Annotated in this window: 46 protein-coding genes and 2 pseudogenes (2 of these 48 only partly in view); 30 read left to right on the top strand and 18 right to left on the bottom strand. The window is 61.8% G+C overall.

The window, feature by feature from the left end; all coding sequences use genetic code 11:
- Positions 1 to 41, top strand: the 3' portion of a protein-coding gene (locus OZ428_RS02990; protein WP_269132659.1) for a TonB-dependent receptor family protein. The gene continues 2062 nt to the left of window position 1, outside the view; 41 of the gene's 2103 nt are visible here — the last part of the coding sequence; its start codon lies off the left edge, out of view; it ends in the stop codon at positions 39 to 41.
- 76 nt (positions 42 to 117) lie between these two features.
- On the top strand, positions 118 to 1506 hold the full coding sequence (locus tag OZ428_RS02985; RefSeq protein ID WP_269132658.1) for a hypothetical protein: 1389 nt from the start codon (positions 118 to 120) through the stop codon (positions 1504 to 1506).
- Positions 1507 to 1532: 26 nt separating this feature from the next.
- Here the strand turns inward: OZ428_RS02985 and OZ428_RS02980 are convergent, their stop codons facing one another.
- Genes OZ428_RS02980 through glnE form a run of 8 tightly spaced genes read right to left on the bottom strand, consistent with a single transcriptional unit; the run spans position 1533 to position 11476 of the window.
- A complete protein-coding gene (locus tag OZ428_RS02980) occupies positions 1533 to 2975 on the bottom strand; it encodes a lipopolysaccharide kinase InaA family protein (RefSeq protein ID WP_269132657.1) in 1443 nt (480 codons plus the stop codon).
- Positions 2975 to 3727, bottom strand: a complete 753-nt coding sequence (locus OZ428_RS02975; protein WP_269132656.1) for a lipopolysaccharide kinase InaA family protein — start codon at positions 3725 to 3727, stop codon at positions 2975 to 2977. Before OZ428_RS02975 ends, OZ428_RS02980 begins: the two co-directional genes overlap by 1 nt.
- A complete protein-coding gene (locus OZ428_RS02970) occupies positions 3724 to 4458 on the bottom strand; it encodes a lipopolysaccharide kinase InaA family protein (RefSeq protein WP_269132655.1) in 735 nt (244 codons plus the stop codon). Before OZ428_RS02970 ends, OZ428_RS02975 begins: the two co-directional genes overlap by 4 nt.
- Positions 4458 to 5264, bottom strand: coding sequence for a lipopolysaccharide core heptose(I) kinase RfaP (rfaP, locus tag OZ428_RS02965; protein ID WP_269132654.1), 807 nt, complete (start codon positions 5262 to 5264; stop codon positions 4458 to 4460). The genes OZ428_RS02970 and rfaP overlap by 1 nt, the downstream gene beginning before the upstream one ends.
- The gene (locus OZ428_RS02960; RefSeq protein WP_269132653.1) at positions 5261 to 6385 is read right to left on the bottom strand and encodes a glycosyltransferase family 4 protein; all 1125 of its coding nucleotides are present in this window, start codon (positions 6383 to 6385) and stop codon (positions 5261 to 5263) included. Before OZ428_RS02960 ends, rfaP begins: the two co-directional genes overlap by 4 nt.
- Positions 6385 to 7446: a lipopolysaccharide heptosyltransferase I gene (gene waaC, locus OZ428_RS02955; protein ID WP_269132652.1), complete on the bottom strand. Its 1062-nt coding sequence runs from the start codon at positions 7444 to 7446 to the stop codon at positions 6385 to 6387. Before waaC ends, OZ428_RS02960 begins: the two co-directional genes overlap by 1 nt.
- A 1-nt stretch (position 7447) precedes the next feature.
- A complete protein-coding gene (gene waaF / locus OZ428_RS02950; RefSeq protein ID WP_269132651.1) occupies positions 7448 to 8482 on the bottom strand; it encodes a lipopolysaccharide heptosyltransferase II in 1035 nt (344 codons plus the stop codon).
- Positions 8483 to 8536: 54 nt separating this feature from the next.
- A complete protein-coding gene (gene glnE, locus OZ428_RS02945) occupies positions 8537 to 11476 on the bottom strand; it encodes a bifunctional [glutamate--ammonia ligase]-adenylyl-L-tyrosine phosphorylase/[glutamate--ammonia-ligase] adenylyltransferase (RefSeq protein WP_269132650.1) in 2940 nt (979 codons plus the stop codon).
- Between the two features lie 383 nt (positions 11477 to 11859).
- Here glnE and aceE point away from each other — a divergent pair, with 383 nt between their 5' ends.
- From aceE to msrA, 4 genes are all read left to right on the top strand, one after another.
- A complete protein-coding gene (gene aceE / locus OZ428_RS02940) occupies positions 11860 to 14505 on the top strand; it encodes a pyruvate dehydrogenase (acetyl-transferring), homodimeric type (protein WP_095014427.1) in 2646 nt (881 codons plus the stop codon).
- Between the two features lie 11 nt (positions 14506 to 14516).
- Positions 14517 to 16157 (top strand): dihydrolipoyllysine-residue acetyltransferase, encoded by a 1641-nt coding sequence (gene aceF, locus OZ428_RS02935; RefSeq protein WP_269132649.1) that lies wholly within the window; start codon positions 14517 to 14519, stop codon positions 16155 to 16157.
- Between the two features lie 305 nt (positions 16158 to 16462).
- The gene (locus OZ428_RS02930) at positions 16463 to 19156 is read left to right on the top strand and encodes a putative bifunctional diguanylate cyclase/phosphodiesterase (RefSeq protein ID WP_269132648.1); all 2694 of its coding nucleotides are present in this window, start codon (positions 16463 to 16465) and stop codon (positions 19154 to 19156) included.
- 73 nt (positions 19157 to 19229) lie between these two features.
- Positions 19230 to 19877: a peptide-methionine (S)-S-oxide reductase MsrA gene (msrA, locus tag OZ428_RS02925; RefSeq protein WP_061435036.1), complete on the top strand. Its 648-nt coding sequence runs from the start codon at positions 19230 to 19232 to the stop codon at positions 19875 to 19877.
- Between the two features lie 76 nt (positions 19878 to 19953).
- Here the strand turns inward: msrA and OZ428_RS02920 are convergent, their stop codons facing one another.
- The 4 genes and pseudogenes from OZ428_RS02920 to putP form a co-directional block, all read right to left on the bottom strand.
- Complete coding sequence (locus tag OZ428_RS02920) at positions 19954 to 20790, bottom strand: 23S rRNA (adenine(2030)-N(6))-methyltransferase RlmJ (protein WP_269132647.1); 837 nt, start codon at positions 20788 to 20790, stop codon at positions 19954 to 19956.
- 97 nt (positions 20791 to 20887) lie between these two features.
- Entirely contained in the window at positions 20888 to 21568 is a 681-nt protein-coding gene (locus OZ428_RS02915) for a DUF4123 domain-containing protein (RefSeq protein ID WP_269132646.1), read from the bottom strand.
- Positions 21569 to 21589: 21 nt separating this feature from the next.
- Positions 21590 to 23550: pseudogene (locus OZ428_RS02910) on the bottom strand (type VI secretion system Vgr family protein).
- 204 nt (positions 23551 to 23754) lie between these two features.
- Complete coding sequence (putP, locus tag OZ428_RS02905) at positions 23755 to 25239, bottom strand: sodium/proline symporter PutP (protein ID WP_269132645.1); 1485 nt, start codon at positions 25237 to 25239, stop codon at positions 23755 to 23757.
- A gap of 460 nt (positions 25240 to 25699) precedes the next feature.
- Here putP and putA point away from each other — a divergent pair, with 460 nt between their 5' ends.
- Together putA and OZ428_RS02895 are read left to right on the top strand one after the other, a co-directional pair.
- Positions 25700 to 29653: a trifunctional transcriptional regulator/proline dehydrogenase/L-glutamate gamma-semialdehyde dehydrogenase gene (gene putA, locus OZ428_RS02900; RefSeq protein ID WP_269132644.1), complete on the top strand. Its 3954-nt coding sequence runs from the start codon at positions 25700 to 25702 to the stop codon at positions 29651 to 29653.
- Between the two features lie 141 nt (positions 29654 to 29794).
- Positions 29795 to 31597 carry an acyl-CoA dehydrogenase gene (locus OZ428_RS02895; protein ID WP_269132643.1) on the top strand — a complete coding sequence of 601 codons (1803 nt, stop codon included), beginning with the start codon at positions 29795 to 29797 and terminating at the stop codon, positions 31595 to 31597.
- Here the strand turns inward: OZ428_RS02895 and OZ428_RS02890 are convergent.
- Positions 31594 to 31887, bottom strand: a complete 294-nt coding sequence (locus tag OZ428_RS02890) for a cell division protein ZapA (RefSeq protein ID WP_016977202.1) — start codon at positions 31885 to 31887, stop codon at positions 31594 to 31596. The genes OZ428_RS02895 and OZ428_RS02890 overlap by 4 nt on opposite strands.
- Positions 31884 to 32114 carry a hypothetical protein gene (locus OZ428_RS02885; RefSeq protein ID WP_016977201.1) on the bottom strand — a complete coding sequence of 77 codons (231 nt, stop codon included), beginning with the start codon at positions 32112 to 32114 and terminating at the stop codon, positions 31884 to 31886. The genes OZ428_RS02890 and OZ428_RS02885 overlap by 4 nt, the downstream gene beginning before the upstream one ends.
- Before the next feature lie 239 nt (positions 32115 to 32353).
- Here OZ428_RS02885 and OZ428_RS34570 point away from each other — a divergent pair.
- The 5 genes and pseudogenes from OZ428_RS34570 to selO form a co-directional block, all read left to right on the top strand.
- Positions 32354 to 33115: pseudogene (locus tag OZ428_RS34570) on the top strand (MCP four helix bundle domain-containing protein); the annotation flags it as partial.
- Between the two features lie 30 nt (positions 33116 to 33145).
- Positions 33146 to 34018 carry a methyl-accepting chemotaxis protein gene (locus OZ428_RS34565; protein ID WP_370694346.1) on the top strand — a complete coding sequence of 291 codons (873 nt, stop codon included), beginning with the start codon at positions 33146 to 33148 and terminating at the stop codon, positions 34016 to 34018.
- A 307-nt stretch (positions 34019 to 34325) separates the two neighbouring features.
- Complete coding sequence (locus tag OZ428_RS02875) at positions 34326 to 36068, top strand: potassium/proton antiporter (RefSeq protein ID WP_016977199.1); 1743 nt, start codon at positions 34326 to 34328, stop codon at positions 36066 to 36068.
- 50 nt (positions 36069 to 36118) lie between these two features.
- Positions 36119 to 39460, top strand: coding sequence for a mechanosensitive channel MscK (mscK, locus tag OZ428_RS02870; RefSeq protein WP_033897792.1), 3342 nt, complete (start codon positions 36119 to 36121; stop codon positions 39458 to 39460).
- A 48-nt stretch (positions 39461 to 39508) separates the two neighbouring features.
- Positions 39509 to 40972 carry a protein adenylyltransferase SelO gene (selO, locus tag OZ428_RS02865; protein WP_269132642.1) on the top strand — a complete coding sequence of 488 codons (1464 nt, stop codon included), beginning with the start codon at positions 39509 to 39511 and terminating at the stop codon, positions 40970 to 40972.
- Positions 40973 to 41011: 39 nt separating this feature from the next.
- Here selO and OZ428_RS02860 read toward each other — a convergent pair whose 3' ends face one another.
- Entirely contained in the window at positions 41012 to 41413 is a 402-nt protein-coding gene (locus tag OZ428_RS02860; RefSeq protein ID WP_016979222.1) for a helix-turn-helix domain-containing protein, read from the bottom strand.
- Complete coding sequence (locus OZ428_RS02855) at positions 41410 to 41709, bottom strand: type II toxin-antitoxin system HigB family toxin (protein WP_269132641.1); 300 nt, start codon at positions 41707 to 41709, stop codon at positions 41410 to 41412. Before OZ428_RS02855 ends, OZ428_RS02860 begins: the two co-directional genes overlap by 4 nt.
- A gap of 237 nt (positions 41710 to 41946) precedes the next feature.
- On the opposite strand from OZ428_RS02855, the gene trxC reads away from it, so the two are divergent.
- Positions 41947 to 42381: a thioredoxin TrxC gene (gene trxC / locus OZ428_RS02850; RefSeq protein ID WP_269132640.1), complete on the top strand. Its 435-nt coding sequence runs from the start codon at positions 41947 to 41949 to the stop codon at positions 42379 to 42381.
- Here the strand turns inward: trxC and OZ428_RS02845 are convergent.
- Entirely contained in the window at positions 42369 to 42596 is a 228-nt protein-coding gene (locus tag OZ428_RS02845) for a DUF6124 family protein (protein WP_038846472.1), read from the bottom strand. The genes trxC and OZ428_RS02845 overlap by 13 nt on opposite strands.
- 352 nt (positions 42597 to 42948) lie before the next feature.
- Positions 42949 to 43719 carry a ParA family protein gene (locus tag OZ428_RS02840; protein ID WP_071497136.1) on the bottom strand — a complete coding sequence of 257 codons (771 nt, stop codon included), beginning with the start codon at positions 43717 to 43719 and terminating at the stop codon, positions 42949 to 42951.
- 348 nt (positions 43720 to 44067) lie between these two features.
- On the opposite strand from OZ428_RS02840, the gene OZ428_RS02835 reads away from it, so the two are divergent.
- The 16 genes in view from OZ428_RS02835 to OZ428_RS02760 are tightly spaced (at most 33 nt apart) and all read left to right on the top strand, a layout consistent with a single transcriptional unit that may run on beyond the window.
- Positions 44068 to 44787, top strand: coding sequence for a beta-ketoacyl synthase chain length factor (locus OZ428_RS02835; RefSeq protein ID WP_269132638.1), 720 nt, complete (start codon positions 44068 to 44070; stop codon positions 44785 to 44787).
- A complete protein-coding gene (locus tag OZ428_RS02830; protein ID WP_269132637.1) occupies positions 44763 to 45575 on the top strand; it encodes a lysophospholipid acyltransferase family protein in 813 nt (270 codons plus the stop codon). The genes OZ428_RS02835 and OZ428_RS02830 overlap by 25 nt, the downstream gene beginning before the upstream one ends.
- Positions 45553 to 45822: a phosphopantetheine-binding protein gene (locus tag OZ428_RS02825; protein WP_014716603.1), complete on the top strand. Its 270-nt coding sequence runs from the start codon at positions 45553 to 45555 to the stop codon at positions 45820 to 45822. The genes OZ428_RS02830 and OZ428_RS02825 overlap by 23 nt, the downstream gene beginning before the upstream one ends.
- A gap of 9 nt (positions 45823 to 45831) precedes the next feature.
- Positions 45832 to 46086 (top strand): acyl carrier protein, encoded by a 255-nt coding sequence (locus OZ428_RS02820; protein ID WP_003187949.1) that lies wholly within the window; start codon positions 45832 to 45834, stop codon positions 46084 to 46086.
- On the top strand, positions 46083 to 46628 hold the full coding sequence (locus tag OZ428_RS02815) for a hypothetical protein (protein WP_177074583.1): 546 nt from the start codon (positions 46083 to 46085) through the stop codon (positions 46626 to 46628). Before OZ428_RS02820 ends, OZ428_RS02815 begins: the two co-directional genes overlap by 4 nt.
- Positions 46625 to 48295 (top strand): acyl-CoA synthetase family protein, encoded by a 1671-nt coding sequence (locus OZ428_RS02810; protein ID WP_269132635.1) that lies wholly within the window; start codon positions 46625 to 46627, stop codon positions 48293 to 48295. Before OZ428_RS02815 ends, OZ428_RS02810 begins: the two co-directional genes overlap by 4 nt.
- Entirely contained in the window at positions 48288 to 49022 is a 735-nt protein-coding gene (locus tag OZ428_RS02805) for a glycosyltransferase family 2 protein (RefSeq protein WP_269132634.1), read from the top strand. The genes OZ428_RS02810 and OZ428_RS02805 overlap by 8 nt, the downstream gene beginning before the upstream one ends.
- Positions 49019 to 49954 carry an LpxL/LpxP family acyltransferase gene (locus tag OZ428_RS02800; RefSeq protein ID WP_269132633.1) on the top strand — a complete coding sequence of 312 codons (936 nt, stop codon included), beginning with the start codon at positions 49019 to 49021 and terminating at the stop codon, positions 49952 to 49954. The genes OZ428_RS02805 and OZ428_RS02800 overlap by 4 nt, the downstream gene beginning before the upstream one ends.
- Complete coding sequence (locus tag OZ428_RS02795; RefSeq protein WP_269132632.1) at positions 49938 to 51479, top strand: HAL/PAL/TAL family ammonia-lyase; 1542 nt, start codon at positions 49938 to 49940, stop codon at positions 51477 to 51479. The genes OZ428_RS02800 and OZ428_RS02795 overlap by 17 nt, the downstream gene beginning before the upstream one ends.
- Positions 51472 to 51897 (top strand): acyl-CoA thioesterase, encoded by a 426-nt coding sequence (locus OZ428_RS02790; protein ID WP_061435011.1) that lies wholly within the window; start codon positions 51472 to 51474, stop codon positions 51895 to 51897. The genes OZ428_RS02795 and OZ428_RS02790 overlap by 8 nt, the downstream gene beginning before the upstream one ends.
- The gene (locus OZ428_RS02785) at positions 51894 to 52484 is read left to right on the top strand and encodes an outer membrane lipoprotein carrier protein LolA (RefSeq protein ID WP_269132631.1); all 591 of its coding nucleotides are present in this window, start codon (positions 51894 to 51896) and stop codon (positions 52482 to 52484) included. The genes OZ428_RS02790 and OZ428_RS02785 overlap by 4 nt, the downstream gene beginning before the upstream one ends.
- On the top strand, positions 52474 to 54786 hold the full coding sequence (locus tag OZ428_RS02780; protein ID WP_269132630.1) for an MMPL family transporter: 2313 nt from the start codon (positions 52474 to 52476) through the stop codon (positions 54784 to 54786). The genes OZ428_RS02785 and OZ428_RS02780 overlap by 11 nt, the downstream gene beginning before the upstream one ends.
- A 33-nt stretch (positions 54787 to 54819) precedes the next feature.
- Positions 54820 to 56067: an NAD(P)/FAD-dependent oxidoreductase gene (locus OZ428_RS02775; protein WP_269132629.1), complete on the top strand. Its 1248-nt coding sequence runs from the start codon at positions 54820 to 54822 to the stop codon at positions 56065 to 56067.
- On the top strand, positions 56064 to 56798 hold the full coding sequence (locus OZ428_RS02770) for a class I SAM-dependent methyltransferase (protein ID WP_269132628.1): 735 nt from the start codon (positions 56064 to 56066) through the stop codon (positions 56796 to 56798). Before OZ428_RS02775 ends, OZ428_RS02770 begins: the two co-directional genes overlap by 4 nt.
- The gene (locus tag OZ428_RS02765) at positions 56795 to 57277 is read left to right on the top strand and encodes a hypothetical protein (RefSeq protein ID WP_269132627.1); all 483 of its coding nucleotides are present in this window, start codon (positions 56795 to 56797) and stop codon (positions 57275 to 57277) included. The genes OZ428_RS02770 and OZ428_RS02765 overlap by 4 nt, the downstream gene beginning before the upstream one ends.
- Positions 57274 to 57671, top strand: the beginning of a protein-coding gene (locus OZ428_RS02760; protein ID WP_269132626.1) for a beta-ketoacyl-[acyl-carrier-protein] synthase family protein. 769 nt of this gene lie beyond the right edge of the window; the window shows 398 of its 1167 coding nt (coding positions 1-398); its start codon is at positions 57274 to 57276; the stop codon falls past the right edge of the window. The genes OZ428_RS02765 and OZ428_RS02760 overlap by 4 nt, the downstream gene beginning before the upstream one ends.

The raw sequence follows: 57671 nt of genomic DNA, 5'->3' as shown, positions 1-57671 counted from the left end.
GCTCCTGGTATGCGGGTGCAGGGGCGGAGTATCAATTCTGATCAGCGCGCCCCGCACAAAACGCGATGCGGCGGGTCGAAAGGCCCTGATCACCTCTCATCCCTGCAAGGAACGCTCATGAAACACATCGCGGTTATCGTCGCCCTAGGCCTGCTCAGTGGTTGCGGCGCGCAAGGGCTGAAGAGCGGCGACAAGGCCGACGCCCCGTATAAAGACATGCTCAAGAAGCCGCTATTGGCCGATTCGATCATGCGCGATGGCGACGACCTCAGTTACCAGGTTCATGTCACCCTGACCAACAACACCTCTGTGCCGGATATCGCGCAGATCCAGGCATCCTGCACCACCCCGAGCGGGAGCCTGCTGTATCTGGAAGCCCCCGGCACCCCAGGGCGCGATGGCCAGCCTACTCGCATCACGGTCATGCGTGACCTGGTGCCCGCAGTGATTGGCGAACTGCAACAGAACACCAGCTTTACCGACGCTTGCGCCCGCACGCAGCGCCCGGATTGGCGCCTGGTCAGCACGACAGAGACTCAACGCCAGTTGCTCATCGACCGCGCCAGCCTCAAGACCGTGGGCGAGAAAGTGGAGCTCTGGGGCGCCTACGATGAGCCGCTCATCCTGATCAACAAACTCAAGAAAATGCCCTACGCCCAGACGCGTATCCATTTAGAGGTCAACTGCAATCGCCAGACCTATCGCACCCTGGCGGCCTTCAGCCTCACCCAAAACAACAAGGTCACCTTCGGCAACGTCGTCGCCGTCCCCATTGACCAGCCCTTCAGCAGCGCCGAGGCGGACAGCCAGTCCCTGCTCAAAGCTGCATGTTCGTCAACCGTTGCGCAGTTGCCGGTCGCCGTTGCACGCGACAAGGTCCAGGAAACCCTGACACCACCGCCCGTTCCCGCAACGGTAACGGCGGCCATCTCTGCCCTGGGCATGCCCGCTACCCCTCAGTCACTCCATCACCTTGTGGAGAAGCGCGACCTGGGCTCCTCCAGCCTGCAAACCGACGTATTCATTGAGCCCGGCGCTGCAGAAAACCAACTTAAAGCCCGCCGCGTGACTAAGTTCTCGACCGCCCACATCACGACGTTCCGTGGATTGTTCAGCCTGACATTCCAAGGCGGATTTGAATTGCGCGGGTTGAACGTCTCGGCCGCAAGCCACCTTGAACAACTCAGTTTCACCGGCGACTGGAAACACATGCCGGTCGGCGCAACGCTGGGCTTCAAGGTAAAAGAGCGCAATCGCAACACCGCCGAAGAGGACCGCCTGCTCTCCCGTGATTCGACCTGCGTCGTCGCACGCGAACTGCCGGCCAGCAAAGTCAATTCGGCACTGAGCGGCAACGCGAAAGAGCTCAATTGCACGGCTACTGGCGATAACTACCAGGCGACTGGCACGGTCATGTACCTGCAGGACTACGGGTATTTCTTCGCCAGCCAGGACTTTATCCAGGGCAAATACAAAACCCGTACCACGCTGGTCAACGCGCAATAGCGCCGGCAAGCTGAGGCCTAAACGGATCAGGCGATCTGTTTAGGCAGGCGCTGATCGATCAGTTGATACAACGCGCTGCTTTCAGGCCAGTTGCGCATAAACCGCGCGCGGTCCTTGGCAAACGCCGGGGCGAAGCTCGCGGCGGAGGTGTGTTGGCGCATGGCATCCAGGTCGATCAACGACCAGCGGTCGTTGTCCCAGAACAGGTTGTGGCCTTTGAAATCACCATGGCTGATGCGCTCGCGGATCAGTTCGGCAAACAGGTGATCCAGGGCCAGCAGCTCATCTTCCGGCGCATCGCCTTGTTCAACGTAGGGCGCAAAGCGCTCGATGATGTCCGGCCCCGTGATGAGTTCGGTCACCAGGTAGGCACGGCTGCGCAGCCAGAAAAAACGCTTTTCCAGCACGGCCAGCGGCTTGGGCGTGGCGATGCCAAGAAAGGTCAGGCGATTGCCTTCGCGCCAGGAATGCCAGGCGCGGCTCGGGCGCCAGAAGCGCTTGAGCCAGTGGGCGAAACCCTTGATGTTGTAGCGCTTGATCACCAACGCACGACCGGCCACTTCAGCCTTGGCCACCGTGGCGGCACCACCGGTCTTGAACAGATGGCCCTGGTCGAGCAGCGCATCGGCCTGTTCCAGCACCGGCAGCATCGCGGCTTCTTCCTCGCGGCGGATGGCACGCAAGGCAAACGGCCCGCGCAGCACGCTGAACAGCGTGCATTCGCGGCCGACCTTGTTGAGAAAGTCCTTCAGGCGCCAGGCGCTGACTTTGCGCACCTGTTTTTCCAGGGCTTCCAGCGGCAAGGCGTGTTCGCCGTTGCCGAGCAGGTAATACACCAACAGCTCTTCGGTAAACGGCTCAAGGTTCTTCGGCAACTGAGCGAAAAACACGCCGAGGTTTTCCAGTACGCGGTTGCGCGACAGCGGTTTGCCCGCCTCTTCCACACGAATCCCGGCGCCATCGATCAGATACAGTTTGCCGTCTTGGCGCAGCAGGTTGTCCAGGTGCAGGTCTTCCTGCCACAGGCCCTGGGTGTGCATCTGCGCAATCGCGCCCAGCGCTTCGGCGAGCACGGCGGTTTGCTCGTCGGACAGCGGCGGCAGACCTTCGACGGCATGCCAGGCGTCAGCCAGGCTTTCGGCGCCTTCAATAAACTCGAACAGCAGCCAGCCACCCTCGCCTTCCTGCAAGCCATCGGCCAGCAGCAACGGCGTGGTCAGCCCTTGCTCGGCAAGCAGGCGCACACCCGTAAGCTCGCGCTGAAAATGCCGCGCCGCCTTACTGCCGACCAGCAATTTTGCCAGCACCGGGCGCCCACGCCATACGGCAGCGCCTACGTAGCGCTCGCCCGGCAGCACGCGCAACAGGCTCAGCAATTGCAACTGGCCGGGGCCCGCCGCATCAGCCAGTTCAAGGGTCATGGGCAAGTCGGGGGAACGGCCGGCGGTTTTCAGCTCGGACAAACGCATCAACGGTTTTCCTTGTGGCTACGGCGGGCGCTCAGGCGCTGGAACCAGGTGTCGACCAACGAACTGTCCGCAGGCAGTTCCAGATACGCCGCCAACAGTTGGCGCACCTGCGCATCAGACCATTGGGGTGCGCGACGCAACAACGGCTCCAGATCCTTGACCCGATCGCGCCAGCCAAACAGCAGCGGGCGGGTTTTTTCCAGGTCGATCAACTGCGCACCGTAACCGTCGCCGGTGGCCTGCAGGAAAATATGCTTGGGATAAAAACAGCCATGCACCTGGCCGACGCTGTGCAGCCGACGCGCCAGTTGACCGCAGGCCAGCAAGATCGCGCGGTGCTGGGCATCGCTCAATGAAGGCCATTGCTCCAGCAGCGAATCCAGGTCATTCCAGCCGTCCAGGGCGCGAGTCAGCAACATGGCGCGATGTTCGCCGTTGACTTTACGCTCGCCGTAGAACGCCGCTTGCAAGGCCGGAATGCCGAGCTTGCGGTAACGGCTGATATTGCGGAATTCGCGGGAAAAACTCGGCTCACCCAAGGGGCGGTGCAAGCTGCGCGTCAGGTAATTGCTCTGGCGCTTGAGGTAATAACCCTGGCCGTCGAGTTCGAGGCGGAACACGCTGCTCCAGCCACCACGGCTGGTATTGGGTTCATCCACCGCGTCCAGCTGTTTGGCCCACAAGGCGTCGAACGTCGCCAGGCCGTGGCGCTCCAGCAGCGCACGGTCTTCAGCCGCCAGGAAATCACTCATTCGCGTCCCTCGAAAAACTTCACCACGTGGCGAATCCGCTCTTTATCCGATGCACTCAGGTGCCGACGCTGACGGTACTGCATGTAGAAACGCAGGCGCTGGGTGGCGGACAGATGATACTTGGCCACCTTGTCCAGGCAGGCCAGGTCTTTGGTGATGCGGTACTTGAGCCAGAACCCGCGCCAGAAGTCGCCATTGGGGCAATCGATCAGGTACAGGGTGGCCTGGTCATCGATCAGCAGGTTGCGCCACTTCAAATCATTATGGGTAAAGCGATGATCGTGCATGGTGCGCGTGTACTCGGCGAGCTGGCGGCTCACCGCGTTGACCCACTTGGGGTCACGCAGGCGCGCATCGTTGCGCTCGGCGAGCACCGAGAGGTCTTCGGTCCTCGGCAGCTCGCGGGTGATCATCGCCCCACGGTCGTAGGCCAGGCCTTTGCGCTCCAGGCCCCAGGCAACCACGTCGGCAGTGGGAATGCCCCACTTGGCGAAGCGCTTGAGGTTCTGCCACTCGGACTTGACCCGAGGCTTGCCCAGGTAACGCCGCAGGCCCTTGCCTGCGCCGGTGTAGCGCTTGACGTAGTAATTGACCCCGCCACGCTCTACGCGGATCACTTCCGACAATGGGTCACGGGTCAGGCGCTCGCCTTGCAAGGCGAATACCGCTTCAAGACTGCCAAAATCATCCGCCAGGTTCGCGTAGGCCGGTCCCAGGTTCCAACCCGCCATCAGATCGCATCCCCGTAACGTAGCTTGCGCGCATACAGCTTGTCGGCCTTGCGCTGCATCAGGTTCAACGACGCCGATTGCTCGGCCAGGATCTGGCGCAGCGGCTGGCGGAAGTAACCCTTGAGGAAACGCAGCTTGTCGCGACGGGTCAGGCCAATGTCCAGCGCCGAGTAGTACAGCGCGGAGAGGTCCTTGTCACGCCAACGCAACGGCAAGTGCGCGCGCAGTTGGGCACGGTGCAGGTCGATCACCGACAGCTTGATGTTCTTCGCATCGATGGGCTTGGCCGTGTCCAGCAGGAAGTGACACAGGTAGCAATCGCGGTGGTTTACGCCGCCACGGTGCATGTCGCCGACCATGCGTGCCAGTTCATGAGTGAGTGCATGACGCAACGCAGGCGTCGGAGGCGAGGCCACCCAATTGATCGTCACATCTTCCAGGCTGAGGGTTGGCGCCAGTTCTTCTGTGATGATGAACGAGTGCTGGTCGGCCGGGTTGCTGCCTTTTTCACCGAAGGCGACGCCGGTCATGGTGGGCACGCCGAGTTCCTGCAAGCGATGAATCGCCGCCCACTCAAGGCCCGCACCCAGCACCGGCAGCTTGGCGGTGATCAGGTTCTTGAAGATCTCGCCCCAGCCAATGCCACGGTGGATTTTGACGAAATACGGACGGCCATCCACCACGGTACGCAGGGTGCGACGCGCCGCCAGCTCGCGGAATACTTCGCCTTGCAGCTTCTCGACTTCGGCAAAGGCATCAAGCCCGGCCCATAACGTCTTGAACGGTTCGGCAAGAATCAACTTCATCGTTTTGGCTCCGCCAGGATCACATCCGCAGCGTGCTGCGGCATGCTGTAAAGGTCGGCCGTCTCAGCGAAAGCCAAACCATTGCGGCTCCAGGCCGCGCGCTGTGCAGTGTCAGTGAGCATATTCGCCAGGTACTGGTTGAGCTGCGCTTGTTCGAACGGCTCATCCAGCACCAGGCCGCTGTCGGCTTCAGCGATGTAGTGGGCATAACCACATACGGCCGAGACCAGCACCGGAAGCCCGGCCACCAGGGCTTCAAGCAATACCGTGCCGGTGTTTTCGTTGTACGCCGGGTGGATCAACAGGTCGGCCCCCAACAGGAAACGCGGGATATCGCTGCGGCCCTTGAGGAACTGCACATTGTCCCCCAGCCCCAGCGTAGCGCTTTGCAGTTGGAATACTTTGGGGTCGTCCTGGCCGATGACAAACAGGCGCGTACGTTTTTTCAGCTCAGACGGCAACGCGGCAACGGCTTTGAGGCTGCGGTCAACGCCCTTAGTCTTGAAGCCCGAGCCGATCTGCACCAGCAGCAAATCGTCGTCGCCCAGGTTGAACTCCTTACGGAATCCTTCACGGATTTCAGCCGCATTCGGCGGCGCACGCCGGTCCTGGGCAATGCCCGGCGGCAGCAGGTGAAAGCGCTCCAGTGGTGTGTCGTAATGCTTAATGAACAGCGGCTGCTGCACTTCGGAAATCATCAAGACTTCGGTCTTGGCGTCCTTGGCGAACACCGCGCGCTCGTACTCGGCAAAGTGCTTGTAGCGGCCAAAATAGCGGTACAGCGAGTGGCGCAGGTTTTGCGCCTTGTCTTCAAAGCAGCCGTCGGCGGCGTAGTACACATCCAGGCCAGGCATTTTATTGAAGCCAATCAGACGGTCCACCGGGCGCTTGGCCAGATCGGAGGCCATCCAGGCGCTGAGTTTCTCATTGCGCCGGTGGTTGAAGAACGCCTTGACCGGCGCCACCAGCACTTCAAAGCCGGGCGGGATGTCGCCTTCCCAGATCAGCGTGTAGACACGAATCTGATGGCCGCGCTGCTGGCACTCCAGGGCGATGCGCATGAAGTCGCGCTGCAGGCCACCGAAGGGGAAATATTTGTACAGCACAAAAGCCAGTTGCATCAGTGCAGCTCCTCAGCCAATAACAACGTGCTCAGTCGGCTTGCCACACGCTCAGGATTCAGGCGCGTGAAGCACAGGGGGGACTCGCGCTTGATGTCGAACCGACGCAGGTCGTCGGCCGTCGGTTGATAGGTACATTGCTTTTGCAGGCACGGCGCGCATGGGAAGTCGCTGGCCAGGTGAATCTGGCCCTTGCCATAGGCGCCGGTGAGGCCGGGGTTGGTCGGGCCGAACAGGGAAATGGTCGGCACATCCAGCGCGGCGGCCAAGTGACCGAGACCGGTGTCCACCGCCACACAGGCGCGGGCGCCGGCCAGTACGCGGGCGACGCCGGCCAGGTTCAATTTGGGCAGCACTTCGGCGTTTTGCAGGCCTTGGGCCAAGCGTTCGGCGCGGGCTTTTTCGGCAGCGTTGCCCCAAGGCAATTTCACGTCGACGCCCAGACGCCCCATGCGCTCGGCCAGCTCACGCCAGTAGGCTTCGGGCCAGTGTTTGGTGTCCCAGGTGGTGCCGTGCAGCAGCAGTACAAACGGCTTTTTCGGCGGCAGGCCCAGGAGCTTTTCAGTGCTCAGGCCGTAGTCGCCCAAGCCTTTGGGCAAGTCATAACCGAGGGCCACGGCGAACAGCTGACGCAGCCGCTCCACCGCGTGCTGCCCACGCGCCACGGCGAGGCGACGGGAATAGAAACGTGCAGCCATCGGCTCGCGCGCGGAATGCTTGTCGAAACCCGCGATGGGCGCACGCACGTAGCGGGTCAGCCAGGCGCTTTTCAGCAGGCCCTGGGCATCGATCACCAGGTCATATTTGGTCGACTGGACTTGCTGCTTGAAGCGCCGCCATTCGCCACTCTTGAGGGTCTGCCAGATATTTTTTCGCCAGCGGCGGATCGCCACCGGGATCACCCTATCGACCGCCGGGTGCCAGGTGGGAATCTCGGCGAAGCCTTCTTCCACCACCCAGTCGAACCGGATGCCGGGAATCGCCCGCGCCGCGTCGGTCAGGGCCGGTAAGGCATGAATCACGTCGCCCAGGGATGAGGTCTTGATTACCAGTACGCGCAAACTATCGGACCTCGACCGCAGAGCCCTGCAACCGCTGCAAGGCTTCGTTCACCGGCTGCGGCAGCAACTGGCGCATGCAGTTGTAGTGACCGAAACGGCAGGTGCGATCAAAACACGGGCTGCACTCCAGGCCCAGGCGCACCACTTCGACTTTGTCGGCCAACGGCGGCGTGAAACCCGGCGATGTGGAGCCGTACACCGCCACCAGCGGGCGGTTCAGCGCGGCGGCGACGTGCATCAGGCCGGAGTCATTGGACACTACCGAGTCGGCGCAGGACAGCAGGTCGATGGCTTCGGCGAGCGACGTGTCACCACTGAGGTTGACCGCCTCTTCACGCAGGCCAGGAATCAGGCGCTGGCGAATGTCTTCGCCCACCGGATGGTCTTTCTTCGAACCAAACAACCAGACCTGCCAGCCTTCGCGGATCTTGGCCTCGGCAACCTTGGCGTAGTGCTCCGACGGCCAGCGCTTGGACTCGCCAAACTCGGCGCCGGGGCACAGCGCCAGGACTGGACGGTCGAGTTCCAAGCCGAACTTGGCCAGGGCGGCGTCACGGCTCACCGGATCAATCTGCAAACTCGGACGCGGATACGGCGTGGGCAACTCGCCCCCCGGCTCGTAGGCCAGGGCCATGAAGCGCTCGATCATTAGCGGATAGCGGGCTTTGTCCAGGGTGCGCACGTCATTGAGCAACACGTAGCGGAATTCGCCACGCCAACCGGTGCGCTTGGGGATACCGGCGAAATACGGCACCAACGCCGACTTGAGCGAATTGGGCAGCAGGATCGCCTGGTCGTATTCGCCCGCCAGGGATTTACCGATACGACGGCGGGTCGCCAGCTCCAGCGCGCCATGGCCGAGCGGAAAGCTCAGGGCCTTGCGCACTTGCGGCATGCGTTCGAGGATCGGCCGGCTCCACTCAGGGGCAAGTACGTCGATCTGGCAGTCCGGGTAGCGCATACGCAGGCACTGGAACAGTGTCTGCGCCATCACCATGTCACCGACCCAACTGGGCCCAACGATCAGAATATTCATGTAGTTTCCACAAACGATGCGGGGAGGCTTATGCCTCCCCGCCCTAATAGTGTTTCAGCTCAACCCCAGCTCTCGCCAGATTCGCATCACCTGGCGCCGTTCGTCGGCGAACTGATCCCCGGCCACCGTGCCGGCCTCGTTTTGCAAGGCCTGGCGGTGCGCGGCGGAACGGTAGGCCTTATACACCTCGCGCAGCAGATGGGCATCGGCGGCGGGCATCAAGCCCACCTGTTCCAGGCCTTCCAGAATGCGGATATTGTCGGTGTAGCGCAGCAACGATGGATGTTGCGCAGACCACGCCAAAGCCGCGTATTGCACCATAAATTCAATATCGACGATACCTCCGGCGTCCTGCTTGAGGTCGAACGCCGCCGTGGCCTCGAAGGCATTGGCGCCGGTGCCGGCCGCCGTGGTCTTGGTGCCCAGGTTGTCGCGCATCTTGGCACGCATCTCGCTGACCTCCTGGCGCAGCTTCGCCAGGTCGCGTTGCTGCCCCAGCACTTTGGCCCGCACCTGCTCGAATGCCTGGCCCACATCCTGGCTGCCCACCAGCACCCGCGCGCGAATCAAGGCCTGATGTTCCCAGGTCCAGGCTTCATTTTGTTGATAGCGGTCAAACGCCCCCAGCGAGCTCACCAGCAAACCGGACGCGCCGGAAGGCCGCAGGCGCATGTCGACTTCGTACAGCTGGCCGGAGTTGGTCTGCGTGGTCAGCAAGTGAATGATGCGCTGGCCCAGGCGCGTAAAGAACTGCGCCCCGTCGATCGGCTTGGCGCCATCGGTTTCCGCCTGCGGATCGCCATCGTGGATAAACACCAGGTCCAGGTCCGAACCATGCCCCAGTTCGATCCCACCGACTTTCCCATAACCGACAATGATGAACCCAGGATCGCACAGAGTGCCGTCCAGCCGTTGCGGCGAGCCATGGCGCGCCACGGTCTGGCGCCAGGCCAGGGCCAGCACTTGTTCGAGAATCGCCTCGGCAAGCCAAGTGAGGTAGTCACTGACTTTCATCAGCGGCAGGCTGCCGGCGATTTCCGAAGCGGCCACGCGCAGGCGGTGGGCCAGCTTGAAGTGACGCAGGGCTTCCATCTGTTGCTCAAGGTCGTCTTCCGGGATGCGCGTCAGACGCTCGCGCAACTCGGCGGCCAATTCAGGCGCCAAGGGTGGCTTGAACAGACGGCCTTCGTTGAGCAGTTCGTCGAGCAGTAGCGGGAAGCGGGTGATCTGCTCAGCGATCCACGGGCTGGCGGCGCACAGGGTCAACAGGCGACGCAGGGCGTCGGGGTTTTCCGTGAGCAGCACCAGATAAGCGGAACGCCGCGCGACGGCTTCGACCAATGGCAGCACGCGCTCCAGCACCAGGTCCGGGTTGGCGTGTTCCACCGCTTGGGCAAGCAGGCGCGGAATGAACGCATCCAGCCGCTCACGCCCCAAACGCTGCATGGCGCGCAATTGCGGGCTGTTGCGCAGGCCGGCCAACGCCTTGAGCGCCTTGGTCGCATCAGTAAAGCCGCCTTCAGCCAACTGGCGGCAAGCCGCCTCTTCATCTTGGGATTCTTCCCACAGCGGCAACCACTCACCGCCCACCACCAACTCGCTTTCTTCGCCCTCTTCTTCGTCAGGATCGGCAATCACCTGGCGGAAATGCCAATCCACCCGACCGCGCCAGTACATCAGCCGCTCGTGGAAGGCGGTCCAGTCGGCAAAGCCCAACATAAAGGCTATGCGCGCCTGGTCTTCCGGGCTGTCCGGGAGCATTTGCGTCTGCCGGTCGGCAATCGCCTGGATCGCGTGTTCGGTGTAGCGCAGGAATTCGTAGCCATTGCGCAATTCGGCGATCACCGCCGGCGGCAGGTAGCCCTGGCCTTCCAGCGTACCGAGCACTTTGAGCAACGGCCGCTGTTGCAGGCTCAGGTCACGACCGCCGTGGATCAGTTGGAAGGCCTGGGCGATGAATTCCACTTCACGGATACCGCCCGAGCCCAGCTTGATGTTGTCGGCCATGCCCTTGCGCCGCACTTCCTGCTGGATCAACTGCTTCATGGTGCGCAGCGCTTCGATGGCGGAGAAGTCCAAGTAGCGGCGATAGACAAACGGTCGCAGCATGTCCAGCAACTGCGCACCCGCCACCTGATCGCCAGCCACCACGCGCGCCTTGATCATGGCGTAGCGTTCCCAGTCGCGGCCCTGGTCCTGGTAGTACTGCTCCAGCGCATTGAAACTGAGCACCAGCGCACCCGCTGAACCGTAAGGCCGCAGGCGCATGTCTACGCGGAACACAAAGCCGTCGACGGTCATAGGGTCGAGGGCCTTGATCAGTTTTTGACCCAGGCGGATGAAAAACTCCTGGTTGTCCAGGGAGCGCTTCACTCCGACCGTTTCGCCGCCCTCGGGGTAGGCGAAGATCAGGTCGATATCCGACGACAGGTTCAGCTCCACCGCGCCGAGCTTGCCCATGCCCAGGATCACCATGTGCTGCGGCTCGCCGCTGCGCCGGCCGGTGGGCGTGCCGAATTGCACGCAGTGGCGTTGGTACAGCCATTGGTAGGCCTGGTCGATGCTGGCGTCGGCCATGTCGGAGAGGTCGCGGCAGGTTTGCACCAGGTCCGCCTGGCGGGTCAGGTCGCGCCAGATGATGCGCACCTGCTGGCGCGTACGCTGGCGACGCAGCACACGTCCCAGCTCATCTTCTGTTTCGGCTTGTTGCACGGCGCCAGCAATTTGCCCGCACAGCTCATCAGGGGCGAAACCACGGTCCAACTCGCCCCAGGCCACCAGTTCGAGCAACATCAAAGGGTCACGAACACTCTGTTCAATGACGAAATCACTGGCCGCGCACACGCGGGCGAAGTCGGCCCACCGTTGCGGCGTCCACGCAGAAAGTCCATGATCGTCGTCCAGCGCGGCCACTGCGTCACGAAATGACTGCTCGGCCCGCTGGGCTTTTGGCAAGAGAATCGCCGGTAGTTCGGCGAGTGTTGGAAGGCTCATGGTCTATCCTTGTTCGGCGCGTAAATGGCGTGTGGCTGTGAACGCAAGAACCACGCTCTATGAAGGACTGTCGAACAAAGGTTAGAAATAGCTGAAATTAATTTCATTTTGGCAGCCAACATCAAACATTCACCTTTTCTTGTTCGCAAAAGATCAACAATAACGATTATGCTCACCAGCCAGACCGAGCCATACGCTCAGTCTTGTGTAGTTTTACTACTCGTATATACATTCGAAAGGCTGAAATGGCCGACGATTTGTAGTAAAACTACAGGACGCCGAAGCAACCTTCGGCCATCCAAGAATTTATGTCGTCTGCCCACAAGGCCAGTCGCAAACTTCAGGCAACCGATTCTGGTAGCCTTTCCGCCCTGGAGCAAGCCATGCAAGACCTCGATCCCGTCGAAACCCAGGAATGGCTGGACGCCCTGGAATCGGTTCTCGACAAAGAAGGCGAAGACCGTGCTCACTACCTGATGACCCGTATGGGCGAACTCGCGACCCGCAGCGGCTCGCAACTGCCTTACGCCATCACTACGCCATACCGCAACACCATCCCTGTTACCCACGAAGCACGCATGCCTGGCGACCTGTTCATGGAACGCCGCATTCGCTCGCTGGTACGTTGGAACGCCATGGCGATGGTAATGCGCACGAACTTGAAAGATTCGGACCTGGGCGGTCACATCTCCAGCTTCGCTTCCAGCGCAACCCTGTATGACATCGGCTTCAACTACTTCTTCCAGGCCCCGACCGACGAACACGGCGGCGACCTGATCTACTTCCAGGGCCACACTTCTCCAGGCGTTTACGCCCGTGCGTTCATGGAAGGCCGCATCACCGAAGAACACATGAACAACTTCCGCCAGGAAGTGGACGGTAACGGCCTGTCGTCGTACCCGCACCCTTGGCTGATGCCTGATTTCTGGCAGTTCCCGACCGTTTCCATGGGTCTGGGCCCAATCCAGGCGATCTACCAGGCGCGCTTCATGAAGTACCTGGAAGCCCGTGGCTTCATCCCTGAAGGCAAGCAGAAAGTCTGGTGCTTCCTAGGCGACGGCGAGTGTGACGAGCCGGAATCCCTGGGCGCCATCTCGCTGGCTGGCCGCGAGAAGCTGGACAACCTGATCTTCGTCATCAACTGCAACCTGCAGCGCCTCGACGGCCCGGTTCGCGGCAACGGCAAGATCATCCAGGAACTCGAAGGTGTGTTCCGCGGTGCTCAGTGGAACGTGACCAAAGTCATCTGGGGCCGCTTCTGGGACCCACTGCTGGCCAAAGACGTCGACGGCATCCTGCAACGTCGCATGGACGAAGTCATCGACGGCGAGTACCAGAACTACAAAGCCAAAGACGGCGCGTTCGTGCGTGAACACTTCTTCAACACGCCTGAACTCAAGGCAATGGTTGCAGACCTGTCCGACGACGAAATCTGGAAACTCAACCGTGGCGGCCACGACCCGTACAAGGTCTACGCGGCGTACCACGAAGCGGTCAACCACAAAGAACAACCGACCGTCATCCTGGCCAAGACCATCAAGGGTTATGGCACCGGTGCCGGCGAAGCGAAGAACACTGCGCACAACACCAAGAAAGTCGATGTCGACAGCCTGAAGTTGTTCCGCGACCGCTTCGACATTCCGGTCAAGGACGAAGAGCTGGAGAACCTGCCGTTCTTCAAGCCGGAGCCGAACAGCGCCGAAGCCCGTTACCTGGCCGAACGTCGCGCCGCACTGGGTGGTTTCGTGCCTCAGCGTCGCGCCAACAGCTTCAGCGTACCGACGCCAGACCTGAGCACCCTCAAGGCTATCCTCGACGGCTCGGGCGACCGTGAAATCTCCACCACCATGGCTTTCGTGCGCATCCTGGCGCAGCTGGTCAAGGACAAGGAAATCGGCCCGCGCATCGTGCCGATCATCCCGGACGAAGCCCGTACCTTCGGTATGGAAGGCATGTTCCGTCAGTTGGGCATCTACTCCTCCGTCGGCCAGCTCTACGAGCCAGTCGATAAAGACCAGGTGATGTTCTACAAGGAAGACAAGAAGGGCCAGATCCTCGAAGAAGGCATCAACGAAGCGGGCGCCATGAGCTCCTTCATCGCTGCCGGTACTTCGTACTCCAGCCACAACCAGCCGATGCTGCCGTTCTACATCTTCTACTCGATGTTCGGCTTCCAGCGCATTGGCGACCTGGCGTGGGCAGCAGGCGACAGCCGTACCCGTGGCTTCCTGATCGGCGGTACCGCCGGTCGTACCACGCTGAACGGCGAAGGCCTGCAACACGAAGACGGTCACAGCCACATCCTGGCTGCCACCATCCCGAACTGCCGCACCTTTGATCCAACCTACGGCTATGAGCTGGCGGTGATCATCCAGGACGGCATGAAGAAGATGACCGAAGAGCAGCAGGACGTTTTCTACTACATCACCGTGATGAACGAGTCCTACCAGCAGCCTGCAATGCCGGCTGGCGTGGAAGAAGGCATCATCAAGGGCATGTACCTGCTCGAAGAAGACACCAAGGAAGCAGCGCACCACGTACAGCTGATGGGCTCCGGCACCATCCTGCGCGAAGTGCGTGAAGCGGCGAAGATCCTGCGTGACGAGTTCAACGTCGGCGCCGACGTATGGAGCGTGACCAGCTTCAACGAACTGCGTCGCGACGGCCTGGCCGTAGAGCGTCACAACCGCCTGCACCCTGGCCAGAAGCCACAGCGCACCTTCGTTGAAGAGTGCCTGAATGGCCGTAAAGGTCCGGTGATCGCTTCGACCGACTACATGAAACTGTTTGCTGAACAAATTCGCCAGTGGGTCCCGTCCAAGGAATTCAAAGTCCTGGGCACCGACGGTTTCGGTCGCAGTGACAGCCGCAAGAAGCTGCGTCACTTCTTCGAAGTCGACCGTCACTTCGTGGTGTTGGCAGCCCTGGAAGCCTTGGCTGACCGTGGTGAGATCGAACCTAAGGTGGTGGCAGACGCTATCGTCAAGTTCGGGATCAACCCGGAAAAACGCAACCCACTGGACTGCTGAGGAGACTTTTTGTGAGCGAACTCATTCGCGTACCTGACATCGGCAGCGGTGAAGGTGAAGTAATCGAGCTGTTTGTGAAGGTCGGCGACACCGTCGAAGCCGACCAGAGCATCCTGACCCTGGAATCGGACAAGGCGAGCATGGAAATCCCTGCTCCCAAGGCCGGCGTGGTCAAGAGCCTGAAAGTGAAGCTGGGCGACCGCCTGAAAGAAGGCGACGAACTGCTGGAACTGGAAATCGAAGGTGCCGCTGATGCGGCCCCTGCGGCGGCTCCTGCTGCCGCTGCCGCACCTGCGCCCGCTGCTGAAAAGCCGGCTGCCGAGGCCGCTCCGGCCCCGGCTGCTGCACCTGCCGCTGCCAGCGTCCAGGACATTCACGTCCCGGACATCGGTTCGTCGGGCAAGGCCAAGATCATCGAGCTGCTGGTCAAGGTCGGCGACACCGTCGAAGCCGACCAGTCGCTGATCACCCTGGAGTCCGACAAGGCCTCCATGGAAATCCCTTCGCCGGCTGCCGGCGTGGTGGAAAGCATCGCGGTCAAGCTGGAAGACGAAGTCGGCACTGGCGACTTCATCCTCAAACTGAAAGTACAAGGCGCTGCACCTGCTGCTGCGCCGGCCCCGGCCGCCGCTCCCGCCGCCAAGGCTGAAGCTGCACCGGCTGCTGCGCCTGCACCTGCTGCAAAAGCCGAGGCCGCACCGGCCCCTGCTGCTGCCGCACCTGCGCCAAGCGGTGCCAAGGTTCACGCCGGGCCTGCCGTGCGTCAGCTGGCCCGTGAGTTCGGCGTTGAGCTGAACGCTGTGTCGGCCACCGGCCCTCACGGTCGCGTGCTGAAGGAAGACGTGCAGGTCTACGTCAAGGCCATGATGCAGAAAGCCAAGGAAGCTCCGGCTGCTGGCGCTGCTACCGGTGGTTCGGGCATTCCGCCGATCCGTACCGTGGACTTCAGCCGCTTCGGTGAAACCGAAGAAGTGCCGATGACCCGCCTGATGCAAATCGGCGCGGCCGGTCTGCACGCCAGCTGGCTGAACATCCCGCACGTGACTCAGTTCGACCAGGCCGACATCACCGACCTGGAAGCTTTCCGCGTTGCGCAGAAAGCCGTGGCCGAAAAAGCCGGCGTGAAACTGACCGTGCTGCCGCTGCTGCTCAAGGCCTGCGCGCACCTGCTCAAGGAACTGCCGGACTTCAACGCTTCGCTGGCGCCAAGCGGCAAGGCGATCATCCGCAAGAAGTACGTGCACATCGGCTTTGCCGTCGACACCCCGGATGGCCTGCTGGTACCGGTCATCAAGAACGTCGACCAGAAGAGCCTGCTGCAACTCGCTGCCGAAGCCGCTGCACTGGCGGCCAAGGCCCGCGACAAGAAGCTCACCCCGGACGACATGCAGGGCGCGTGCTTCACCATCTCCAGCCTCGGTCACATTGGCGGCACTGGCTTCACGCCAATCGTCAATGCGCCGGAAGTGGCGATCCTGGGCGTGTCCAAGGCCACCATCCAGCCTGTGTGGGACGGTAAAGCGTTCCAGCCGAAGCTGATGCTGCCACTGTCGCTTTCCTACGATCACCGTGTGATCAACGGCGCCGCTGCTGCTCGCTTCACCCAGCGCCTGAGCCAGTTGCTGAACGACATCCGCACCATCCTGCTGTAAGCACGAACAGGCCTCCCGTTCACCCGGGAGGCCTGGTTGCACCGATTTTCGAGCGCCACGCTCGTACCTCAACCCCGCCACTTGGCGGGGCTTTTTTTGCCGGTTTGTTGGACAACAAAAACAAGCTTGTACACCTTCCATCACCCCGATTGCAGAAATCCCTTTCGCGGCCGATAACACCCTTATAGCACTTAGCCTTCATCCTCTCTTGTCAGCCCGCGCCGCATGATGCAACCTTGCCGCAGGCAACAGAAAAGAGGGCGTGAGCCCGGCGCCGTGCGCGTAATTTCAAGTGAGTTTCCCCCATGAAAAGCCAACCCGATGTCGCCCGTATGGCGGCCGAGGTAGTGACGCAGTTACCGGTGCCTTCGCGCCTCGGTATGCTGCGTTTCGAGCGGCTGAATGAGGCAAGCTGGGCCCTGCTTTACCTCGATCCCAATTGCGAACGCCAATTCGGCCTGCCAGCGGTCGAGCTGTGTGCCTTGATCGGCACGCCCTACGCCAGCCTGATGGAGCCCCAGGCGCGTTATCAACTACACGACACCATCCAGCAGCAACTGACCCAGAGCCCGCATTACCTGGTGCGCTACACCCTGCACACCAGCGACGGGCCGCTGAGCCTGCTGGAAATGGGTGAAGCCTATAAGCAACACAATCGCCACCTGCTGCGCGGCTACCTGATGGTGGTCGACGGTCTGTTCAGCGAGATTCCCACCGCCGCCCCGACGGCAGACCTGGAGAACCAGAACAGCCGCCTGCAGATCGCCTTGGAGCTCAACCAGCGCGCCCAGCAGGAACAATTGCAGCACCTGGAGCGGGTGCGCGCCCAGCAGGAGCTGATCCTGCTGCTGGCCCGCCAGCGCTACACAGCTAACAATTCGCTGCAAGAAGCCGCCGAGCTGATCACCCGCAGTGCCTGTGATATCTACCAGATTGACTGCGCCAGCATCTGGAACCTCGAAGGTCAGCGCCTGGTGCCGATCTCGGCCTACCACCGCGCCGACGGGCAGCACCACCTGCCTGAATCCATCGATGCCAGCTGCTTCCCGGACTACCTGGAAGCCTTGCACAGCAGCCGGGCGATCGACGCCACCAACGCGCTGCGCGACCCACGCACCCGGGAAATGGCCGACAGCCTGCGCGACAAAGACATCCACGCCATGCTCGACGCAAGCATTCGCGTCGACGGCCATGTGGTGGGCGTGCTGTGCCTGGAGCAAAGCGGCAGCACGCGCGCCTGGCAGGCCGATGAAATTGCCTTTGCCGGTGAGCTGGCCGATCAGTTCGCGCAGGTCATCAACAACCACAACCGCCGTACCGCGACCAGCGCCCTGCACCTGTTCCAGCGCGCCGTGGAGCAAAGTGCCAACGCCTTTCTGCTGGTCAATTGCGACGGCGTGGTGGAGTACGTCAACCCAAGCTTTACCGCGATCACCCAGTACAGCGCCGAGGAGGTCCACGGCCATCGCCTGGCCCAGTTGCCAGCGCTGGAAAACCTCAGTGAATTGCTGTTCGATGCGCCGTCGAGCCTGGCCAAGAGCAACAGCTGGCAGGGTGAATTCAAGAGCCGGCGCAAAAACCTCGAACCCTACTGGGGCCAGCTGTCGATCTCCAAGGTGTATGGCGACAACCGCGAGTTGACCCACTACATCGGCATCTACGAAGACATCACCCAGACCAAGCTGGCCCAGCAGCGCATCGAGCGCCTGGCCTACACCGACAACCTGACCAACCTGGGCAACCGCCCGGCGTTCATCCGCAACCTCGACGAGCGCTTTGCCCGCGACAGCGACAGCCCGATCAGCCTGTTGCTGGTGGACATCGACAACTTCAAGCGCATCAACGACAGCCTTGGCCATCAGACCGGCGACAAGCTGCTGATCAGCCTCGCGCGGCGTTTGCGCAACAGCCTGAGTGCGGGTGGTAGCCTGGCGCGGTTTGCCAGTAACGAATTCGCGGTGCTGCTCGATGACACCGACCTGGAGAGCGGCCAGCAGGTTGCCAGCCAGTTGTTGGCGACGCTCGACAAACCGATGTTCGTCGACAACCAATTGATCAGCGTCACCGGCTCCGTGGGCCTGGCCTGCGCGCCGCTGCATGGGCGCGACCCGCAGACCCTGATGCGCAACGCCGGCCTGGCCTTGCACAAGGCCAAGGCCAACGGCAAGCATCAGGTCCAGGTGTTTACCGAAGCGCTGAACGCCGAAGCCAGCTACAAGCTGTTCGTCGAGAACAACCTGCGCCGCGCCCTCACCCAGAACGAGCTGGACGTGTTCTACCAGCCCAAGCTGTGCCTGCGCAGCGGCCGCCTGCTAGGCATGGAAGCGCTGCTGCGCTGGAACCATCCGGAAAAGGGCATGATCCGCCCGGACCAATTCATCAGCGTGGCGGAAGAGACCGGCCTGATCATCCCGATCGGCAAATGGATCGCCCGCCAGGCTTGCCGCATGAGCAAGCAACTGAGCGCCGGCGGCATGGGCAACTTGCAGGTGGCGATCAACCTGTCGCCCAAGCAGTTCTCCGACCCGGACCTGGTGGCCTCGATTGCCGCGATTCTCAAGGAAGAACAGCTGCCGGCCAACCTGCTGGAGCTGGAACTCACCGAAGGCCTGCTGCTGGAAGCCACCGAAGACACACGCCTGCAGCTTGATCAACTGAAAAGCTTTGGCCTGACCCTGGCCATGGACGACTTCGGCACCGGCTACTCGTCGCTGAGTTACCTGAAAAAATTCCCCATCGACATCATCAAGATCGATCGCAGCTTCATCCACGAAATCCCGGACAACCAGGACGACATGGAAATCACCTCGGCCGTGATCGCCATGGCCCACAACCTCAAGCTCAAGGTCGTGGCCGAAGGCATCGAGACCGCCGAGCAACTGGCGTTCCTGCGCCGGCACCGGTGCGATGTCGGTCAGGGTTACCTGTTTGACCGGCCGATCCCCGGTGCAGAGCTGCTGGCGATGCTCAAACGCTACCCGCGCGGGCCAATCGCCTGACAGCGCCGTAACACTCGGGCACACTGGCTGTCTGAATCTTTACCGCTAACTCAACCTGACGAGAGGACTGATCATGGTCTTGCGCTCGGAAATTCTGGTGAACAAAAACGTGCTGCCCACTCAAGAACAAGCTCTGCCTGGCCGTGAAACCCCGATGAACCTGCCGGAGACGCATTTCGTCAACGGCAACCCGCTGCTCGGCCCCTTCCTGGATGACGTCGGCTTTGCGATCTTCGGCCTGGGCTGCTTCTGGGGTGCGGAGCGCCGGTTCTGGCAGCGCGATGGCGTGGTCAGCACCGTGGTCGGTTACGCCGGCGGCTACACGCCGAACCCGACCTACGAAGAAGTCTGCTCGGGCCTGACCGGCCACAGCGAAGTGGTGCTGGTGGTGTATGACCAGGCCAAGGTGAAATACGAAGACTTGCTGAAGATGTTCTGGGAACTGCACAACCCGACCCAGGGCATGCGCCAGGGCAACGACATCGGCAGCCAGTACCGCTCGGTGATCTACGCGACCACGCCGGAGCAATTGGCGGCGGCGCAGGCGAGCGCCGAGGCTTATCAGGGTGAGTTGACCAAGGCTGGCCTGGGTGCGATCACCACCGAGATCGAAGAAGCGCCGACGGTGTATTTTGCCGAGGCGTATCACCAGCAGTACCTGGCGAAGAATCCGCAGGGGTATTGCGGCATCGGTGGCACAGGTGTGACCTGCCCGATCTGACGCCATCTTGTGCTTACACAAATCCCCTGTGGTGAGCGAGCTTGCTCGCTCACCACAACAGCCCGGACGCCGCTGACTATTCAGCGATCAGCCAATCCATCTGCCACCCGCCCTGGGTCTGACCCAGCTTCTTGGACAGCCACGGCAGCAGCTCACGCAACTCCTCCTCCAAGCCCCACGGCGGGTTGGCAATCGCCAGGCCCGAGCCCGTCAGGGTGTTGGGTGTGTCCAGCGGATGCACCAGCAATTCCACACGCAGCAACTTTGGCGCACCTGTGCCGGCCAGATCCTGGTAGAAACGGCGCAACAGGCGTTGGTCTTTCACCGGGTACCAGATGGCCGCGACGGTCTGGCGCATGCGGCTCACGGCTTCCTTGAGGGAAGCGGCGCAGCGTTGCATCTCGTCGAGTTTTTCGAACGGCGGGTCGATCAGCATCAATGCGCGTTTTTCCGGCACCGGCAGCAGGGCACGCGGCACATGCCAGCCTTCGCCCAGGTGAACCTTCACCCGACGATCACCCTTCATGTTGTCTTTGAGCAGCACGCCGTCTTCCGGGTGTTTTTCATTGAGCAGCACGCGATCCTGGGGGCGGGTAAGGCGTCGCGCCAGTTCCGGCGAGCCAGGGTAGTAACGCAACTGGCCGTCCGGGTTCATCTCATGCAGCACGCGCATGTAATCAGCGGTCAACGGCGGCAAGTCGCTTTCACCCCACAGGCGCGCAATGCCTTCCAGGTATTCACCGGTGCGGTTGGCCTGGTCGCCCTGCAGGTCGTACAGGCCGATCCCGGCGTGGGTGTCGAGGTAGGCGAACGGCTGCTCCTTGCGCGACATCAGAGCGATGAGGCGGGTCAAGGTCAGGTGTTTGAAGACATCGGCATGGTTGCCGGCGTGAAAGGCGTGACGATAATTCATGGTTGCTCCTGCGCAGGGGGCGAAGTTTACCTTTTACGCGGGCGTTGGTGCAGTGCGGTGTGCCGGGCGGTGCTTAAGTCGAAGGGGAGCGCTGGGTTCAACTCAACTCTGAAGCCAGATAGTCCGCCAAACCCTGATGGCTGACGTCGCGGCGGCGCGCGAAGTAGGCGACCTTGTGCCGCAAGGTCGTCGGAATAAACGCGGTGTGGAGGTCGGGGCGCTGCTCTTCGAGCCCTTGCAGGAGGTTATCGATCAGGGTTTGCGGCGATTGCTCGGCCAGATGTTGCAGTAACGGCGCAGGCACTCGCCACCACGGGCTCGCTCTGGCGGCAGTGACCGGGCCGGTGGCGACGGTCAGCGACTGGCCGTTGATCACGTAGCGCTGGAACACCGGCAATAGCTCATCGCCTGCCTGCTGAAGAATCGGCAGGAATTGAGCACCATCCCAGAGCCGTAAGAACACTTCCTGGCCATCGGGCAGGTACACCTTGGTCAGCCCTTGCAGGTGTGCAATCACGGTTACTAGCGGGTGGGTCGATAGGGCCAACCACCCCCAATCCGTGGCATCAGTGGAGGCGGCCCATTCCAGGAAAGGACTGCCCGGCTCAACGACGCCTACATAGGGCATGACCTCGTCCCATGCCGCATACGCCGTGCCGGCCCAAACCGGATGTAACGGGCCGGCGGCGAGCGCCCGCCAGGCTTCAAGGGGTTTGGCGTCGCTGGCAGCGCCCAGCACTGCAAACATCTGTTCACCAGGCAACATAGGTTGATGCATCTTCGTAAGTCCCTTTAAAAGTCAGATGGGGCCGCACTGGCCGTTTTTGCAACGCTCGCATTCCTCGCAAAAAGGCGCGCTGCGCTTCAGGCTGGCCACTTGCACGCGGCTGAGCGGAGCGGGGATCACCGCCAGCAACGTTTCCTTCAGTCCAGGCGTTAACGGCGCTGCAGTCGCTGCGGGCGCACTGCCAAGCCGGATCGGCACACTGCTGAAAATCCCGCCCGCAGACAGCGTGATCGACTGCCCGCCCGCCTGAATCGTGACGGTTGCGCCACCCTCGATCACAACGCTTTGCCCCGCGCCTATCTGGATGATCTGCCCTGCCCTAACCTGCCGTGAGCCGCCCACCATCAAGTGGTCGTCTTGCTTCAGGTCGGTCAGACGGTTGCCATGGATGATGCGCAGCTCCTCACCTTGCATTTCGTGATGCGACTCACCGTCCACCTTTACCCGAAGATCATGCAGCACGTGCTGCGTCCAATCCCGCTGGGCGCGCAGGTAGATTTCCTCGGCCCCCTTGCGGTCCTCGATGCGCAACTCGTTGTAACCACCACCACCGGGGCTGCTCTGGCTGCGGAAGATGCTGCGAGTCTTGTCCGCAGGCAGATCGAGGGGCACCTGGGTGGCCGCATTGGGCAGGCAGCCCATGACCAGCGGCATATCCATGTCGCCATTAACGAAGCCCACCAGTACTTCCATACCAACCCGAGGGATCAATACCGCCCCATAACGATCATGCGCCCAACCGCTTGCAACCCGCAGCCAACAGCTGGAATGGTCGTTATGCTCACCGTCACGATCCCACGCCAACTGCACCTTGACCCGACCTATTCGTCGCAATGGATTTCGCTGTCGGCAGGGCCGGTCACCACTGCGTTCTGGTAACCCGCTATTTGAGGCCGAGACATAATCAAAGGTGTTCTAAACGCTACGTCCCAAGGCGTTACAACAAATTCATTGCTGTAGCCTTGAGGCGACTCATCGCCAACAGACTCCTCAAGCACTTGAGGTTGGTGCCCTACATGGTGCAACTGGGTAACCAGCCACAAATCATTCCATTCCTGACGAGGGTGTCCAGTCATCTTCAAGAACTGCCCAGTCACCAACGCTGGTTGGTCGCTAGCGCCGCTGGCCTGACGGTAATCGCTGCGATGACGCTCCAATAAGCGTTGCGCCAGGTACTTACCCTGCTCACGATCCGTGAAGTACCCCGGGTAGCGCTGGTCGTCCAGGGTGGGCCGCAGCCGACTGGATGCTTCGCTTTCCAACGTCAGGCCAGGCTTCTTGAAATCGTAGTCACGCAGGTTCACACCGGTGGTACACGTCTTCAGCCGCAGGATAAAGCGCTTGATCGCTGGCTCGTCGGCAACCATCCCGGTACCAGGCGAATACGGCGTGGATTGATCAGGCCGCGCAAAAACACTTTGATCGTCGCCAAACACCAACAGGTGTCGCTCAGGGTTGTGTTGGAAGTGATAGTGAATGCCCGATTCGGCACATAGACGCTGAATGAACTCCAGATCGGTTTCGCCGAACTGCACACAGTATTCACACTCGGGATACTTGCCGCTCAGTTGAAACGCAAAGGCATCACTTTGGATACCCTGCGCTTCCAGTACCTGCGCAATGATCTCGGGCACCGTTTTCTTCTGGAAAATCCGCTGATGGGTGCTGTGTTCCAGATAAGCCAACTGCGGCACCAGCGTGATCTGGTAACGGGTAAGGCGTCTGCCCGAATCGCCCTGCCCCACCCGATACACCAGGCCATGAATCCCATGACCATGGGCGTCAAACCCCAGGAACGCTTGGCGATGTAGCAGGCTCTCAAGGTCTTGATCGGATTGTTCGCTGACCAACTCAAGGTCAAAGCGAAAAGGCAGGCTGATGAACTCATCCCCCATAAACCCGTGGACCTGGAATTCACTGGGCTCCCCATCGAGGGTCAGGGTAAAGGCGCTTTGATTGGCAGGAGCGAACATCCGGTGTTTCTCTGCTAGGTGTGGAGGACCGATTCTGCATCACGGCTCCCCCTGGCTGAGCAGGTCGCCGCTAAATCAGTAAAGCCCTACACAGACGCGTCTGAATCCTCTTCGGACCGACGTAAAACGCACGCAAAAAAAGGCCCGCAATCCGTAGGACGCGGGCCTTTCTTTCAACTCACTTGGCGCTAAACACCCAGCGAATTACTTATTGAGGTTGTAGTCTTTTTCCGCAGCATCAAAACGCTCGACCATACCGGCAGTCGGTGCGCCCATCTTGCTCACGAAGTAGATCGCCAGGCTGGCAAAGATGAAGCCTGGGATGATTTCGTACAGACCCAGCAGTTCGAAGTGTTTCCACACAATCACGGTGATTGCGCCCACCAGAATACCGGCCAGCGCGCCGTTGCGGGTCATGCCTTTCCAGATCACCGAGATCAGCACCACAGGACCAAACGCGGCGCCGAAGCCGGCCCAGGCGTAGCTCACCAGGCCCAGTACGCGGTTTTCCGGGTTGGCAGCCATGGCGATGGCGATCAGTGCAACCAGCAGCACCATCAGGCGGCCGACCCATACCAGCTCAAGCTGGGAGGCGTTTTTGCGCAGGAAGGTCTTGTAGAAGTCTTCGGTCAGGGCGCTGGAGCACACCAACAGTTGGCAGCTCAAAGTGCTCATCACCGCCGCCAGGATTGCCGACAGCAGCACGCCGGCAATCCATGGGTTGAACAGCAGCTTGGCCAGCTCAATGAATACGCGTTCGTGGTTTTCGGTCACAGGACCTGCCACTTCCGGATGCGCCGAGAAGTAGGCAATACCGAAGAAGCCCACCGCCACGGTGCCGCCCAAGCACAGGATCATCCAGGTCATGGAGATGCGACGCGCATTGGCGATCGACTTCACCGAATCCGCCGCCATGAAACGCGCGAGGATGTGTGGCTGGCCGAAATAACCCAGGCCCCAGCCCATCAGCGAGATGATGCCGATGAAGGTGGTGTTTTTCAGCATGTTGAAGTTGTCAGGGTTCTTGGCTTCGATGGCCAGGAACGTGGTGTCGACGCCACCGGTGGCCAGCAGCACGATGATCGGCGTGAGGATCAGCGCGAAAATCATCAGCGTGGCTTGTACGGTGTCGGTCCAGCTCACTGCCAGGAAACCACCGACGAAGGTGTAGGCAATGGTCGCTGCAGCACCGGCCCACAGCGCAGTCTCGTAGGACATGCCGAAGGTGCTTTCAAACAGGCGGGCACCGGCGACGATGCCGGAAGCGCAGTAAATGGTGAAGAACACCAGGATCACCACGGCGGAGATGATCCGCAGCAGGCCGCTCTTGTCTTCGAAACGGCTGGAGAAGTAATCCGGCAGGGTCAGGGCGTCACCGTTGTGCTCGGTCTGGACCCGCAGGCGACCGGCAACGAACAGCCAGTTGAGGTAGGCACCGACGATCAGGCCGATGGCGATCCAACTTTCCGACAAGCCAGACATGTAGATCGCGCCCGGCAGGCCCATCAACAACCAGCCGCTCATATCGGATGCGCCGGCCGACAAGGCAGTCACCACGCTACCGAGGCTGCGACCGCCCAGGATGTAATCGGAAAGGTTGTTGGTGGAGCGATAGGCCATGAAGCCGATCAGCACCATTGCTGCGATGTAGATCACGAACGTGATCAGGGTTGGATTACTAACGCTCATAAGAGTGACGCCCTGGCTTTGTTTTTATGTAGCAGCGGTCTGTCAGACGGCCACCCACTGGAAGTAGGTAGACGTAGCTGCGTGCCGCGCATTTATGACTGACGTTTCCCCAGGAAAGCCGTCAGCCGATGAACCGACTCGTTGAGGTGGTTGCACCTTGGGCGCGAATGCTATTCAACAAAGCAAATAAGGTGCAACCAGTTTCGTGAGAATAAGTTGCACCTGGATATGTTTTGCGGAAAACAGCCTGTTTTTGCTCCTTTTCGGAGCAAGAACAGCCGATCTCAGAAGTAAACGCACCAAGGCGGAGCGCAATCCGTCGGCGGTGTATTTTTTTCCCGATCACGATCGAAAATTTCCTGAACAAAAAGGGTTGCACCCGGTTGCACCTCCGCATGCGCAAAGCTAATCTTGCCGCCAGCTGATGCCACTCGGTAGTGGCACCCATGAGGATAAGAAAATGGCTACGACCACCCTTGGGGTCAAACTCGACGACCCGACCCGCGAGCGCCTGAAGGCTGCCGCGACCTCCATTGATCGCACGCCGCACTGGCTGATCAAGCAGGCGATTTTCAATTACCTGGAGAAACTGGAGGGTGGTGCAACCCTGACCGAACTCAATGGTTTGAGCAGCAAGGACGCCGACGATGCGGGCGAGGTCCAGACCGACCACGCCCACCAGTGCTTCCTTGAGTTCGCCGAAAGCATCCTGCCGCAATCCGTATTGCGCGCCTCGATCACCGCCGCTTACCGCCGCCCCGAGCCGGAAGTGGTGCCGATGCTGATCGAACAGGCTCGCCTGCCGGCCCCGATGGCCGAAGCCACCAACAAGCTGGCCGCCTCGATCGCTGAAAAACTGCGTAACCAGAAGAGTGCCGGCGGCCGTGCCGGTATTGTTCAGGGCCTGCTGCAAGAATTTTCCCTGTCGTCCCAGGAAGGCGTGGCACTGATGTGCCTGGCCGAAGCGCTGCTGCGTATCCCGGACAAGGGCACCCGCGACGCACTGATCCGCGACAAGATCAGCACCGGCAACTGGCAGCCGCACCTGGGCAACAGCCCGTCGCTGTTCGTCAACGCCGCGACCTGGGGCCTGCTGCTGACCGGTAAACTGGTCGCCACCCACAACGAAGCGGGCCTGACCTCGTCCCTGAGCCGCATCATCGGCAAGAGCGGCGAGCCGATGATCCGCAAGGGCGTCGACATGGCGATGCGCCTGATGGGCGAGCAGTTCGTCACCGGCGAAACCATTGCCGAGGCCCTGGCCAACGCGAGCAAGTTCGAAGCCAAGGGCTTCCGCTACTCCTACGACATGCTCGGTGAAGCCGCGCTGACTGAACACGACGCGCAGAAGTACCTGGCCTCGTACGAACAAGCCATTCACTCGATCGGTAAAGCGTCCCACGGCCGTGGGATTTATGAAGGTCCGGGCATTTCCATCAAGCTGTCGGCCCTGCACCCGCGCTACAGCCGTGCGCAGTACGAGCGTGTGATGGACGAGTTGTACCCGCGCCTGCTGTCCCTGACCCTGCTGGCCAAGCAATACGACATCGGCTTGAACATCGACGCTGAAGAAGCCGACCGTCTGGAGTTGTCCCTGGACCTGCTTGAACGCCTGTGCTTCGAGCCGCAACTGACCGGCTGGAACGGCATCGGTTTCGTGATCCAGGCCTACCAGAAGCGTTGCCCGTATGTGATCGACTACGTCATCGACCTGGCACGCCGCAGCCGCCATCGCCTGATGATCCGCCTGGTAAAAGGCGCGTACTGGGACAGCGAGATCAAGCGCGCCCAAGTCGAAGGCCTGGAAGGCTACCCGGTGTACACCCGCAAGGTGTACACCGACGTTTCCTACATTGCCTGCGCACGCAAACTGCTGTCGGTGCCGGAAGTCATCTACCCGCAGTTCGCCACGCACAACGCTCACACGCTGTCGGCCATCTACCATATCGCCGGTCAGAACTATTACCCCGGCCAGTACGAGTTCCAATGCCTGCACGGCATGGGCGAACCGCTGTACGAGCAGGTTGTAGGCAAGGTTTCCGAAGGCAAGCTGAACCGTCCATGCCGCGTGTATGCACCGGTTGGCACCCACGAAACGCTGCTGGCTTACCTGGTGCGTCGCCTGCTGGAAAACGGCGCGAACACCTCGTTCGTCAACCGCATTGCCGACCAATCCATCTCCATTCAGGAGCTGGTGGCCGACCCAGTGGCCAGCATCGAGCAAATGGCTACGCTGGAAGGCGGCTTCGGCCTGCCGCACCCGCGCATTCCCTTGCCGCGTGACCTGTACGGCAGCGACCGCGCCAACTCGGCCGGTATCGACCTGGCCAACGAACACCGCTTGGCGTCGCTGTCCTGCGCCTTGCTGGCCACCGCGCACAACCACTGGAAAGCGGCGCCGATGCTCGGTTGCGCCTCCAGCGAGCAACCCGCAGCACCGGTACTGAACCCGTCCGACCTGCGTGACGTGGTCGGTCACGTGCAAGAAGCCACCGTTCAAGACGTCGACAACGCTATCCAGTGCGCCATCAGCGCCGGTCCGATCTGGCAGGCCACCCCGCCCGCCGAGCGCGCTGCGATCCTAGAACGTGCCGCCGACCTGATGGAAGGCGAGATCCAACCGCTGATGGGCCTACTGGCCCGCGAAGCCGGCAAGACCTTCGCCAATGCCATCGCCGAAGTGCGTGAAGCCGTGGATTTCCTGCGCTACTACGCGGTGCAGGCACGTAACGACTTCACCAACGACGCCCACCGCCCGCTGGGCCCGGTGGTCTGCATCAGCCCGTGGAACTTCCCGCTGGCCATCTTCAGCGGCCAAGTCGCCGCCGCATTGGCCGCCGGCAACCCGGTACTGGCCAAGCCTGCCGAGCAAACCCCATTGGTGGCCGCGCAAGCCGTGCGCATCCTGTTGGAAGCCGGTATTCCGGAAGGCGTGCTGCAATTGCTGCCGGGCCAGGGCGAAACCGTCGGTGCCCGCCTGGTGGGTGATGATCGCGTCAAAGGCGTGATGTTCACTGGCTCCACCGAAGTGGCGCGCCTGCTGCAACGCAACGTCGCCGGTCGTCTGGATGCCCAGGGCCGTCCGATCCCGCTGATCGCCGAAACCGGTGGCCAGAACGCGATGATCGTCGACTCCTCGGCGCTGACCGAACAAGTGGTCATCGACGTGGTGTCCTCGGCCTTCGACAGTGCCGGCCAACGCTGCTCGGCCCTGCGCGTGCTGTGCCTGCAGGAAGATTCGGCAGACCGTGTCATCGAAATGCTCAAGGGCGCCATGGCGGAATGCCGCTTGGGTAACCCGGAGCGCCTGTCCGTCGACATCGGCCCGGTGATCGACGCCGAAGCCAAGGCCGGCATCGAGAAACACATCCAGGCCATGCGCGACAAAGGCCGCAACGTGTATCAAGTGGCGATTGCCGACGGTGAAGAGATCAAGCGTGGCACCTTCGTGATGCCGACCCTGATCGAGCTGGAAAGCTTCGACGAACTGCAACGCGAGATCTTCGGCCCAGTGCTGCACGTGGTGCGCTACAAGCGCAAAGAAATCGACCAGCTTATCGGTCAGATCAACGCTTCCGGCTATGGCCTGACCCTGGGCGTGCACACCCGTATCGACGAGACCATCGCCAAGGTGATCGACAACGTCCATGCCGGTAACGTCTACGTGAACCGCAACATCGTCGGCGCGGTGGTCGGCGTGCAACCGTTCGGCGGCGAGGGCCTGTCGGGCACTGGCCCGAAAGCCGGTGGCCCGCTGTACCTGTACCGCCTGCTGTCGACACGTCCTACGGATGCCATTGAGCAATCCTTCGTACGCGGCGACGCATTGGCCGCACCGGACGTGCGCCTGCGTGACGCCATGAGCCAGCCGCTGACCGCCCTGAAAACCTGGGCTGACAGCAATAAGTTCAGCGACCTGAGTGCCCTGTGCAGCCAGTTCGCCGCGCAATCGCAAAGCGGTATCACCCGCCAACTGGCTGGCCCGACCGGCGAACGCAACAGCTACGCCATCCTGCCCCGCGAGCACGTACTGTGCCTGGCGGAAGTGGAAGGCGATCTGCTGACGCAGCTGGCGGCAGTGTTGGCTGTGGGCGGCTCGGCGGTATGGCCCGAATCCGACCTGACCAAGGCCTTGTTCCCACGCCTGCCTAAAGAGATTCAGGCGAAGATCAAGCGCGTGGCCGACTGGACCAAGGACGACGTGGTGTTTGACGCTGTTCTGCATCACGGTGATTCCGATCAATTGCGCGCGGTGTGCCAGCAAGTGGCGCAGCGTGGTGGGGCGATTGTCGGGGTGCATGGCTTGTCGCAGGGCGAGACGGCGATTGCGCTGGAGCGTTTGGTGATCGAGCGTGCGTTGAGCGTCAACACCGCAGCCGCGGGTGGTAACGCCAGCCTGATGACCATCGGTTAATGGTAAACCCTGTGGGAGCTGGCTTGCCAGCTCCCGCAGGAACCGAGTTTGTTCTGGCCTTCCATCACCCAAATCAATCTTGCTATCCACCCTCCATTCGCGCACTTAGACTCAGGCCAATTCCTCTAAAGGTAAGCCGCCATGTCCGAGACGCTGCTCAGTTCCCGCAATCTGGCTTTCGAGCTGTACGAAGTCCTCGATGCCGAGGGCCTGACCCAGCGCGAGCGGTTTGCCGAACACAATCGTGAAACCTTCGATGCGGCCATCAGCACCGCCCGCACTATTGCGGAAAAGTACTTTGCCCCGCACAACCGCAAGAACGACGAAAACGAACCGCGCTACGAAGACGGCCAGGCCATCCTGATCCCGGAAGTGAAACCCGCCGTGGACGCCTTCCTGGAGGCCGGCTTTCTCAACGCCGCGCGCAGCTTCGAAGCCGGCGGCATGCAACTGCCGACCCTGCTGTCCCAAGCCTGTTTTGCGCACTTCCAGTCGGCCAACGCCGCATCCACGTCCTACCCGTTCCTGACCATGGGCGCTGCCAACCTGATCGAGAGCTTCGGCACTGAGGATCAGAAACGACGCTTCCTGCAACCGATGATTGACGGGCGTTTCTTCGGGACCATGGCCCTCACCGAACCCCACGCCGGTTCTTCGCTGTCGGATATTCGTACACGGGCAGAGCCTGCGGCAGACGGCAGCTATCGACTCAAGGGCAACAAGATTTTCATTTCCGGCGGCGACCACCCGCTGTCGGAAAACATCGTGCACATGGTGCTGGCCAAACTGCCGGACGCGCCGGCCGGGGTGAAGGGCATTTCGTTGTTTATCGTGCCCAAATTCCTGGTCAACGACGACGGCAGCCTGGGAGAGCGCAACGATGTGCTGCTGGCCGGCCTGTTCCACAAGATGGGCTGGCGCGGCACCACGTCCACCGCGCTGAACTTCGGCGATAACGGGAATTGCATCGGCTATCTGGTGGGCAAGCCGCACCAGGGGTTGAGCTGCATGTTCCAGATGATGAACGAGGCGCGGATTGGTGTCGGCATGGGCGCGGTCATGCTCGGTTACGCCGGCTACCTCTACTCCTTGGAGTACGCCCGCGAACGCCCGCAAGGTCGCCTGCCCGACAGTAAAGATCCCACGACCGCACCGGTCTCGATCATTCAGCATGCGGACATCAAGCGCATGCTGCTCACCCAAAAATCCTACGTGGAAGGCGCCTTCGACCTCGGCCTCTACGCCGCACGGCTGTTTGACGACACCACCACCTTGGCCACCGAAACCGAACGCAAGCAAGCCCACGAACTGCTGGACCTGCTCACGCCCATCGTCAAATCCTGGCCGTCGGAGTTCTGCCTCAAGGCCAACGAATTGGCGATCCAGATTCTCGGCGGCCATGGCTACACCCGCGAATACCCGGTGGAGCAGTACTACCGCGACAACCGCCTGAACCCGATCCACGAAGGCACCCATGGCATCCAGTCCCTGGATCTGCTCGGGCGCAAACTGGCGCAGAACGGTGGCGCGGGCTTGAAGCAACTCATCCGACTGATCGCCGAAACCGGCGCCCGCGCCCAGGAATACCCAAGCCTTACCGCACTGAGGGAACCGCTGGAACAGCTTGTTAACCGCCTGCAAAGCGTCACCCTCGGTTTGCTGACGGATCTCGCCCACGGCAAGGTCAACAGCAGCCTGGCGAACTCAGCGCTGTACTTGAAAGTGTTCGGGCATACGGTGATTGGCTGGCGCTGGCTGGAACAGGCGATTCACGCCGAAGCAGGCTTGGCCAAGGGCAATGCGGCGGATGTGGCCTTCTATAAAGGCAAGCTCCAGGCCGCCCGGTACTTCCTGACCTGGGAAGTGCCGAGCTGCCATCATGAACTGGCAATCTTGGAGGCCCGTGATGACACGTGCCTCGGCATGCAAGATGAGTGGTTCTAAGGCGTTCCGATCGCCTTGGAAATCACATCGACCGTGGCGCTGACTTGCTCTTGGTAACGGTCGAGTTCCTGCTGGTGCGCCTGCTGCATTTCGATCTGCTCGGCACACAGGTTCAGCGCCGCCAGCACCAGTAGCTTGTCACCGATCAGGGTCGGGTACTTCTTCTTGGTGGTGGCCAGGGACGCCTTGAGCAGGGTCACGGCGTGCATCAGGGTTTTCTCTTCCCCGGCCGGAGCCTTGATCGAGTAATCCTCTCCGAGAATCGAAACGACCTTTATCCCTTCACTCATGCGCCGACAGGCCCTGCGCTCACACGCTCAACCAGCGCCTGGATACGTGCGGCGGTGGCGCCGTGCTTTTCTTCCTGCTCCATCAGGTTCAGTTGCAGGCTGTCGTTCTCGTCCTTGGCGCGGGCCAGTTCCGCCTTGAGGGATTCGTTGGTGCCCAGCAGGTCCTGATTCTGTTGTACCAGGTCGCTGACCAGTTGTTCCAATTGGCTGAGGGATGCTTCTAACATTTTGATTTCTCGGGCTTTTTCAAAGGGCGGTGACGATAAAGAAAATTCACCTCGGATGCCAGGGTTATCCCCGGCGCGCAGCCCGATTTTTAAGGGCCGGGCCGCACTTTCGAGCCTTAGTGACTGCATTTACCGGATCTGGTTCCTGAATCCGCGAAACCCCTCGTCAGATGCGACAAAACCGCACACGCCCCTTTAGACTTTAGTCGTACGACCGATAGAGAGGGACACCCTGTCTCATGGCCGCACGGATCGCGCTTCTCCCCCAGGATTCCCGCATGTCGCTTCGTAATATGAATATCGCTCCGAGGGCCTTCCTCGGCTTCGCGTTTATTGGCGCGTTGATGTTGTTTCTCGGTGTGTTTGCCCTGAACCAGATGAGCAAGATCCGTGGCGCCACCGAAGACATCACCCTGTCCAGCGTGCCGAGCATTCGTGCCCTCGATGAATTTACCCAGCTGACCCTGCGCCTGCGGGTGCTGTCGTACCGCCTGCTGACCAACCGTGAGCCTGAGGTTCAGCAAAAAACCCTGGAAGCCTTTGAACTGCGTAACCAGCAGATTCGCACCGCCCAGGGCATCTACGAAAAACTCATCGAGAGCAGCGAAGAGCGCTCGACCTACGACGAATACGTGCGCCTGCTGGGCCAGTACCATCAGATTGAAGAGCGCATGAAGAGCCTGTCGCGCGCCAATCAAGTGGAAGAACTGCGCGCCCTGCTCAACACCGAACTGCTGAGCAACTCCGAGCAGGTCAACGCCGTGCTCACCCGTCTGTTGGACATCAACAACAAGATGGCCCTGGCCACCAATCAGCAAGCCGAAGACCAATACAACCTGGCCTTTGACCTGGTGGTCGGCCTGCTGGTGATCGCCACGGCGTTGACCCTGCTGTTCGCCTGGCTGCTGACCCGCAGCATCACCCTGCCCATTTCCCAGGCACTCGAAGCCGCCGAAGAAGTGGCCGAAGGCAACCTGACGCGGCCGATCAAGGTCGACGGCAACGACGAAGCCGGGCGCCTGCTGGCCGCCATGGCCAAGATGCAGGACAAGCTGCGCGACACCCTGCAACGCATCGCCGGGTCAGCGACCCAACTGGCGTCGGCTGCCGAGGAACTGAACGCCGTCACCGACGAAAGCGCCCGCGGCCTGACCCAGCAGAACAACGAAATCGAACAAGCCGCCACGGCGGTGAACGAGATGACCAGCGCCGTCGAAGAAGTCGCCCGCAACGCTGTGAGCACCTCCGAAGCTTCGCGCAACGCCACCACCTCCGCCGGCGATGGCCGTGACCTGGTGCAGGAAACCGTCAGCGCTATCGAACGCATGAGCGGCGACGTGCAAGCCACGGCCACGCTGATTGGCGACCTGGCCAATGAGTCGCGCGACATCGGCAAGGTGTTGGATGTGATTCGCGGTCTGGCCGACCAGACCAACCTGCTGGCCCTGAACGCAGCGATTGAAGCGGCACGTGCCGGTGAAGCCGGTCGCGGTTTTGCGGTGGTCGCCGATGAAGTGCGCGCCCTGGCCCATCGCACGCAGCAATCCACCAGCGAGATCGAGCGGATGATCGGCAGTATCCAGGCCGGCACCGAGCACGCGGTAGACTCAATGCGCAACAGCACCGAACGCGCCGAATCGACGCTGAACATCGCCAAAGGCGCCGGGATGTCGCTGGATACCATCAATACGGCGATCGTCGAGATCAACGAACGCAACCTGGTCATCGCCAGCGCGGCGGAAGAACAGGCCCAGGTGGCGCGGGAAGTGGATCGCAACCTGGTGAACATCCGCGATCTATCGGTGCAATCAGCGACCGGCGCCAGCCAGACCAGTGCGGCGAGCAGTGAACTGTCGCGCCTGGCGGTGGACTTGAACGGAATGGTCGGCCGCTTCCGCCTGTAACTGACCCCGACCGACTGTAGTGAGCGGGCTTGCCCCGCGCTGGGCTGCGAAGCAGCCCCAAAACCAGTCACCGCATACTATCTGTAAACATGAGGTGTTCCTGTTGGGGCTGCTCTGCAGCCCAGCGCAGGGCAAGCCTGCTCACTACAAGAGCCCTGCCCACTACAGCAAGCCAGCTTCCACATTAACCCTGCACGAATCAGAAAAAGCTTTTTGACAGTGCAGCAATTCAACAGGTTAGAATCGCTGGCACGCAGACTGCATGGTCAGTTTGCGCCCCGTCTTGTTTGCTCATGGAGTACTGCCTTTGAATGCGACGACCATCAACAGCCTGTTCTTGATCGGCGCGTTGCTGGTGAGTGCGAGCATTCTGGTGAGTTCTCTTTCGTCCCGCCTGGGTATCCCGATCCTGGTGATCATCCTGGCCGTGGGCATGGTCGCCGGCGTCGATGGCGGCGGCATCATCTTCGATAACTACCCAACCGCCTACCTGGTGGGCAACCTCGCCCTGGCCGTGATCCTGCTCGATGGCGGTTTGCGCACACGGGTGGCGAGTTTCCGCGTGGCACTCTGGCCGGCGTTGTCGCTGGCCACGGTGGGGGTGTTGATTACCACCGGCCTCACCGGCATGGCTGCGGCCTGGCTGTTTGACCTCAATATCATCCAAGGCTTGTTGATTGGCGCGATTGTCGGCTCCACGGACGCAGCGGCAGTATTCTCGCTGCTCGGCGGCAAGGGCCTCAACGAACGGGTCACTGCCAGCCTGGAAATCGAATCCGGCAGCAACGACCCCATGGCGGTGTTCCTCACCGTCACCTTGATCGACATGCTGGCCAGCGGCCAGACCGGCCTGCACTGGAGTCTGCTGACTCACCTGGTGCGCGAGTTCGGCATCGGCGGCGTGGTCGGCCTGGGCGGTGGCTGGCTGATGCTGCAAATGGTCAACCGCATCAACCTGGCCACTGGCTTGTACCCGATCCTGGTGATCGCCGGCGGCCTGTTCGTGTTCGCCGTGACCAACGCCCTGCATGGCAGCGGCTTCCTCGCCGTATACCTGTGCGGCCTGGTGATCGGCAACCGCCCGGTGCGCAGCCGTCATGGCATTTTGCATATGCTCGACGGCATGGCCTGGTTGGCACAGATCGGCATGTTCCTGGTACTGGGCCTGCTGGTCACGCCCCATGACTTGCTGCCCATCGCGTTGCCGGCCCTGGGCTTGGCGCTGTGGATGATTCTGTTTGCGCGGCCATTGTCGGTGATGGTCGGCCTGCTGCCGTTCAAGGCATTCCACGGACGCGAAAAAGCCTTTATCGCCTGGGTCGGCCTGCGCGGCGCGGTGCCGATCATTCTGGCGGTGTTCCCGCTGATGGCCGGCCTGCCCCACGCGCAGCTGTACTTCAACCTGGCGTTCTTTATCGTGCTGGTCTCGCTGCTGGTGCAGGGCACAAGCCTGCCGTGGGTGGCCAAGCTGCTCAAAGTCACCGTACCGCCGGACCCGGCGCCGATTTCCCGTGCCGCGCTGGAAGTGCACGTCACCAGCGAGTGGGAGTTGTTCGTCTACCGCCTGGGCGCGGAAAAATGGTGCATCGGCGCCGCCCTGCGTGAGCTGAAAATGCCCGAAGGCACGCGGATCGCTGCGCTGTTCCGTGGCCAGCAACTGCTCCATCCGTCGGGTAGTACCGTGCTGGAAGTCGGCGATTTGCTCTGCGTGATCGGCCATGAACACAACCTGCCAGCCCTGGGCAAACTGTTCAGCCAGGCGCCGCAACGCGGTCTGGACCTGCGTTTCTTCGGCGACTTCGTGCTGGAAGGCGACGCCCAGCTGGGCGCGGTTTCCGCGCTGTACGGCCTGAAGCTGGAGGGCATCGACCCGGATATGCCGCTGAGCAGTTTCATCACCCAGAAAGTCGGCGGCGCGCCCATCGTCGGCGACCAGGTGGAATGGAACAACACCATCTGGACCGTCGCGGTCATGGACGGGAACAAGATCGGCAAAGTGGGCGTCAGATTCCCCGAAGGAAGTCGCCCGGGCCCCGGACTCTTCCTCTAAACTGCGGGGCGACGACGCCCCCGATTCTTCACCTTGCAAGACCGGTCTCTATGCCTACCCTGCGCACGTTCCTCGCCACTGCCCTGCTGGGCCTGACCCTTTGTGTCGGCACCGTTCACGCGGCCGACCCGCCCAGCGCCGACGCCATCCAGCAAACCCTGGACAAGCTGCCCGACCGCAAGCTGCCCGACGCCGACATGAAGGCCCTACAGACTATCCTGCAGCAGACCCTGACCTACCTGGGCAACAAGCAGGATTACGAGCAGCGCCTGGTCGACCTCAAGCGCCAGCTGGAAGACGCGCCGCGCGAGACCGCCGACAACCAGCGCGAGCTGACCCGGCTCAAGGCCACCAAAATCATCCCGGTCGCCCAGCGCTACGCCACCTTGCCGGTGCCGCAGCTGGAGCAACTGCTGGTGCAGCGCACCACCCAGCAAGGCGACCTGCAAAAAGAACTGGCCGACGCCAACAGCCTGTCCATCGCCGCCCAGACCCGTCCCGAACGCGCCCAGACCGAAATCAGCAGCAGCCAGACGCGCATCCTGCAGATCAATTCGATCCTCAAGGCCGGCAAGGACAACGGCAAGGCCCTGACCGGCGACCAGCGCAACCAGCTCAACGCCGAACTCGCCGCCCTCAACGCACTGATCCCGTTGCGCCGCCAGGAACTGGCCGGCAACAGCCAACTGCAAGACCTGGGCAACAGCCAGCACGACCTGGTGATGGAAAAAACTGCACGCCTGGAACAAGAGATCCAGGACCTGCAAACCCTGATCAATCAGAAGCGCCTGGCCCAATCCCAACAAACGGTGACCCAGCAGTCCATCGAAGCGCAAAAAGCCGGCGGCAGCAGCCTGCTCGCCACCGAGAGCGCGGCCAACCTGAAGCTGTCCGACTACCTGCTCAAAAGCACCGACCGCCTCAATGACCTGACCCAGAAAAACCTGAAAACCAAGCAACAACTCGACACGGTGACCCAGAGCGACTCGGCCCTGGACGAGCAGATCAACGTGCTCAAGGGCAGCCTGTTGCTGTCCAAGATTCTCTACAAACAGAAACAAGCCTTGCCACGCCTGACCGTGGACCGCGACCTGGCGGACGACATCGCCAACATTCGCCTCTACCAGTTCGAGGTCAACCAGCAGCGCGAACTGATCAGTTCGCCAAGTGCGTATGTGGATAACTTGCTGGCCAACCAAGCGCCGGAAGACGTCACCCCCCAGCTGCGCCGCACACTGCTGGAACTGGCGATCACCCGCAGCGACCTGCTGGAGCGCCTGAGCCGTGAGCTGAGCGCGCTGCTCAACGAATCCATTACCCTGCAACTGAACCAGAAACAACTGCTCAGCACCGCCACCACCCTGCGCGCGACGCTGGATGAGCAGATGTTCTGGATCCCCAGTAACAAGCCGCTGGACACCGAATGGCTGGAAACCGTGCCGGCGCACCTGAGCAAGCAAGTCGCCACCCTGCCCTGGGCGTCGAGCGTCAGCGAACTGTATGACGGCCTGACCCAGCGCCCGCTGCTGTTCCTGCCGCTGCTGCTGTTGATTGGCGCGCTGCTGTGGCGCCGTAAAAACCTGTACCAGCGCCTGAACAAGGTTCATCTGGACATTGGCCACTTCAAGCGCGACAGCCAGTGGCACACGCCCCAGGCCATCCTGATCAATATCCTGCTGGCGATGCCGGTTTCCCTCGGCCTGGCGCTGTGCGGCTACGCGCTGCAGATCGACGCCCGTGGGCAGAACGCCAACCTCGGTTCGGCCCTGCTGCAGATCGCCCAGGCCTGGCTGGTGTTCTACACCGCTTATCGCATCCTGGCGCCGGGTGGCGTGGCGGAACTGCACTTTCGCTGGGAAAAACCCCAGGTCGAATTCCTGCAAGGCTGGGTGCGCAAACTCGGGTTGGTGGTACTGGCCTTGGTGGCCGTGGTGGCCATTGCCGAGCACCAACCGGCGGCGCTGGCCGACGACGTGCTGGGCATCGGCGTGGTACTCACCTGCTACGCGCTGATGGCCTGGCTGCTCGGCCGCCTGTTGCTCAACAGCCCGACCCATGAAAAAGCCTCGCTGTTTCGCAAGGCCGTAGGCCTGTTGTTTACCGCGCTGCCGGTCGCGTTATTTATCGCCGTATGCTTTGGCTACTACTACACCGCGCTCAAGCTCAGTGACCGCCTGATCAACACCCTGTACCTGCTGATGTTCTGGCTGGTGATCGAGGCCACTTTCGTTCGCGGCCTGGGCGTTGCCGCCCGGCGCCTGGCCTATGCGCGCGCCCTGGCCAAACGCCAGGCCGCCAAGGAAGCCGGCGACGGTGAAGCGGTGATCGAAGAGCCGACCCTGGACATCGAACAGGTCAACGAACAATCCATGCGCCTGATCCGCCTGGCCTTGCTCGGCGGCTTTATCGCGGCGCTGTACTGGGTGTGGTCGGACCTGATCTCGGTGTTTTCGTACCTGGATAACGTCACGTTGTACGAATACACCAGCGGCACCGGCGCCAATATCAGCATGGTGCCGATCAGCATCGGTGACCTGCTCGGTGCGTTGATCATCATCGGCATAACTTTCGCCCTGGCGCGTAACCTGCCCGGCCTGCTCGAAGTGCTGGTGCTGTCCAAGCTGGACCTGGCCCAGGGCAGTGCCTATGCGACCACCACGTTGCTGTCGTATGTGATTGCCGGCGTCGGCTTCGTCTCCACCCTGTCCACCCTCGGCGTGAGCTGGGACAAGTTGCAATGGCTGGTGGCGGCGCTGTCGGTGGGCTTGGGTTTCGGTATGCAGGAAATCTTCGCCAACTTCATCTCCGGCATCATGATCCTGTTCGAACGCCCGGTGCGCATCGGCGACACCATCACCATCGGCAACCTGTCGGGCACGGTGAGCAAGATTCGCATCCGCGCCACCACGATCACCGACTTCGATCGCAAGGACATCATTGTCCCGAACAAAACCTTCATCACCGGGCAACTGATCAACTGGTCGCTGACCGACACCATCACCCGCGTCACCCTCAAACTCGGCGTGGACTACGGCTCCGACCTGGACCGCGTGAAGGAACTGCTGCTCAAGGCCGCCCGCGACAACCCTCGGGTACTGAAGGAGCCAGAGCCCCACGTGTACTTCCTCAACTTCGGCGAAAGCACCCTCGACCACGAACTGCGCATGCACGTGCGCGACCTGGGCGACCGCAACCCGGTGATCGACGAAGTGAACCGCTTTATCAATCGCGAGTTCAAGAAAGAGAGCATCAACATTTCGTTCCGCCAGATGGAGGTCTACCTCAAGAACCTCCACGGCCAGGAATACAAGTTGGTGGAAGTCGACACCCCTCCCGCCAAGCCCGCCAACGACGGCGGCGTGCAGGAACCACCGCCGAGCAAACTCGACTAACCGCGCTATCCCCAGCAGAATGCTCGGACATTCTGCTGGAGATGGCCGGTGAAAGCCCTCGACGAACTGACCTTCGACAACCGCTTCGCACGCCTGGGCGACGCGTTCTCGACCCACGTATTGCCTGAGCCCCTCGACGCGCCGCGCCTGGTTGTGGCGAGTGAGGCCGCCCTGGCCCTGCTCGACCTTGATCCCGCCGTGGCCGAAACACCGGTATTTGCCGAGCTGTTTGGCGGGCACAAGCTGTGGGCCGAGGCGGAACCCCGGGCGATGGTCTATTCCGGGCATCAATTCGGCGGCTACACCCCGCAACTGGGTGACGGCCGTGGCTTGTTGCTGGGCGAGGTGTACAACGAAGCCGGCGAGCACTGGGACCTGCACCTCAAGGGCGCCGGGATGACGCCCTACTCACGCATGGGCGATGGTCGCGCGGTGTTGCGCTCGTCGATCCGCGAGTTCCTGGCCTCCGAAGCGCTGCACGCGCTGGGCATCCCCAGCAGCCGTGCGCTGTGCGTGATCGGCTCCGACACCCCCGTGTGGCGCGAGAAGCAGGAACGCGGCGCGATTGTATTGCGCATGGCACACAGCCATATCCGCTTCGGACATTTCGAATACTTCTACTACACCAAAAAGCCCGAGCAGCAAGCGCTGTTGGCCGAACACGTATTGAACCTGCACTACCCCGAGTGCCGCGAACAGCCCGAGCCGTACCTGGCGATGTTCCGCGAAATCGTCGAGCGCAATGCCGAGCTGATCGCCAAGTGGCAGGCTTATGGCTTCTGCCACGGCGTGATGAACACCGACAACATGTCGATCCTCGGCATCACCTTCGACTTCGGGCCGTTTGCGTTTCTGGATGACTTTGACGCGCACTTCATTTGCAACCACTCGGATCACGAAGGGCGTTATTCCTTCAGCAATCAGGTGCCGATCGGGCAGTGGAACCTCAGCGCATTGGCACAAGCACTGACGCCGTTTATCAGCGTCGACGCCTTGAAAGAAGCCCTTGGGCTGTACCTGCCGCTGTATCAAGCGAACTACCTGGATTTGATGCGCCGTCGCCTGGGGCTGACCACCGCCGAAGACGATGACCAGCAGTTGGTGGAGCGTTTATTGAAGCTGATGCAGAACAGCGGCGTGGATTACACCCTGTTCTTCCGCCGCCTGGGAGATGAGTCGGCGGCGTTGGCCGTGGCGCGGCTGCGCGATGACTTTGTCGACCTGGCCGGGTTTGATACCTGGGCCGAGCAGTACAAGGCGCGTGTTGCACGGGATGGTGACTACACCGAGGAACAGCGCCGTGCGCGGATGCACGCGGTGAACCCGCTGTATATCCTGCGCAACTACCTGGCGCAAAACGCCATCGCGGCCGCTGAATCCGGGGATTACAGCGAGGTGCGACGGCTGCATGAGGTGCTTTCCAAGCCGTTTGAGGAGCAAGCAGGGATGGAGCAATACGCACAGCGCCCGCCGGATTGGGGGAAGCATTTAGAGATTAGTTGTTCGTCGTAGGAGGCCTATCCAGAAGATCGCCCACCGCCTTGATCGTGATCAGATGAACATATCCACAGGGACCTTGAAGAACTCCGCCAGCCAACGAATCTGCCGAACGTTCAGCTGGCGTTTTCCACTCAGGATTTCTGAAACAACCGACTGAGCGCCGACCCCAGGCAGGTCACTTTGCGTCAAGCCATGCTCCTGCATCATTGACCGCAACACATCGACACCGCTCGCCTCAGGTATTGGCCAATGCTCTAAGTCGTAGGCCTCAACCCAGTCACCGATGATATCGACCAGCCCCATCAGCGGATGGGTTTCATCGTCCCCCACGATATCCAGCAATTCGTCGAGCGCCTCGACCAACAGATCGTAATCAGCCTCGGTTTTCGGCTTACGCAACAAGGGGGACACGAACTGCCAATGCTCGGCGACTTGCTCGATCAATACACTCATTTTTCCCATGACTCCTTCCATTTACCCTTGTCGTATTCACGATGGTTCAAAATATGCCGGATATAGAGGCGCTGCATTCGATAGCGCACGATGGCAACAAGGCGGAGCTTGTTGCCTCCGATATTGAACACATGCAGCGCCCCAACTTTATCCACAGCCGGGAAAACGGCTCTCAACGTCGCAAAATCTTCAGGGCTGATGACTTTGACCTTCCGATGCCACTCATCCAGAGCACTGGCTGAGTGAGGCCATTTTTCCTTGGCATTTCGTATTTGCTTCGCACTGATCACTCGCATGCAACATCCCTATCGCATCTTGCTATGAAGGTTATACCCGAACACTGACTATCGCAATTTGCTATAGAGCCGATCGGACCGGTGGTGCTTTGTCGAGCACGCTTTCACAGCCTAGATAGGCGCGCGCAATCGACGCGCAAAAATCTGTGAGCATATGCAACGCCGCTTCAGAACTTGATAACACCTGCGCCCGACTCCACATTGAGCTTCACTGACTGCTTTTGTTGGAGCTCCACCATGTCCGAACCTCTTGTCATTCCCTGCCCCCACTGCAACGGCCTCAACCGCATCCCCGGCGAACGCCTGGGCGATGCGCCCAAATGCGGGCGCTGCAAGCAGCCGGTTTTACTGAACAAACCGTTTGAGCTGAAGCAAGGCGACTACGCCAGCCAGGTCAAAGGCGATTTGCCGTTGCTGGTGGATGTGTGGGCCGACTGGTGTGGGCCGTGTAAATCGTTTGCACCGGTGTTCGAACAGGCGGCTGGGCAGTTGGCGGGCAAGTGCCGGTTGGCCAAGCTGGACAGCGAAGCCAATCAGCAGTTGTCGGCGCAGTGGGGGATTCGCTCGATTCCCAGCTTGATTCTGTTCAAGAACGGCCGCGAAGTGGCGCGCCAGAGTGGGGCGTTTCCGTTGCCCCAGTTGATGAGCTGGTTGCGCAGTCAGGGGGTGTGAGCCACCGGGGCTTCACGGTCCATCATCTGGCCGACCAGCAGCACGCCCAGTTCGCTCAATTGGTGGATCGCCAGTGCCACGTCGCGGTGTTCGCCGGTGAGGTCGTTGGACAGGTTGAGCAACAGGGTGCGGACGGAGGAAAAGGTTTCGTAGCTGTTGAGGACTAGGGTTTCGGTGGGGAGGTTGGGTGCCACATTGAAAAGATTAATAGACATGCATTTGTTCTCTGATAGGGCGGCCACCTTTTCGCTACTAAACGAAGGGCGGCAGCTGTACGCAGGTTAGTAGACCGGAGAACAAAGCAAAGACCGGCGCACCCGAAAGTGCCCTGCGCACAGCCACCATCAGATAGGCGATAAAACGCCATGCTTTTAGGGCGGTGTAAATGCTTTGGTCGGTTGGGCTACTAAACCCGACCACTGAGAATTCAGTGGCCCGAGAACCTTAAGAGAAGCCCATCCAGACGCACAAGCCAGCGGATTCTGGAGTACCTGTAGGCCACGTTACAAGGCTTAACCCCTATAGCCAGACCCTTCCTACACCCCCTGTAAGAAGGATCGACATCAATCACGCGTTTTCCAGCAGGTTATGCAACTCCACAAACTGCTGCGTCAGCTTATGCCGTGGGTCCAGGTGGATCAGCGGCTTGCTCTCCTGGTGCGACTCACGCATACGCACGGAACTGGCCAAGTAAACGGGCAATACCGGCAACCCCTCGGCAATCAATTCATCAAGCATCTGCTGCGGCAAACTCGCGCGGGCCTGGAATTGGTTGACCACGATGCCTTCCACTTCGAGGCCTTCGTTGTGGTCTTCCTTCAATTCTTCGATTTCCGCCAGCAGGCCATACAGCGCCTGGCGCGAGAAGCTGTCGCAATCGAAGGGGATCAGCACGCGATCAGCAGCAATCAGCGCCGAAACCGCATAAAAATTCAGAGCTGGTGGAGTATCCAGGTAGATCCGGTCGTAATCCTCGCTCAATTCATCCAGCAGCTTTCGCAGCTTGTTGATCTTGTGCTTGGCCTCAAGCTTGGGCTGCAGGTCGGCCAACTCTGCGGTCGCAGTGATGACGTGCAGGTTGTCGAACGGGGTTTCGTAGATATCCACCTTGTTCTTCTTGGAAAACGGCCCGGAAGACAGGGTTTGCTTGAAAAAATCCGCGATACCCATAGGGATATCGTCGCCGGTCAGCCCCGTGAGGTACTGGGTTGAGTTGGCTTGTGCATCGAGGTCCACCAACAGGGTTCGATAACCTTCGCTGGCGCTGACTGCCGCCAGGTTGCAGGCAATGCTGGACTTGCCAACCCCGCCTTTTTGATTGAACACCACACGCCGCATGGAAAAACCTCCGTGTATCAATGAATGTCCGAGTGTAGAGGGCAAAAGCGCCTGTTAGCTACCTCGTTCATCCATGCACTGCTGCATCACGGCCGATCGGCGACCTGCCTGTCATACGCAGCCGACAGATTAAAAAGAACGGTCCGACAATCCAATCAGTCCCCTGGTAAAGGACAATCTGTAAATCCTTTCCACTATTTTGTAATCAACCGTGCACAAATCTTTACCAAAGTTTGCTAGAACCCCACGGCACCGGGATAATGCGCGCCATTCGGCTATTGCTCCCTGTCCCGGTATTCGGGGCCAAAAGCCGCACATGGAAGCCCGCAGGGGCGGGATAACTTCTCAGTGATCAACTTCAACATCGCCCAATGGCGCGCCTGGGCTCCAGGGCTCGATAGCGTGGACGACTGGCGCGCCTGGTGCCAAGCCCCGGTGTTGCTGCCTGCCAGCGATGCCTGCCCTGATGTGTCGTTCCTGCCGGCCATGCAGCGCCGCCGTCTGAGTCGCCTGGCGCGCATGGCGTTCAGCGTGGGTTGGCCACTGGCCGAGGGTTTGCAGGACCTGCCGCTGGTGTTTGTCTCCCGGCATGGCGAGACCCCGCGCACCCTCGACATCCTCAGTGACCTGGCCAACGACCAGCCGCTGTCGCCGACCCAGTTCAGCCTGTCGGTGCACAACGCGGTGATTGGCCTGTGGTCGATCCTGCGCAATGAAACCAGCGAAATGACCGCCCTCGCCGCCGCGGGTGATGGCCTGGAACACGGCATGCTCGAAGCCGCCGCCCTGCTCAACGAAGGTGCCCCGGCCGTATTGCTGGTGATCACCGAAGAACAGCCGCCCGAGGCCTACGCCAGCTGGATTGTGGACGTGCCGTTCCCCTACGCCCTTGGCCTGCTGCTGACGCCGGGCGACGAGTGGCAGCTGGAACTGAACAGCGGCACTGTCCAACTCACTCAAACCCAGTGGCCCCACGCCCTGAACCTGCTGCGCACCCTGCTCACCGAACAGGTCGCCTGCCAACATGCCTGGAAGAACCGTGTATGGAACTGGCAACGCAAGCCCTGAACGAAAAACCCCGGGACGCCTACTACTGGCGCCTGTTCGCCACCGCCGCCAGCTTCGCGCTGTTCGGCTTCGGTGGGCTGTGCCTGCGTTTGCTGGTGTTCCCGCTGCTCAGTTGCCTGCCAGGGGACGCTGTAAAACACCGCAGCCGCGCCCGCCACACCATCAGTTGGCTGTTCTGGTTCTTCATTCGCCTGATGCAGCGCGCAGGCGTGCTCACCTACAGCGTCGAAGGCGCGGAAAACCTCGGCCGCCCAGGCCAGATGATCATCGCCAACCACCCATCGTTGATCGACGTGGTGTTCCTGATCGGCCTGGTGCGCCAGGCCAACTGCGTGGTCAAGCAGAGCCTGTGGCAGAACCCCTTCACCCGTGGGCCGGTGCGCGACGCGGGCTATATCAGCAACGACGGCAGTGCCGAAATGCTCGATGCGGCGGCGGATGCCCTGCGTGGTGGCCAGACCCTGATCATCTTTCCCGAAGGCACCCGCACCACACCCGGCGCGGCGCCTGCCTTTCATCGCGGCGGCGCCGCCATTGCGCTGCGCGGTGCGACAATCATCACCCCCGTGGTGATCAAGGTCAGCCCCACCACGCTGACCAAGGCCGAACCCTGGTATCGCATCCCAAAATGCCGCGTGCACTTCAGTTTGCGGGTGGGTGCCGATATAGAACCACAGGCGTTCGCATCAAGGGGGCCCGCGCCCCAGGCCTCACGCAAGCTCAACGATTACCTGCACCACTATTTTATTAAGGAGCTCGCCGAAGATGAGCGACCAACACCGCCTTGAGCACGACATAAAGACGCTGATCATCGAGGCCCTGGGCCTGGAAGACATCAGCGTCGACGACATCGGCAGCGAGCAGACCCTGTTCGGCGAAGGCCTCGGCCTGGATTCGGTAGACGCCCTGGAATTGGGCCTGGCGATCCAGAAAAAGTACGGTATCAAGATCGATGCCGACGCCAAGGACACCCGCAATCACTTCACCAACGTGGCCAGCCTTGCGGCGTTCGTCACGGCCAGACAGGCAGCTTGAGACCGGACCATGCAAACTCGTGACGATATTTTCAACACCTTGCGCGACGCCTTGGTGGAACTGTTTGAACTGCCGCCGGAACGCGTCACCCTTGACGCCAACCTGTACCAGGACCTGGAAATCGACAGCATCGACGCCGTCGACTTGATCGACCACATCAAGCGCCAGACTGGCAAGAAGATCGCCGCCGAAGAATTCAAGGCCGTGCGCACCGTCAACGACGTGGTTGAGGCGGTGTACCGTCTGGTCCAGCCTGCCGCATGAGCCGGCTGATCGGCCTTGGCCTGTTGTTGGCGGGGCTGCTGTACCCCTTTGCGGTGTATTACGGCACCGAACACTTCGCCCCGTGGCAATTCGGCCTGCTGCTCGGCAGTTTGTGGCTGCTGCGCGCTCTGACCGGTGCGCGACGCCCCGGCAGCCGCTGGATGGCAGTGGCGGTAATCGTTTTCTGCCTGCTACTGGCCTGGTTCGACAACCCGCACTTGCTGCGCTGGTACCCGAGCCTGGTCAGCGGGTTCATGCTGGCGTTGTTTGGCTTGAGCCTCAAATACGGCCCGCCGATGGTCGAGCGCCTGGCGCGCATGACCGATCCGGTGCTGCCCCCGCATGCCATTGTGTATACCCGCCAGGTCACCGTGGTGTGGAGCGTGTTTTTTCTGTGTAATGGCCTGCTCGCCGCCGCCCTCACCCTGTGGGCGCCGCTGAGCTGGTGGACGTTGTACAACGGCCTGATCGCCTACGGGCTGATGGGGTTGTTGTTTGCCGTGGAATGGCTGGTACGACAAAGGGTTCGAGGCCGCGTATGAATGGGTTGAAACTTGAGCACTTGCTGCTTGAGCCGCTGGAACAGCGTCCGGTCACCACCGAACCTGCAATGAATCATGCCCAACTTCGGGAACAGTCCCTGAGCCTGGCCGCAGGCCTGCAAGCGCGCGGTATCCAACGCCTGGCCGTGTACCTGGAAGACGCCGGCCTGCTGGCGATTGCCCTGCTGGGCGCCTGGCGCGCCGGGGTCAGCGTGTTGCTGCCCGCCGACCTGCAACCTCAGACCCGCCAACGCTGGGACGAGGCCGTCGATGCCTGGTTGACCGAAGCCACAGACCTGGACGCGCTGTACCAGGCGCCACTGACTGCCGCAGCACTGGACCTGGACGCCTGCCAACTGAGCCTGTGCACCTCCGGGTCCAGCGGCGAGCCCAAGCGCATCGACAAGACCCTGCGCCAGCTGGCCAACGAGGTCGAAGCCCTGGAAACGCTGTGGGGACCGGACCTTAAGGACGCCTGCATCATCGGCAGCGTCGCCACCCAGCATATCTACGGTTTGCTATTTCGTGTGTTGTGGCCGCTGTGCGCCGGCCGCACTTTCGTGCGCAAGCAACTGGCCTTCCCAGAAGACTTGCAGCGCGCCAGCCGCGAGCATGCCCGGTTCGCCTGGGTCGCCAGCCCGGCGTTGCTCAAACGCATGGGCGACAACCTCGACTGGCCGGCGCTGAGCCAGGTGTCACGGGTGTTTTCCTCTGGCGGCGCATTGCCGGTGGAAGCCGCCGGCAGCCTGTACGACCGTTTGCAACAGTGGCCCACGGAAATCCTCGGCAGTTCGGAAACCGGCGGCATCGCCTGGCGCCAGGGTGCGCAGCCTTGGCAACCGTTTGCCGACGTGCACCTGAGCCAGGACGCCGACGGCGCCTTGCGCATCGCCTCACCCTATTTGCCTGAAGGGCATATCGAACAAACCGCCGACGCTGCGCGCATCCATGCCGATGGCCGTTTCGAGTTGCTCGGGCGCCTGGATCGCATCGTCAAGCTGGAAGAAAAACGCATCTCCCTGCCCATGCTCGAACACGCATTGATGACCCACCCGTGGGTCGCGGAAACGCGTCTGGGTGTGGTGCAGGAAAACCGCGCGTCCCTTGGCGCGCTGGTGGTGCTGAGTGCTCAAGCCCTGCATGCCTTGCGCAATCAGGGCCGACGCACGCTCACCCAAACCCTGCGCCAGCACTTGAGCCAACATTGCGAAGCCCTGGCGTTGCCGCGTCGCTGGCGTTTACTGAGACAGTTGCCGCTGAACAGCCAAGGCAAACTGCCCCAGGCGCAGGTCGAAGCGCTCTTGTTGGCACCACGACCGAAAGCCCCGGAAGTACTGGAGCAGGTCGAAGCCAATGGCGAATGGACCTTGCAACTGAGCGTCCCGCCAGACCTGGCCTATTTCAGCGGGCACTTTCCGGTCACGCCAGTATTGCCGGGCGTGGTGCAGGTGGAATGGGCGTTCAACCTGGGCCAGCAACTGCTCGATTTACCGGCAACGTTTGCCGGGATGGAAGTGCTCAAGTTCCAGCAATTGGTCCGCCCCGGCGATGCAATAGAGCTGCATCTGCGCTTCGACCGGGAGCGCGGCAAGTTGTACTTCGCCTACCGCAACGGCGTCGCGGCCTGCTCCAGCGGCCGGATTTTGCTGGAGGCCGCGCATGCATAACCCCTGCGCCCTGATCCCGGTCTACAACCACGAAGCCGCCGTACCCGCCGTGGTCCGGAGTCTGTTGAACAGTGGCCTGCCCTGCCTGCTGGTGGACGATGGCAGCAGCCCGGCCTGCGCCGCCGTGCTGGCGCAACTGGCCACCTTGGAAAACGTCACCCTGCTGACCCTGCCCACCAACCAGGGCAAGGGCGGCGCCGTCATGGCCGGTTTCCGCGAGGCCGCACGCCTGGGCTTCAGCCACGCCTTGCAAGTCGACGCCGACGGCCAGCACGATCTGCGCGAAGTCGAGACCTTCCTCGACACCTCGCGCCGACACCCCGACGCCATTATCTGCGGCTACCCCGAATACGACGACAGCGTGCCCAAAGGCCGCCTGTACGCGCGCTACCTGACCCACGTGTGGGTGTGGATCAACACGCTGTCGCTGCAGATCCGCGACTCGATGTGCGGCTTTCGCGTATACCCGCTGCCCCCGGTGCTGGCGCTGATGGACTCGGCCTACATCGGAACACGCATGGATTTCGACTCCGACATCCTGGTGCGCCTGGCCTGGCGCAACCAGCCGATGCGCTGGTTGCCGACCCAGGTGCACTACCCGGCTGACGGCCTGTCGCACTTCCGGCTGTTCCGCGACAACGTACGCATCTCGGCCATGCACACCCGGTTGTTCTTCGGCATGTTGGTGCGCGCGCCGATGATCCTGTGGCGACGGTGGCAGGCATGAGCGACAGCGGCAAACACTGGGCCGACCGCGAGGAACGCGGCAGCTATTGGCTGATGAAACTCACCGCTTTCGCCGCCAAGGTCCTTGGCCGCCGCCTGTTGAGCCCGGTGCTGTACGGCATCGTGTTGTACTTCTTCCTGTTCGGCCGCACCGCGCGCCGCAGCGCCTGGCAGTACCAGCAGCGCCTGGCCGACTGGAGCGGGCGCGATGAACTGCGCCCCAGCCACTGGAAAGTCTTCGGCCAGTTCATGGCGTTTGCCGACTCGCTGCTCGACAAACTCGACGTGTGGAACGGCAAGCTGCGCCTGGAGCAGATCGAGATCAACGACCCGGCGCAATTGCGCGGGCAACTGCGTGGCGAGCGCGGGCAGATGCTGGTGGGCGCGCACCTGGGCAACCTGGAAGTGTGCCGCGCCCTCGCCGAAATAGGCGAGCAGGTCACCATGAATGTGCTGGTGCACACCAAGCACGCCGAGCAATTCAACCGCCTGCTGGGTGAAGCCGGGGCGACCCATTTGCGCCTGATCCAGGTCAGCGAGCTGGACCCGGCCACCATGCTGCTGCTCAGCCAGCGCCTGGACGACGGCGAATGGCTGGCCATTGCCGGCGACCGCGTGCCGCTGCACGGCGGGCGCACGGTGCGCGTGGATTTCCTCGGCCATGACGCCGCCTTCCCCCAAGGCCCGTGGCTGCTGGCCGGCCTGCTCAAGTGCCCGGTTAACCTGCTGATGTGCCTCAAACACAAAGGCCGCTACCACCTGAGCATTGAGCCTTTCGCTGAATTGATCGAATGGAAACGCAACACCCGCGAGCAGGTCATAGCCCTGTGGACCGCGCGCTACGCCGCACGGCTGGGCCAGTTCTGCCTGGAAGCGCCCCAACAATGGTTCAACTTTTACCCTTTCTGGAAGACCGATGACGACGCATCTTGAGCCGGTAACCTTTGGCGAACGCGCTTTGCGCATCGAAGACGTGTTGGCCCTGGCCAACCGTCAGGCGCCGACCCAATTGCAGGGCGACGCAGCGTATCGCCAGCGCATTGCCAAGGGCGCGCAGTTCCTCGACTCGCTGCTGGACAAGGAAGGCGTGATCTACGGCGTGACCACCGGCTACGGCGACTCGTGCGTAGTGGCGGTGCCGTTGCAGCACGTCGAAGCGCTGCCGCGTCATCTGTACACCTTCCACGGTTGCGGCTTGGGCAAGTTGCTCGACGCCCAGGCCACCCGCGCCGTGCTGGCGGCGCGATTGCAGTCGCTCTGTCACGGCATGTCCGGGGTGCGCGTGGAGTTACTAGAACGCCTGCAGGCGTTCCTGGAACACGACGTGCTGCCGCTGATCCCGGAAGAAGGCTCGGTGGGCGCCAGCGGTGACTTGACGCCGCTGTCCTACGTGGCCGCAACCCTGTCCGGCGAACGCGAAGTGATGTTCCGTGGCGAACGCCGCCAAGCCGCCGACGTGCACCGCGAGCTGGGTTGGGAACCGCTGGTGCTGCGCCCCAAGGAGGCCCTGGCGCTGATGAATGGCACCGCCGTGATGACCGGCCTGGCCTGCCTGGCTTTCGCCCGCGCCGACTACCTGCTGCAACTGGCCACGCGCATCACCGCGCTGAACGTGGTGGCGCTGCAAGGCAACCCGGAACACTTCGACGAGCGACTGTTCGCCGCCAAGCCGCACCCTGGGCAGATGCAAGTCGCCGCCTGGCTGCGCAAGGACCTGGCCATCGACGCGCCGACCGCGCCGTTGCATCGCCTGCAGGATCGTTACTCGCTGCGCTGCGCGCCCCACGTCCTTGGCGTGTTGGCCGACAGCCTGAACTGGCTGCGCTCGTTCATCGAGATCGAGCTGAACAGCGCCAACGACAACCCGATCATCGACGCCGAGGAAGAACGCGTGCTGCACGGTGGGCATTTCTACGGCGGGCACATCGCCTTCGCCATGGACAGCCTCAAGACCCTGGTGGCCAACGTCGCTGACCTGCTCGACCGCCAGCTCGCGTTGCTGGTGGACGTGCGCTACAACCACGGCCTGCCGAGCAACCTGTCCGGCGCGCCAGCCGACCGCGCCATGATCAACCACGGCTTCAAGGCCGTGCAGATCGGCACCAGCGCCTGGACCGCCGAAGCCTTGAAAAACACCATGCCGGCCAGCGTGTTCTCGCGCTCCACCGAGTGCCACAACCAGGACAAAGTGAGCATGGGCACCATCGCCGCCCGCGATGCGATCCGTGTACTGGAGCTGACCGAGCAGGTCGCCGCTGCCACGCTGCTCGCCGCCAACCAAGGCGTGTGGCTGCGCGCCCAGGCCGAAGATGCGCGACCGTTGCCACCCGCATTGGCAGCAATGCACGAAGAACTGGCCAAGGACTTCCCACCTGTCATCGAAGACCGCGCCCTCGAAGGCGAACTGCGCCTGTGCCTGCAACGCATTGCCGAGCAACACTGGAGGCTGCATGCGTAGCCAGGGCGTGCTGCATTGCGACACTGAAATCCTCGTGCCGTTTTTTGACGTCGACACCATGAACGTGGTGTGGCACGGGCATTACGTGAAGTACCTGGAGGTCGCGCGCTGCGCGTTGCTGGACAAGATCGGTCACAACTACACCGCGATGCTCGAATCCGGCTACGCCTGGCCGGTGATCGACATGCAGCTGCGCTACGTGCGCGGCGCGGTGTTCGGCCAGACCCTCAACGTGCGCGCCAGCCTGGTGGAGTGGGAGAACCGTTTGAAGGTCAATTACCTGATCACAGACCGAGACAGTGGCGAGCGTCTGACCCGCGCCAGCACCGTGCAAGTGGCGGTGGAAATCGCCAGTCGCGAGATGCAGTTGGCCTCACCCAAAGTATTCACCGAAGCCGTCGAAAAGGCCCTGTCATGAAATGGATCACCTTTCTGGGTGCACTGCTGCTGTCGCTGCATGCCCACGCCTTCGATCTGCAACAGCTCAGCGAGCAGTTGGCCAAACCCAGCGTGATCCACGGCAGCTTCACCCAGGAAAAACACCTGCGCGCCCTGCCCCAGCCCTTGGTCAGCAAAGGCACCTTTGTGCTGGCGAAAGACCACGGCCTGCTGTGGCTGCTGAAAACCCCATTGCAACAGGACTACCGCATCAGCGCCCAGGGCATCGCCCGCCGTGACGCCAATGGCTGGCAACTGCTGCCGAACAAGAGCGCCGGCGCCGAGCAGAATCGCCTGTTCCTAGCCGTGCTCCAGGGCGACAGCAGCGGCTTGCAGCGTGACTTCGAATTGCATCTGCAAGGCGAAGCGAAGCAGTGGAAGCTCACGCTGATCCCGCGTTCACTGTTGCTCAAGCAGGTTTTCACCCAGATCAACATCGACGGCGGCGACTTGGTGCAGACCATCGAACTGTTGGAAACCCAAGGCGACAGCACTGTTTTGCGCATGCAGGACAGCACCGCCGGCCAACCCCTGAGCGAAGCGGAGCAACACGACTTTGCCCAGTGAGCGCTGGCTGCCGCGCCTGTTCCTGATCCTGCTGGTGGCCGTGCTGGCCCTGGCCGGCTGGCAATGGCGCCATGGCGCACCGTTGTCGGCCAACCTGATGGAACTGGTGCCGGGCAACACGCCGGACGCCCTGGAGCTGCAAGCCGAACAGCGCATGCAGGAACCGTTGAACCGCGAGATGCTGGTGCTGGTGGGCCACGCCGATCGCCAGCAAGCCGTGGCCGTCGCGCAACAATTGGGCGAACGCTGGCAGGCCAGCGGGCTGTTTGAAAAAGTGCAGTGGAACCTGCAAGCCGACCTGCCGGCGCTGCGCGAGCAATTGCTGCGCGGGCGCCTGGCGATGCTCTCGGCCAAGGACCGCGAGCAGTTGATCGAACAGCCTGACGCGTTTATCCAACAGCGCGTGCAAGCGCTGTTCGATCCCTTCACCGGGTTCAGCCTGGTGCCGAGCCAGGACGACTGGCTGGGCCTTACCGGGCGCATCCAGAACAGCCAGCCGCAGCACGGCTCGGTGCAGCTGGATATCGGCAGCGGCGCGTTGATCGCCGATGCCGACGGCAAGAGCTGGGTGCTGCTGCGTGCGCGCACCACCGGCAATGCCTTCGACATGAAACTGCCGCTGCAAGTGGCGGATTTGCTCCAGGCCAGTCGCGAGCAAGCCAGCGAACACGGCGCGCAATTACTCGCCGCCAGCGGCTTGCTCTACGCCGCCAATGGTCAGCAGCAAGCCACGCGGGAAATTACTTGGGTCGGTGGCGGTGCAACCGTCGGCATCCTGTTGTTGCTGTTGCTCGCCTTCCGCCGCTGGCGGGTGTTGCTGGCCTTTGTGCCGGTGCTGGTGGGCATGCTGTTTGGCGCGGTGGCCTGCGTGGCGCTGTTCGGCCATATGCATGTGATGACGCTGGTGCTGGGCTCCAGCCTGATCGGCGTGGCGGTGGATTACCCGCTGCATTACCTGTCGAAAAGCTGGAGCATGAACCCGTGGCGCAGTTGGCCGGCGCTTCGCATCACCTTGCCGGGGTTGAGCCTGAGCCTGGCGACCAGTTGCATCGGCTACCTGGCGCTGGCCTGGACGCCGTTCCCGGCCTTGACGCAAATCGCCATCTTCTCAGCCGCCGGCCTGGTCGGTGCCTACCTGTCCGCCGTGTGCCTGCTGCCGGCGCTGCTCAAGGGCGTCGAACTGCGCCCGGCGCAATGGCCGCTGCGTGTCGCCGAATGCCTGTGGTTGGTGCGTGAGTCGCTGCTCAAACGCGTGCCGAGCCCGGTCCTATTGGCGCTGGTGCTGCTGTTTTGCGCCGGTGGCCTGTGGCACCTGAACAGCAAAAACGATATCCGCCAATGGATCGGCGCGCCGCCGCAATTGCTGCAAGAAGCGCAGGCCGTGGCGCGGATTACCGGGTTCCAACCCACCAGCCAGTTCTTCCTGGTGCGGGCGGACAACCAGCAACAGTTGCTGGAGCGTCAGAGCGCGTTGGCGCAGCGCCTGGATCAATTGGTGAACATGGACAAGCTCCAGGGCTACCTGGCACTCAATCAACTGGTCAGCCAGCCCGCCGAGCAACAGCAACTGCGTGATGCGCTGAACAACCTGCCACAACACTGGCAGCCGCTGCTGGACCTCGGCGTGCCCGCCAGCGCCCTGCAAGCCGAAGTCGCGCACCTGCAAGCGCTGCCCACCCAAGACATCGACGCCGCGCTGGCCGGCCCGATGGCCGAACCTTGGCGCACGCTGTGGCTCGGCAAGGTCGAGGGCGGCGTGGCGGCCATGGTCAGCCTGCAAGGCTTGAACAACCCCGCCTTGCTGCGTGTGCAGGCGCTGGACTTGCCGGGCGTGCAATTGGTCGACCGATTGGGTGACTTGAACCGGGTGTTCGCCGACACGCAGATCAGCGCCGCTGAATTGAAGTTGATGTCTTGCGTGCTGATCGTGTTGCTGCTGATCCTGCCGTTCGGCTTCGGCGGGGCCTTGCGCATCGTCGCCTTGCCGCTGCTGGCAGCCCTGTGCAGCCTCGCCAGCCTCGGTTGGCTCGGCCAGCCGCTGACGCTGTTCAGCCTGTTCGGCCTGCTGTTGGTCACGGCCATCAGCGTCGACTACGCGATCCTGATGCGCGAGCAAATCGGCGGTCCTGCGGTCAGTCTCTTGGGGACCTTGTTGGCAGCGGTGACGACTTGGTTGTCGTTTGGGCTGCTGGCGGTGTCCAGTACACCGGCGGTGAGCAATTTCGGCTTATCGGTCAGCCTGGGCCTGGCATTCAGCTTTATGCTGGCACCCTGGGCCGGGCAACAGAAACACGCCTTATGAATGTGATTATCGCCAATGTGGCAAGGAGCCCTCGTGCCCACAGTTGAAATGGAACGTCGCCAGGTGGTGGTGATCGGTGCCGGTCCGTCCGGGGCCATCGCCGCCGCGCTGTTAAAGCGCAAAGGGCATGAGGTATTGATCATCGAGCGCCAGCATTTCCCACGGTTCTCGATTGGCGAAAGCCTGCTGTCCCACTGCATCGACTTCATCGAAGAAGCCGGGATGCTCGACGCCGTACAGGCCGCTGGGTTCCAGGTGAAAACGGGCGCCGCGTTCGCCTGGGGCGAGCGTTACAGTGCATTTGATTTCAGTGACACCTTCAGCAACGGCAAGCCGACCACCTTCCAGGTGCAGCGCGGCGAGTTCGACAAGTTGCTGGCCGATCAAGCCGCGCTGCAAGGCGTAGAGATCCGCTACGGCGAAACCATCGTCGGCGTGGACTTCCAGGGCGAATCCCGTTACCTGCACGTACGCCGCGAGAACGGCACCGAGTACCACCTCAAGGCCAAGTTTGTGCTCGACGCCAGCGGCTATGGCCGCGTGCTGCCGCGCCTGCTGGACCTGGATCTGCCGTCCGACTTCCCCGTACGCCAGGCCGTGTTCACCCACGTCGAAGACCGCATCGAACATCCAGGTTTTGATCGCAGCAAGATTCTGGTGACCACCCATCCCACCCAGCGTGATATCTGGTTCTGGTCCATTCCGTTCAGTAACGGGCGTTGCTCGGTGGGCGTGGTCGCGGCCAAGGAGCATTTCGACGGTCGTGATGGCGACCTCGACGCCTGCCTGCGCGGCTTTATCAATGAAACCCCAAGCCTTGCCGGCGTGCTGCAAAACGCCGTGTGGGATACACCGGCGCGTACCCTCGGCGGCTACGCGGCCAACGTCAAAACCCTGCACGGGCCGGGTTTTGCCTTGCTGGGCAATGCGGCGGAATTCCTCGACCCGGTGTTTTCTTCCGGGGTGACCATCGCCATGCGTTCGGCGAGCATGGCAGCCGCTGTGTTGCACCGTCAGCTCAAGGGCGAAACCGTCGACTGGGAAAGCGAGTTCGCCGTGCCCTTGAAACGCGGCGTGGACACCTTCCGCTGTTACGTCGAGGGCTGGTATGCCGGGACGTTCCAGGATGTGATCTATCACCCGGACAGCTCGCCAGAGATTCGCCGGATGATTTGCTCGATCCTCGCCGGCTACGCGTGGGATGAGCGCAACCCGTTTGTCAGCGAGCCCAAGCGGCGGTTGCGGATGCTGTCGGAGATTTGTGCGAGTGAGCCGGTATGACTAGCCAGTACCTGAGTAAAAACTACGTCGAAGAAACCAAATTCGGCTTCTGGTTCCTGCGCAGCCACACCTGGCAGCACCATGTGCTGCGCGTGGCGATCAACGACCTGCGCAGCCTGTTTACCGACCCTTTGCCAGAGGCGCCAGTGCTGCTGGACGCCGGTTGCGGCCAGGGCAAGTCGTTCCAGTACTTGCAGCAGGTGTTCGCCCCCGAGCGCCTGATCGGCCTGGATGCCGACCCGCACAGCCTGGAGCTGAGCCGTGCAGAAGCCCAGCGCCAAGGCTTGGCCATCGAACTGATCGGCAGCGACTGCGCCACCTTGCAAGTGCCGGACGCCAGCGTCGATATCCTGTTCTGCCACCAGACCTTCCACCATCTGGTCGAGCAACACCGCGCGCTCAAGGAGTTCTACCGTGTGCTCAAGCCGGGCGGTTATCTGCTGTTTGCCGAATCCACCGAAGCCTATATCGACACGTGGGTGATCCGCTGGCTGTTCCGCCACCCGATGCATGTGCAGAAAAGCGCCGAAGAGTACCTGGAGATGCTCCGTGAGCAGGGCTTTGAATTTGGCCCGCAGAACGTCTCGTACCCGTACTTGTGGTGGAGCCGCTCCAGCGATTTCGGCCTGCTGGAACGCTGGGGCCTGCGCAAGGCGCCACCGGTGGGCCAGCGCGAGGAAACATTGGTCAACTGCGTGGCACGCAAACCGCTGACGAGTGCCGCCCCATGATGCGCATGCTGTTGATCGGTTGCCTGTTGCTGCTGAGCGCCTGCGCCAGCCAACCGCCGCTGCCGGAGAAACCCCCAACCCTGGCCTTGCCGCTGCAATTGCATGTGCAGCGCCTGGCCGACGGGCAGAGCCAGGACTGGCTGCTGGTGATCCAGCGCGAAAGCGGCGGTATTCGCTGGTCGATGATGGACCCGCTGGGCATCCCCCAGGCCCGACAAAAACTGATCGATGGCGAGTGGCAGGCCGACGGTTTGCTGCCGCCTAATCCCCAGGCGCGCGAGCTGTTTGCCGCGCTGCTGTTTGCCCTGACGTCGGCGGACGACGTGCGCGCGCTCTACCCCAGCGCCCAGGCCATGGACCTGACGCGCACCCTGCCGGGGCATTGGCAGATCGTGTATCAGTCGTCCGAGGTCTTCAGCGTGAACATGACCGGCCAGCCGTTGAGCTATCGCATCACGCCGCTCGGGGCCGCCCGATGAGCGCCTACCTCAACGCCCTGGGCGTGATCTGCGCCCTCGGCCGTGGCCAGGATGAAGTCAGCCGCAGCCTGTTTGCCGGCGACTGCTCCGGCATGCGCGCCGAAAGCGGCTGGGTGCCGGAACGCGTGTTGCCGGTGGCCGGTGTGCACGGCGAGTTGGCGACCATCCCCGCCGAACTGGGCCAGCAAAGCAGCCGCAATAACCAGTTGCTGCTGGAAGCGGCGTTGCAGATTGAAAGCGATATCCGCCAGGCGATCCACACCTACGGCGCATCGCGAGTGGGCGTGGTGCTCGGCACCAGCACCTCGGGCATCGACGAAGCCAGTCGGGGCATCGCGCATTTTCTGCGGGAACACCAGTTCCCCGGTGACTACGACTACCAGCAGCAGGAACT

This window comes from Pseudomonas sp. GXZC (genome assembly GCF_026967615.1).
GTDB lineage: Bacteria > Pseudomonadota > Gammaproteobacteria > Pseudomonadales > Pseudomonadaceae > Aquipseudomonas > Aquipseudomonas azotoformans_A.
This window is presented reverse-complemented; position numbering and strand designations above follow the sequence as displayed.

What these genes read in the sequence shown, in the direction of transcription:
- OZ428_RS02765 (WP_269132627.1), top strand. Translation starts at nt 56,795, where the DNA reads ATGATGCGCATGCTGTTGATCGGTTGCCTGTTGCTGCTGAGCGCCTGC.
- OZ428_RS02920 (WP_269132647.1), bottom strand. Translation starts at nt 20,790, where the DNA reads ATGAATTATCGTCACGCCTTTCACGCCGGCAACCATGCCGATGTCTTC.
- mscK (WP_033897792.1), top strand. Translation starts at nt 36,119, where the DNA reads ATGCCTACCCTGCGCACGTTCCTCGCCACTGCCCTGCTGGGCCTGACC.
- OZ428_RS02795 (WP_269132632.1), top strand. Translation starts at nt 49,938, where the DNA reads ATGACGACGCATCTTGAGCCGGTAACCTTTGGCGAACGCGCTTTGCGC.
- OZ428_RS02815 (WP_177074583.1), top strand. Translation starts at nt 46,083, where the DNA reads ATGAGCCGGCTGATCGGCCTTGGCCTGTTGTTGGCGGGGCTGCTGTAC.
- OZ428_RS02825 (WP_014716603.1), top strand. Translation starts at nt 45,553, where the DNA reads ATGAGCGACCAACACCGCCTTGAGCACGACATAAAGACGCTGATCATC.
- OZ428_RS02930 (WP_269132648.1), top strand. Translation starts at nt 16,463, where the DNA reads ATGAAAAGCCAACCCGATGTCGCCCGTATGGCGGCCGAGGTAGTGACG.
- OZ428_RS02885 (WP_016977201.1), bottom strand. Translation starts at nt 32,114, where the DNA reads ATGTTAGAAGCATCCCTCAGCCAATTGGAACAACTGGTCAGCGACCTG.
- OZ428_RS02805 (WP_269132634.1), top strand. Translation starts at nt 48,288, where the DNA reads ATGCATAACCCCTGCGCCCTGATCCCGGTCTACAACCACGAAGCCGCC.
- OZ428_RS02790 (WP_061435011.1), top strand. Translation starts at nt 51,472, where the DNA reads ATGCGTAGCCAGGGCGTGCTGCATTGCGACACTGAAATCCTCGTGCCG.
- OZ428_RS02840 (WP_071497136.1), bottom strand. Translation starts at nt 43,719, where the DNA reads ATGCGGCGTGTGGTGTTCAATCAAAAAGGCGGGGTTGGCAAGTCCAGC.
- putA (WP_269132644.1), top strand. Translation starts at nt 25,700, where the DNA reads ATGGCTACGACCACCCTTGGGGTCAAACTCGACGACCCGACCCGCGAG.
- glnE (WP_269132650.1), bottom strand. Translation starts at nt 11,476, where the DNA reads ATGAGCCTTCCAACACTCGCCGAACTACCGGCGATTCTCTTGCCAAAA.
- waaF (WP_269132651.1), bottom strand. Translation starts at nt 8,482, where the DNA reads ATGAATATTCTGATCGTTGGGCCCAGTTGGGTCGGTGACATGGTGATG.
- OZ428_RS02895 (WP_269132643.1), top strand. Translation starts at nt 29,795, where the DNA reads ATGTCCGAGACGCTGCTCAGTTCCCGCAATCTGGCTTTCGAGCTGTAC.
- trxC (WP_269132640.1), top strand. Translation starts at nt 41,947, where the DNA reads ATGTCCGAACCTCTTGTCATTCCCTGCCCCCACTGCAACGGCCTCAAC.
- OZ428_RS02830 (WP_269132637.1), top strand. Translation starts at nt 44,763, where the DNA reads ATGGAACTGGCAACGCAAGCCCTGAACGAAAAACCCCGGGACGCCTAC.
- OZ428_RS02860 (WP_016979222.1), bottom strand. Translation starts at nt 41,413, where the DNA reads ATGAGTGTATTGATCGAGCAAGTCGCCGAGCATTGGCAGTTCGTGTCC.
- OZ428_RS02770 (WP_269132628.1), top strand. Translation starts at nt 56,064, where the DNA reads ATGACTAGCCAGTACCTGAGTAAAAACTACGTCGAAGAAACCAAATTC.
- OZ428_RS02845 (WP_038846472.1), bottom strand. Translation starts at nt 42,596, where the DNA reads ATGTCTATTAATCTTTTCAATGTGGCACCCAACCTCCCCACCGAAACC.
- OZ428_RS02810 (WP_269132635.1), top strand. Translation starts at nt 46,625, where the DNA reads ATGAATGGGTTGAAACTTGAGCACTTGCTGCTTGAGCCGCTGGAACAG.
- OZ428_RS02980 (WP_269132657.1), bottom strand. Translation starts at nt 2,975, where the DNA reads ATGCGTTTGTCCGAGCTGAAAACCGCCGGCCGTTCCCCCGACTTGCCC.
- msrA (WP_061435036.1), top strand. Translation starts at nt 19,230, where the DNA reads ATGGTCTTGCGCTCGGAAATTCTGGTGAACAAAAACGTGCTGCCCACT.
- OZ428_RS02970 (WP_269132655.1), bottom strand. Translation starts at nt 4,458, where the DNA reads ATGGCGGGTTGGAACCTGGGACCGGCCTACGCGAACCTGGCGGATGAT.
- OZ428_RS02855 (WP_269132641.1), bottom strand. Translation starts at nt 41,709, where the DNA reads ATGCGAGTGATCAGTGCGAAGCAAATACGAAATGCCAAGGAAAAATGG.
- aceE (WP_095014427.1), top strand. Translation starts at nt 11,860, where the DNA reads ATGCAAGACCTCGATCCCGTCGAAACCCAGGAATGGCTGGACGCCCTG.
- OZ428_RS02820 (WP_003187949.1), top strand. Translation starts at nt 45,832, where the DNA reads ATGCAAACTCGTGACGATATTTTCAACACCTTGCGCGACGCCTTGGTG.
- rfaP (WP_269132654.1), bottom strand. Translation starts at nt 5,264, where the DNA reads ATGAAGTTGATTCTTGCCGAACCGTTCAAGACGTTATGGGCCGGGCTT.
- putP (WP_269132645.1), bottom strand. Translation starts at nt 25,239, where the DNA reads ATGAGCGTTAGTAATCCAACCCTGATCACGTTCGTGATCTACATCGCA.
- OZ428_RS02890 (WP_016977202.1), bottom strand. Translation starts at nt 31,887, where the DNA reads ATGAGTGAAGGGATAAAGGTCGTTTCGATTCTCGGAGAGGATTACTCG.
- OZ428_RS02800 (WP_269132633.1), top strand. Translation starts at nt 49,019, where the DNA reads ATGAGCGACAGCGGCAAACACTGGGCCGACCGCGAGGAACGCGGCAGC.
- OZ428_RS02915 (WP_269132646.1), bottom strand. Translation starts at nt 21,568, where the DNA reads ATGCATCAACCTATGTTGCCTGGTGAACAGATGTTTGCAGTGCTGGGC.
- OZ428_RS02975 (WP_269132656.1), bottom strand. Translation starts at nt 3,727, where the DNA reads ATGAGTGATTTCCTGGCGGCTGAAGACCGTGCGCTGCTGGAGCGCCAC.
- OZ428_RS02985 (WP_269132658.1), top strand. Translation starts at nt 118, where the DNA reads ATGAAACACATCGCGGTTATCGTCGCCCTAGGCCTGCTCAGTGGTTGC.
- OZ428_RS02960 (WP_269132653.1), bottom strand. Translation starts at nt 6,385, where the DNA reads ATGCAACTGGCTTTTGTGCTGTACAAATATTTCCCCTTCGGTGGCCTG.
- OZ428_RS02785 (WP_269132631.1), top strand. Translation starts at nt 51,894, where the DNA reads ATGAAATGGATCACCTTTCTGGGTGCACTGCTGCTGTCGCTGCATGCC.
- OZ428_RS34565 (WP_370694346.1), top strand. Translation starts at nt 33,146, where the DNA reads ATGGCCAAGATGCAGGACAAGCTGCGCGACACCCTGCAACGCATCGCC.